Annotated in this window: 45 protein-coding genes and 2 tRNA genes (1 of these 47 only partly in view); 26 read left to right on the top strand and 21 right to left on the bottom strand. The window is 53.9% G+C overall.

Annotated elements, in window-relative coordinates; genetic code table 11:
- The first annotated feature begins 543 nt into the window (after positions 1–543).
- A complete protein-coding gene (locus tag H6F67_RS24055) occupies positions 544–2,142 on the top strand; it encodes a DUF2079 domain-containing protein (protein WP_190769172.1) in 1,599 nt (532 codons plus the stop codon).
- A 56-nt stretch (positions 2,143–2,198) separates the two neighbouring features.
- Here H6F67_RS24055 and H6F67_RS24050 read toward each other — a convergent pair whose 3' ends face one another.
- The 4 genes from H6F67_RS24050 to H6F67_RS24035 form a co-directional block, all read right to left on the bottom strand.
- Entirely contained in the window at positions 2,199–3,380 is a 1,182-nt protein-coding gene (locus H6F67_RS24050) for a zinc-dependent alcohol dehydrogenase (RefSeq protein ID WP_190769171.1), read from the bottom strand.
- A 68-nt stretch (positions 3,381–3,448) separates the two neighbouring features.
- Positions 3,449–3,841, bottom strand: a complete 393-nt coding sequence (locus H6F67_RS24045; RefSeq protein WP_190769170.1) for a hypothetical protein — start codon at positions 3,839–3,841, stop codon at positions 3,449–3,451.
- 64 nt (positions 3,842–3,905) lie between these two features.
- Positions 3,906–4,622 carry an SRPBCC family protein gene (locus H6F67_RS24040; RefSeq protein ID WP_190769169.1) on the bottom strand — a complete coding sequence of 239 codons (717 nt, stop codon included), beginning with the start codon at positions 4,620–4,622 and terminating at the stop codon, positions 3,906–3,908.
- A 152-nt stretch (positions 4,623–4,774) separates the two neighbouring features.
- On the bottom strand, positions 4,775–5,875 hold the full coding sequence (locus tag H6F67_RS24035; protein ID WP_190769168.1) for a DJ-1/PfpI/YhbO family deglycase/protease: 1,101 nt from the start codon (positions 5,873–5,875) through the stop codon (positions 4,775–4,777).
- Between the two features lie 317 nt (positions 5,876–6,192).
- On the opposite strand from H6F67_RS24035, the gene H6F67_RS24030 reads away from it, so the two are divergent.
- From H6F67_RS24030 to H6F67_RS24005, 6 genes are all read left to right on the top strand, one after another.
- Complete coding sequence (locus H6F67_RS24030) at positions 6,193–6,693, top strand: CGLD27 family protein (protein WP_190769167.1); 501 nt, start codon at positions 6,193–6,195, stop codon at positions 6,691–6,693.
- An 81-nt stretch (positions 6,694–6,774) separates the two neighbouring features.
- Complete coding sequence (locus H6F67_RS24025; RefSeq protein WP_190769166.1) at positions 6,775–7,728, top strand: asparaginase; 954 nt, start codon at positions 6,775–6,777, stop codon at positions 7,726–7,728.
- Between the two features lie 89 nt (positions 7,729–7,817).
- Positions 7,818–7,894 (top strand) — tRNA-Met (locus H6F67_RS24020).
- Positions 7,895–8,063: 169 nt separating this feature from the next.
- Positions 8,064–9,539 carry a DUF697 domain-containing protein gene (locus tag H6F67_RS24015; protein ID WP_190769165.1) on the top strand — a complete coding sequence of 492 codons (1,476 nt, stop codon included), beginning with the start codon at positions 8,064–8,066 and terminating at the stop codon, positions 9,537–9,539.
- 260 nt (positions 9,540–9,799) lie between these two features.
- Positions 9,800–10,057, top strand: coding sequence for a DUF1816 domain-containing protein (locus tag H6F67_RS24010; protein WP_190769164.1), 258 nt, complete (start codon positions 9,800–9,802; stop codon positions 10,055–10,057).
- 78 nt (positions 10,058–10,135) lie between these two features.
- Positions 10,136–10,843, top strand: coding sequence for a hypothetical protein (locus tag H6F67_RS24005; protein WP_190769163.1), 708 nt, complete (start codon positions 10,136–10,138; stop codon positions 10,841–10,843).
- 7 nt (positions 10,844–10,850) lie between these two features.
- On the opposite strand, the gene H6F67_RS24000 is transcribed toward H6F67_RS24005, so the two are convergent.
- Positions 10,851–12,095, bottom strand: a complete 1,245-nt coding sequence (locus tag H6F67_RS24000; protein WP_190769162.1) for a homocysteine biosynthesis protein — start codon at positions 12,093–12,095, stop codon at positions 10,851–10,853.
- A 307-nt stretch (positions 12,096–12,402) separates the two neighbouring features.
- On the opposite strand from H6F67_RS24000, the gene H6F67_RS23995 reads away from it, so the two are divergent.
- From H6F67_RS23995 to lptB, 4 genes are all read left to right on the top strand, one after another.
- Positions 12,403–13,590, top strand: a complete 1,188-nt coding sequence (locus H6F67_RS23995) for a DUF58 domain-containing protein (RefSeq protein ID WP_190769161.1) — start codon at positions 12,403–12,405, stop codon at positions 13,588–13,590.
- A 4-nt stretch (positions 13,591–13,594) separates the two neighbouring features.
- Positions 13,595–13,969, top strand: coding sequence for a DUF309 domain-containing protein (locus tag H6F67_RS23990; RefSeq protein WP_199304597.1), 375 nt, complete (start codon positions 13,595–13,597; stop codon positions 13,967–13,969).
- Positions 13,970–14,094: 125 nt separating this feature from the next.
- Positions 14,095–14,628, top strand: coding sequence for an LptA/OstA family protein (locus tag H6F67_RS23985; protein ID WP_190769160.1), 534 nt, complete (start codon positions 14,095–14,097; stop codon positions 14,626–14,628).
- Positions 14,629–14,700: 72 nt separating this feature from the next.
- On the top strand, positions 14,701–15,429 hold the full coding sequence (gene lptB / locus H6F67_RS23980) for an LPS export ABC transporter ATP-binding protein (protein WP_190769159.1): 729 nt from the start codon (positions 14,701–14,703) through the stop codon (positions 15,427–15,429).
- Between the two features lie 78 nt (positions 15,430–15,507).
- On the opposite strand, the gene H6F67_RS23975 is transcribed toward lptB, so the two are convergent.
- Positions 15,508–24,297, bottom strand: coding sequence for a calcium-binding protein (locus H6F67_RS23975; protein ID WP_190769158.1), 8,790 nt, complete (start codon positions 24,295–24,297; stop codon positions 15,508–15,510).
- Positions 24,298–25,075: 778 nt separating this feature from the next.
- On the opposite strand from H6F67_RS23975, the gene H6F67_RS23970 reads away from it, so the two are divergent.
- The 3 genes from H6F67_RS23970 to H6F67_RS23960 are packed head-to-tail and all read left to right on the top strand — an operon-like array spanning position 25,076 to position 26,047.
- Positions 25,076–25,288, top strand: a complete 213-nt coding sequence (locus H6F67_RS23970) for a type II toxin-antitoxin system Phd/YefM family antitoxin (protein ID WP_190769157.1) — start codon at positions 25,076–25,078, stop codon at positions 25,286–25,288.
- Between the two features lie 4 nt (positions 25,289–25,292).
- A complete protein-coding gene (locus H6F67_RS23965; RefSeq protein WP_190769156.1) occupies positions 25,293–25,574 on the top strand; it encodes a UPF0175 family protein in 282 nt (93 codons plus the stop codon).
- Complete coding sequence (locus H6F67_RS23960) at positions 25,574–26,047, top strand: DUF3368 domain-containing protein (protein ID WP_190769155.1); 474 nt, start codon at positions 25,574–25,576, stop codon at positions 26,045–26,047. The genes H6F67_RS23965 and H6F67_RS23960 overlap by 1 nt, the downstream gene beginning before the upstream one ends.
- A 237-nt stretch (positions 26,048–26,284) precedes the next feature.
- Here H6F67_RS23960 and H6F67_RS23955 read toward each other — a convergent pair whose 3' ends face one another.
- The gene (locus H6F67_RS23955; RefSeq protein WP_190769154.1) at positions 26,285–26,698 is read right to left on the bottom strand and encodes a pentapeptide repeat-containing protein; all 414 of its coding nucleotides are present in this window, start codon (positions 26,696–26,698) and stop codon (positions 26,285–26,287) included.
- Between the two features lie 341 nt (positions 26,699–27,039).
- Here H6F67_RS23955 and tig point away from each other — a divergent pair, with 341 nt between their 5' ends.
- The 4 genes from tig (at position 27,040) to H6F67_RS23935 (ending at position 31,789) form a co-directional block, all read left to right on the top strand.
- Positions 27,040–28,569: a trigger factor gene (tig, locus tag H6F67_RS23950; protein ID WP_190769153.1), complete on the top strand. Its 1,530-nt coding sequence runs from the start codon at positions 27,040–27,042 to the stop codon at positions 28,567–28,569.
- A gap of 164 nt (positions 28,570–28,733) precedes the next feature.
- A complete protein-coding gene (clpP, locus tag H6F67_RS23945; protein WP_190769152.1) occupies positions 28,734–29,423 on the top strand; it encodes an ATP-dependent Clp endopeptidase proteolytic subunit ClpP in 690 nt (229 codons plus the stop codon).
- Between the two features lie 9 nt (positions 29,424–29,432).
- The gene (gene clpX / locus H6F67_RS23940) at positions 29,433–30,773 is read left to right on the top strand and encodes an ATP-dependent protease ATP-binding subunit ClpX (protein ID WP_190769151.1); all 1,341 of its coding nucleotides are present in this window, start codon (positions 29,433–29,435) and stop codon (positions 30,771–30,773) included.
- 149 nt (positions 30,774–30,922) lie between these two features.
- On the top strand, positions 30,923–31,789 hold the full coding sequence (locus tag H6F67_RS23935) for an alpha/beta fold hydrolase (RefSeq protein ID WP_190769150.1): 867 nt from the start codon (positions 30,923–30,925) through the stop codon (positions 31,787–31,789).
- A 2-nt stretch (positions 31,790–31,791) separates the two neighbouring features.
- Here H6F67_RS23935 and H6F67_RS23930 read toward each other — a convergent pair whose 3' ends face one another.
- The 4 genes from H6F67_RS23930 to H6F67_RS23915 all read right to left on the bottom strand — a co-directional run bounded on the left by H6F67_RS23930 (position 31,792) and on the right by H6F67_RS23915 (position 36,081).
- A complete protein-coding gene (locus H6F67_RS23930) occupies positions 31,792–32,232 on the bottom strand; it encodes an SRPBCC family protein (protein WP_190769149.1) in 441 nt (146 codons plus the stop codon).
- Positions 32,233–32,259: 27 nt separating this feature from the next.
- A complete protein-coding gene (gene zds, locus H6F67_RS23925) occupies positions 32,260–33,729 on the bottom strand; it encodes a 9,9'-di-cis-zeta-carotene desaturase (RefSeq protein WP_190769148.1) in 1,470 nt (489 codons plus the stop codon).
- Between the two features lie 241 nt (positions 33,730–33,970).
- Complete coding sequence (locus tag H6F67_RS23920) at positions 33,971–35,374, bottom strand: hemolysin family protein (RefSeq protein WP_190769147.1); 1,404 nt, start codon at positions 35,372–35,374, stop codon at positions 33,971–33,973.
- A 23-nt stretch (positions 35,375–35,397) separates the two neighbouring features.
- Positions 35,398–36,081: a hypothetical protein gene (locus H6F67_RS23915; RefSeq protein WP_190769146.1), complete on the bottom strand. Its 684-nt coding sequence runs from the start codon at positions 36,079–36,081 to the stop codon at positions 35,398–35,400.
- Positions 36,082–36,320: 239 nt separating this feature from the next.
- On the opposite strand from H6F67_RS23915, the gene H6F67_RS23910 reads away from it, so the two are divergent.
- A tRNA-Ile gene (locus tag H6F67_RS23910) sits at positions 36,321–36,393 on the top strand.
- A 122-nt stretch (positions 36,394–36,515) separates the two neighbouring features.
- Here H6F67_RS23910 and H6F67_RS23905 read toward each other — a convergent pair.
- Positions 36,516–37,019: a molybdenum cofactor synthesis domain-containing protein gene (locus H6F67_RS23905; protein ID WP_190769145.1), complete on the bottom strand. Its 504-nt coding sequence runs from the start codon at positions 37,017–37,019 to the stop codon at positions 36,516–36,518.
- On the bottom strand, positions 37,019–37,354 hold the full coding sequence (gene psb28 / locus H6F67_RS23900; protein ID WP_190769144.1) for a photosystem II reaction center protein Psb28: 336 nt from the start codon (positions 37,352–37,354) through the stop codon (positions 37,019–37,021). The genes H6F67_RS23905 and psb28 overlap by 1 nt, the downstream gene beginning before the upstream one ends.
- Before the next feature lie 219 nt (positions 37,355–37,573).
- On the opposite strand from psb28, the gene H6F67_RS23895 reads away from it, so the two are divergent.
- The gene (locus H6F67_RS23895) at positions 37,574–38,275 is read left to right on the top strand and encodes a diacylglycerol/polyprenol kinase family protein (protein ID WP_396798958.1); all 702 of its coding nucleotides are present in this window, start codon (positions 37,574–37,576) and stop codon (positions 38,273–38,275) included.
- A gap of 37 nt (positions 38,276–38,312) precedes the next feature.
- Positions 38,313–38,684 carry a hypothetical protein gene (locus H6F67_RS23890; protein WP_190769142.1) on the top strand — a complete coding sequence of 124 codons (372 nt, stop codon included), beginning with the start codon at positions 38,313–38,315 and terminating at the stop codon, positions 38,682–38,684.
- A gap of 37 nt (positions 38,685–38,721) precedes the next feature.
- Here H6F67_RS23890 and H6F67_RS23885 read toward each other — a convergent pair whose 3' ends face one another.
- Together H6F67_RS23885 and H6F67_RS23880 are read right to left on the bottom strand one after the other, a co-directional pair.
- Positions 38,722–39,669 carry an MBL fold metallo-hydrolase gene (locus H6F67_RS23885; protein ID WP_190769141.1) on the bottom strand — a complete coding sequence of 316 codons (948 nt, stop codon included), beginning with the start codon at positions 39,667–39,669 and terminating at the stop codon, positions 38,722–38,724.
- A gap of 247 nt (positions 39,670–39,916) precedes the next feature.
- Positions 39,917–40,450 carry an inorganic diphosphatase gene (locus H6F67_RS23880; protein ID WP_190769193.1) on the bottom strand — a complete coding sequence of 178 codons (534 nt, stop codon included), beginning with the start codon at positions 40,448–40,450 and terminating at the stop codon, positions 39,917–39,919.
- Between the two features lie 712 nt (positions 40,451–41,162).
- Here H6F67_RS23880 and H6F67_RS23875 point away from each other — a divergent pair.
- Complete coding sequence (locus H6F67_RS23875; protein ID WP_190769140.1) at positions 41,163–42,506, top strand: TldD/PmbA family protein; 1,344 nt, start codon at positions 41,163–41,165, stop codon at positions 42,504–42,506.
- Here H6F67_RS23875 and H6F67_RS23870 read toward each other — a convergent pair.
- Complete coding sequence (locus tag H6F67_RS23870; protein WP_190769139.1) at positions 42,493–43,305, bottom strand: PIN domain-containing protein; 813 nt, start codon at positions 43,303–43,305, stop codon at positions 42,493–42,495. The two genes, H6F67_RS23875 and H6F67_RS23870, sit on opposite strands and share 14 nt — an antisense overlap.
- Positions 43,306–43,307: 2 nt before the next feature.
- Positions 43,308–44,825, bottom strand: a complete 1,518-nt coding sequence (locus H6F67_RS23865) for a site-2 protease family protein (protein ID WP_190769138.1) — start codon at positions 44,823–44,825, stop codon at positions 43,308–43,310.
- Positions 44,826–44,970: 145 nt separating this feature from the next.
- Between H6F67_RS23865 and H6F67_RS23860 the strand changes: the two genes are divergently transcribed.
- Positions 44,971–45,309 carry a hypothetical protein gene (locus tag H6F67_RS23860; protein WP_190769137.1) on the top strand — a complete coding sequence of 113 codons (339 nt, stop codon included), beginning with the start codon at positions 44,971–44,973 and terminating at the stop codon, positions 45,307–45,309.
- Here the strand turns inward: H6F67_RS23860 and murQ are convergent.
- A complete protein-coding gene (gene murQ, locus H6F67_RS23855; RefSeq protein WP_190769136.1) occupies positions 45,306–46,217 on the bottom strand; it encodes an N-acetylmuramic acid 6-phosphate etherase in 912 nt (303 codons plus the stop codon). The genes H6F67_RS23860 and murQ overlap by 4 nt on opposite strands.
- A 3-nt stretch (positions 46,218–46,220) precedes the next feature.
- Positions 46,221–46,613 (bottom strand): DUF3110 domain-containing protein, encoded by a 393-nt coding sequence (locus H6F67_RS23850; RefSeq protein WP_190769135.1) that lies wholly within the window; start codon positions 46,611–46,613, stop codon positions 46,221–46,223.
- Between the two features lie 234 nt (positions 46,614–46,847).
- On the opposite strand from H6F67_RS23850, the gene H6F67_RS23845 reads away from it, so the two are divergent.
- Positions 46,848–51,176, top strand: a complete 4,329-nt coding sequence (locus H6F67_RS23845; protein WP_190769134.1) for a GAF domain-containing protein — start codon at positions 46,848–46,850, stop codon at positions 51,174–51,176.
- A gap of 41 nt (positions 51,177–51,217) precedes the next feature.
- Here the strand turns inward: H6F67_RS23845 and H6F67_RS23840 are convergent, their stop codons facing one another.
- Positions 51,218–52,525, bottom strand: coding sequence for a TldD/PmbA family protein (locus tag H6F67_RS23840; protein ID WP_190769133.1), 1,308 nt, complete (start codon positions 52,523–52,525; stop codon positions 51,218–51,220).
- 146 nt (positions 52,526–52,671) lie between these two features.
- Entirely contained in the window at positions 52,672–53,562 is an 891-nt protein-coding gene (locus H6F67_RS23835; RefSeq protein ID WP_190769132.1) for a Tab2/Atab2 family RNA-binding protein, read from the bottom strand.
- Between the two features lie 229 nt (positions 53,563–53,791).
- On the opposite strand from H6F67_RS23835, the gene mtnA reads away from it, so the two are divergent.
- Together mtnA and H6F67_RS23825 are read left to right on the top strand one after the other, a co-directional pair.
- On the top strand, positions 53,792–54,847 hold the full coding sequence (mtnA, locus tag H6F67_RS23830) for an S-methyl-5-thioribose-1-phosphate isomerase (RefSeq protein ID WP_190769131.1): 1,056 nt from the start codon (positions 53,792–53,794) through the stop codon (positions 54,845–54,847).
- 153 nt (positions 54,848–55,000) lie between these two features.
- A protein-coding gene (locus tag H6F67_RS23825; RefSeq protein WP_190769130.1) for a carotenoid oxygenase family protein crosses the window boundary here: on the top strand, positions 55,001–55,618 show its 5' end (the start). Its footprint extends 813 nt past the window's final position; the window shows 618 of its 1,431 coding nt (coding positions 1–618); the start codon lies at positions 55,001–55,003; the stop codon falls past the right edge of the window.

Raw genomic sequence — 55,618 nt, 5'->3', positions numbered from 1 at the left:
GGATTTGAACTGGGCGCTATGCTGCTTGCGTTTGTTTTGGCTCATAAACCACTCCTAGCATGGGTTGGAAGCGTGTAGCTTATTCACCTGTCCAGTTTTAGGGTTCCACCTCACTGATTTGATAAAAATTTGATAGAGCAATTTCTGCGAAAATCAGGCTTTTGCGAAATTTGTGTCAAAGTCATAATACAGCGACGCTTGAAAAGCTTTCAGGACAAAAGTTTGAGCGATCGAAGACTTTGCGCCACCGATTTGCGAACGCCGAAACACCAAAATTTTTGCCAGGAACGATTTTTCTACTAAAAAATAGTATTTTTGCGCCATCAATTTGCGAATCGCCTAGATTTAGGAGTAAAAAAGCTAAAAACGCCGAAAGCTGTACCAGCAGGAAAGTTCAGGCTTCAGAGAACTGTGCCAGCGATTTGCGAATCGTGCCATATTTTTTGATTATTCACATGAAGATTACAGTTATCGTTTTCAAAAAAGGCGGGAACATGGGAAAGTAAGATTTGTTCTTCCTACCTGCTGCATTTCCTTTCTCCGATGACTTGGCGTAAACAAATTGGCGTTCCGGTTGCGGTTTGGCTGGCGATCGCGTTTGGTTCGATCGCGCTGATCTTGACGCTGCATCGCTACTACACCTTCTATGCGTCTTACGATCAAGGCATCTTCAATCAGGTGTTTTGGAATAATCTGCACGGCAACTGGTTCCAAAGTTCGCTTTCGTCCAATTTGTCTACCAACGTCGTGCATGATGGCGATATTCCTGAAGTGTTTTATCGCCGCTTAGGACAGCATTTCACACCTGCTTTGCTGCTGTGGTTGCCGCTGTATGCACTGTTTCCTGCACCCGTAACGCTGACAGTTTTACAAGTTGTTTTAGTGACGGCAGCAGGATTGGTTTTGTATGCTCTGGCGCGACATCATTTATCGGTAAGGCTGTCTACTTTGATCGTGGCAAGCTATTACGGCGCGAATACAATTTTGGGACCGACGCTGAATAATTTTCATGATATTTGTCAGATTCCGCTGTATGTGTTTGGGCTGCTGCTGGCGATCGAAAAACGCTGGTGGTGGCTGTTCACCCTTCTTGCTATTCTCATTCCTTTTGTCCGCGAAGATTCTGGCGTCATCCTATTTAGTATCGGCTTTTTTCTAGCAGTAACTCGCCGTTTTCCGCGCTTAGGATTACTCGTATGCATTTGGAGTTTCGGCTACATGATTGTGCTGACCAATCTGATCATGCCGATTTTCTCTGAAGATATTTCGCGGCGATTTATGATTGAACGCTTCGGTCAATATGCGGAAGGAGATGAAGCCTCAACAATCGAAATTATCTGGGGAATTATCAGCAATCCCGGTTTAGTTTTAATTGAAATCTTCACGCCGTTTTGGGATACGTTGAGATATCTTTTGGGGCAGTGGTTGCCGCTTATGTTTGTACCTGCGATCGCCCCAGAAGCATGGTTAGCCGCAGGTGCGCCGCTGCTCAAACAGTTTCTCGCACAAGGTGAATCGGTGTTCGGCATCAACATTCGCTATGCGATGACTGTTTTTCCTGGTTTGGCTTACGGCACGATTTTGTGGTGGAAACGACATCCAAATTTGTTGCGTCCTCGACTTGAAAAGATTTGGATTGGCTGCATTATTTTGTCGCTAATTTTTACGATTACTTCAAATCCAAATCGGACGCTATCTTTTTTGATTCCTGACTCGATCGATCCCTGGGTTCATGTTTCGCTACCGCAGCAGTGGAGCCACGCTGCCCATGCTCGATCGATGCTGAAACTGATTCCACCGGATGCGAGTGTTTCAGCTACAACCTATCTGGTTCCGCACTTATCTGGACGCCGCGCAATCATTCGATTTCCTGCTCTCAACTATCGAAACGATCAGCGGCAGGACGTTTCAGTAGAATATGCGATCGCAGATTTGTGGCAGTTGCAGCAATATGGCGTGGCGTTCGATCGCGATCAAGAATTATTAGAGGCAAGTTTGCGTTTGATTCCGCGCTTCATGCGACAGCAACAATATGGAATTGTCGGCTTTAGCGATGGCGTTGTTGTGCTGCAAAAAGACCGTCCTTCTAATCCAGAAGCTCGTGCAGCATGGCAAGCTTTTCGGAAGGCATTATCGGATTAAAAAAGGGGGCGATCGCATGTTTCGATCGCCCCCTTTTTGCTTACATTTCAAACGCACTAAGCAGCAGGTTTCAGCACCACTTTCACACAGTTATCTTTCTTGTGCTTAAAGATTTCGTAGCCGTGAGGTGCTTCTTCCAGCGGCATGTGGTGCGTGATGATGAACGAAGGATCAACATCACCTTTCTCGATGTGATCAAGCAGCGGCTTGAGATATTTGTGGACGTGGGTTTGTCCCATCTTAAAGGTCAAGCCTTTGTTAAACGCTGCACCCATCGGGATTTTGTCCAAAATGCCGCCATAAACGCCCGGAAGTGAAACAACGCCACCTTTACGGCAGGCGACAATCACCTGACGGAGAACGGTGGGGCGATCGGTTTCCAGTCGAACCGCTTGCTTGACGCGATCGTAAGCCGCCATTACGTCAGTTCCGTGCGCTTCCATGCCAACCGCATCAATGCAAGCGTCGGGACCACGTCCGCCCGTGAGTTCCTTTAAAACTTCACCCACTTCGACTTCTTCGTAGTTGAAAACCTCAGTTGCGCCTGCTTGCTTCGCCTTTTCCAATCGTTCGGGGAAGCGATCGATCGCATACACCCGTTCTGCTCCTAGCAAAACTGCACTTTTAATTGCAAACAATCCAACCGGACCACAGCCCCAAACCGCCACAATATCTCCAGGCTTGATGTTGCAGTTGTCGGCTGCCATGTAGCCTGTGGGAAAAATGTCAGTCAGGAATAAAACCTGATCGTCGGTGAGATGGTCGGGAATTTTGAATAGTCCAGTGTCGGCAAATGGAACGCGAGCATATTCAGCTTGTCCGCCTGCGTAACCGCCAAACAAATGTGAGTAGCCAAACAGTCCGGCGGGAGAGTAGCCTGCAACTTTTTCAGCGGCATAAATGTTTGGATTTGAGTTATCGCAAAGCGACCACAAATCACGATTGCAGAAGAAGCAATTGCCGCAAGAAATGGTGAACGGAACGACAACGCGATCGCCTACTTTCAAATGTTTATTTTGAATTCCGCTGCCCAGTTCAACGATTTCACCCATGAACTCGTGCCCCAAAATATCGCCAGAGAGCATCGAGGGAATGAAGCCGTCATAAATATGTAAATCCGAGCCACAAATCGCGGTTGAAGTAATCTTAACGATCGCATCACGTGGATTCAAAATCTTCGGGTCGGGCACGGTCTCAACCCGCACATCTTTCGCACCGTGCCAGCAAACTGCTTTCATATTTCTTGAAGTTGAATGAATAGAAATTTCGGTAGGGGCAATTTGCAAATCGCCCCTGTCACATGAAATTAGGGCTGGCCTGTCAGCACATCTTGCGTGCTTTCAACTGCATCGCTGACGCCTTCGCGCACATCTTCGATCACTTCTTTCGTACCGGGATAAAGTGGCTGATCGAGATTCAGCTTTTCGCGCACGTTGTCGATCGCATCTTGAATATTGCTTTGAATATCGCGGTTTAGATCCGGACTGCCGATCGGCGCGTCGCTGCGTTCACTGCGGATGTTCACCTGATAATCATCGCCCTGCACATCGTATTCAGCAGCTTCGGGCGTGGCGGGTTTGGCACTGGCATCCGGAGCAAAATAGCCGATCGCAAATCCGACCGCGAGAGCGATCGAAATGGCAATTGTGGCGATCGCACGGCAAGCTTTTTCTGCCCAGTCAATCATTTTGATCATCATGATTTTGAATTTCAAGTAATAGAAAAGAAGGGAGAAGGCCATCAAAAAAGATGACCTGTCGAAGTTATTTGCGTCCTGAAGGTTGACCTTCGGTGGTAGCAATTTCGCCTGCTTCCATCAGTTGTTTGAAGCGGTGCAGTTCATCGGTAAGCTGAACTTCCGGTTCTTCACCGGTCAGCTTTGCCAGCGTTGCCGCGACTTGTCCGCCTGGAATTTTATATTCCATCGTGACGTGAACCTCGGTGCCGCGATCGCCCGGAGCCGGAACAAACTTCACAAAGCCCGAATTTTCCACATCCGCATTTTCCGTCGATGCCCAGGCGATGAACTGATTGGGAATATCTCCGATGATGTCGGCATCCCACTGAACGGACTGACCCAGCGGCGCTTTGGCAACCCAGTGCGATCGCGTCTGGTCAAGCTCTGTGACGGACTCTAGATGCTTCATGAAGGTCGGCAGATTCTCCAGCTTGCGCCAAAAGCTGTACAGTTCTTCGGGCGACTTGTTGCTGATCGTGACAGCTTTGGAGACGCGCACGGGCTGATTAATTCCTGTTGCATCGGCAACCGCCTCCGGCAAACTTTTTTCGCTGGTGGCCGCACGGTAGGCGAGTCCGCCACCTGCAACCGCAGTGAGAAGGCCGCGCAGCGATCGCTGTCTGAGGCCAAGCAGCATCATTGCGCCGCCGCCCACGATCGATGCCCACTTTTCCTGCTCGCTCATCGAGCCTTCAGAAGCAGCGTCGTTTGGTTGATTTGAGGGAACGTTAGAACTTGTCATAGCAGTTAACGGTGATGGACAGGAGTATGAACGGCTTCCTTGCAGTTCAAAGCTTTTCGGGTAGGACAGCTCAAGACAACTTGCCAACCGACATAGTTGGGATAGCAGCTTGAGGGCGAGTAGTCTTGTCGGCTTTGCATCGGTAATTCTCCTTACGCAGTGACAGAAGGATTGCTGCTGGGCTTGGGCGATCGCACTTCACCGCTGGAGATCAAACGATGGTAGATATCTGCGATGTGCTGTTCGTCTTGGGCGATCGTCACTTCCATTTCTGAAAAGATTTCAGTGGTCGCCGGATCGGTGAATTTCACGACGAGATTGTCCGTATCAACAATGCCCGTTTGCAGATCGCCCAACGCCCGCCGCAGAATTTCCGTATCGCTGCTGTTGTTTTGCAGCCAGCTTTTCAGCGCTGCATAAGCTCCGCTGGCCGCTGCCGGAAGCGATTCAGATTCACCAAGAACGGAAAGACGCTGTTCGAGCATCTGCACGTGGCGCAGTTTGTTGGTGCGAATGCCGCGCAGCACGTTTCGCGCCTCGTCGTTTTGAATCTGATCGGCGTAGCGCTCAAAGGCTTCGCTGCCGTAGCGTTCGCCTGCAAGTGCCGTGTTGATCCCCGATACAATCTCGCTTTTGGATGAACCGCCCCACTGCTCTCCGAGTTTCCACCAGCCTGCATCCAAGTTTTGGATGTCCGGCAGCGTGGTATCTGGAACGCTCAAGCCCAAGTGCTGAAGAATGGCGGTTGTGAAAATCGGTAGATCGCCCGGACGACGCGAGGTGATCAGGTTGCCGTCGATCGCGATCGGTGCATCGACGTAATCGGCCCCGGCGTTTTGCATGTCCTTGCGAATTGCCCGAACGCCTGTTGCTTTTTTGCCACGCAGTAGATCGCCTTCAATTAAAACTTGGGGGCCGTGACAAATCGAGGCGACAAGGATGTTTTGCGCGATTGCGTCCTGCACAAACCGGACGGTCTTCAGATTTGTCCGCATTTTGTCAGGAGCCATGCCGCCCGGAATAATGACCGCAGCAAAATCGCTGGCTCGCGATTCGGTTGGCGTGGCGTCAGCTTTGATGCTGAGATCGCCCTGCTTGCCTTTGTATTCTTCGTTGACTCGTGAACCTAAGACGACAACTTCGGCTCCCGCCTGCTTCAAGGCGTTGTAGGGCATTTGAAATTCGACATCTTCGACCTTCTGTTCGATCAAGATGGCGACACGCGGTTTGGCGTACTGTCCGTTCGTTGCCATAGGAAACTCCGCTGCTTGTAAAAATTGGCACGGGTAAATGAACCCGCAGGTTTTGAAAAAAAGTTTGTAAAGCTATTGTCTAGCGTAGTCAGACAGCTTGATCGCTCCCTCAATCTGGGGACAGATCAGCATATCCGTTCATACATCAACCCGATCGCGAAACGAAGCTGCTGAGTTTGTTAGTGTTGCAATCCGATCGATCGCCTTCTTGCCAATCTCCGACACCCGTTCAATACGAAGAAAGTTACGATCGCTATCTTTTTGGCAGCGTCCTTCGCTAAATTAGGAAAACACGCTCGGTTCTCGCCAGTTCTACCATGAAATCTTCTGCGCCTGTCTGCCCGGTTCCTGCTGAACAGCAGCCGCTCAATGAATATCAGGGGTTGAAAGAATCCTGGTTTTTTCGCTGGGCAACGCTGGAACTGCCAAGCTACATCAAGCCGATCGCGATTCTGTGGCTGCTAAGCTGGGTTGTTGCCGCTCCCGTCGCCGCCTCCAGCTTTCCCTACGCCAAATATCCGCTGCAATTTTTGCTCAGTGCTGCCTTGGGTGCAAGCTTGCTGCCAACGCTGGCACTGCTGCGCTTGTATCTCGGCTGGGTCTACGTGCGCGATCGCCTGCTGAAGGAAAACATTTTTTACGAAGAGTCGGGCTGGTATGACGGTCAAATTTGGACGAAACCCGCCGAAGTGCTTCAGCGCGATCGCCTCATCGTCACCTATGAAATTCAGCCGCTGTTGGCTCGCCTCAAGCGCACCTTCGGCTTTCTCACTCTGCTGCTCTTCAGCGTCGCTGCCGCCTGGTACCTCCTTGCATAGGAACTGGCGACTCCTGAACCTACACCTTCTGACCTTCACCACACTTGCCTCCTGTGCCGAACCTATGGCACAGTCTTAGCCATGACTAGGGGAAAACGTACATCCGCCGCAGAACTCGAAGTCCGGTTGCTGCGCGAAGGCATTGTTGAATCGAAACATTCGGTGCAAGCTGCCGTTTGTGACAATCGCGGGCGGCTGCTGTCCGTTGCAGGCAGCGCAGAAACGGCGACATTTGTGCGATCGGCACTCAAGCCGTTTCAAGCCCTGGCCGTCACCACGACTGGAACGATCGAGCGCTATGGACTCAACGATCGCGACTTGGCGATCATGTGCAGCTCACATCACGGGGCGATCGAGCAGGTGCGGCAGGTGTTTAACATTCTGTGGCGGGCAGATGTTGATCCGTCTGCCTTGCAGTGTCCCATTCCGGCAGGCAAGCACAGCCCGCTTCAGCACAACTGCTCTGGCAAACATGCGGGAATGCTTGCGGTCTGTCAGCAGCGCAACTTACCCCTAAACAGCTATCTTCAACGCAACCATCCGGTTCAAAAGCTGATCCTCGACAAAACAGCAGAACTGCTGCGGATGCCCGCTGAAGAATTCATCTGTGCCCACGACGATTGCGGCGCACCCACTTATTTTTTGCAGATCGGTCAGATGGCAACGCTGTACGCCCAGCTTGCTTCTGGAGACAGTCTGGATATGGAGCGGATTGTGCGGGCGATGACACACCATCCGCAACTGGTCGCAGGTGAAGGCGAATTCGATACTGAACTGATGCGCCTATCCGATGGCGAACTGGTCAGCAAGTCGGGAGCCGAAGGCGTGCAGTGCATCGGGCGGGTCGGGGAAGGACTGGGACTCGCAATTAAAGTCGTAGATGGTGCGAAACGTGCCAAATACGCTGCTGCCGTTCAGCTTCTTAAGCAGATGGGCTGGATTACACCTGCCGTGTCTGAATCGCTTTCTGAAACCTTTATGGCGCAAGGCAAATTTAAGCGGCTAGATGTAATGGGAGAACTGGCAATGCTCTAGGGGGGCGATCGCTTCCTTAGAAAAGTTCCAGAAATTTCTTGCTCAAACTGCACACAGTTCAAAAAAGCTTGCTATACTAGAACAAGTGACGCGGGGTAGAGCAGCCTGGTAGCTCGTCGGGCTCATAACCCGAAGGTCAGTGGTTCAAATCCGCTCCCCGCCACCAAATCGCAAACCTCCAAGCTAAACGGCTTGGAGGTTTTGTTTTGTTGCGTTCGGCTTTCTCGAAAGCCTGGTAGAAGCACAAAAAATTACAATAAAGTTGAATGCAAGCTTTTTCGGCAGTCTAGGCGGCTTGCAGCTCACAAATGGGAACGATCTTAGTAGGAACGACTATGCCATTCACATTACGCAAACCCATCTTGGTGGGAGGACTAGGGCTGAGCCTCAGCATTGGACTACTCGAAATTCTGCATCCAGCCAGCGGCCACTGGAGCAGCCTGATTACCTGGGGCGCAGTGGCGATCGGGTCTGGCTTCTGGTGGCTCAAGCAGCAAACTCAGAAGCCGATCGATTTCTCTGCTCGCCTCCAGCCGATCGATCGCACAGCAGTGGAACAAGCAATTGCCCAAGTCGAAACCGTTTTAGATCATCTCAATACCGAAGCTGCCGACAGTCTCAAGCTTGCTCCGCTGCGATCGCAACTGGCTCAGCTTCAGCAAGAACTCGATCGCAATGAAATTCGCTTCGCCCTGGTTGGCGGCAAGAGTTCGGGCAAAACTGCGCTGAAGCAGCAGCTTGTCGCGTCCGCCTTGCCCAAGGGTGCAGATTTGCCGACGCAGTTTTCAATTTCCGATACGCCTGCGCTGTTTACTGAAACTAGCGATCGCGCTCAGGCCATCATTGCTCCAGTCGCCCAAAATTCCGATCTGCTGCTGTTTGTGACAGCAGGCGACCTCACCTTGTCGGAATTTGAACTGATTCAGCAGTGGGTCAATCAAAAGCAGCGCGTCCTGCTCGTTTTCAACAAGCAAGACCAGTATTTGCCAACCGATCGCCCCGCTGTTCTTCAGCAGCTCCGCCAGCGCGTCCAGGATTTTCTTGCGCCTGAAGATGTCGTGGCGATCGCCGCTAATCCTGCACCGTTTAAGGTGCGTCAGATACAAGAGGACGGAACGACGATCGAGCGGCAGGAACAGCCCGCTCCGGATCTTGCCCCGTTGACAACACGACTAGCGCAGGTTCTCACCGCTCAAGGTCAACCCTTGGTGTATACGACGGTGCAGAGACAGGCGACCGCCCTCAAGCAGTCTGTGATTGCCGAGCTTAACTTGCTGCGTCGCGATCGCACCCTGCCGCTGATCGAGCAGGCGCAGTGGATCGCCGCCGCCGCCGCCTTTGCCAATCCGATGCCCAGTCTGGATCTGCTGGCAACTGCTGCCGTCAACGCGCAACTGATTGCCGACATTGGTGGCATCTACAAGCAGTCGTTCACGATCGATCAAGCCAAAGCTGCCGCCAGCGCGATCGCCAGCCTCATGATCAAGCTGGGACTGGTGGAACTTTCCTCCCAGGCGATCGCGCCGCTGCTCAAGAGTCACGCTTTGACCTATGTGGCGGGCGGAACATTGCAAGGTGTCAGCGCTGCCTACCTAACGCGAATCGCAGGCTTGACGCTGGTGGAATACTTCGAGGAGCAAAGCTGGACGGCAACGCCTGCCAAAGAACTGCAACTCGATCGACTGGGCGAAAAGCTCAAGCTTGTCTTCCAGGCTAATCAGCGACTCGCTTTTTTGCAGGGCTTGGTGAAGCAGGGGATCGATCGACTTGCGCCCAGTGCAGCGCCAGCGTTGCCCGCAGCGGAAGCGTAAGGCCAACCATTCTGTTAAGAGGGACACATTGCGGTGTGTCCCTTTTTTGATCCCAATGTTTTCCTGAAGATTGATAGCAGTTGGAGCGATCGCAAGCTACAACCAAGAACAGTGCTTCTACAGGCTTTTCTGTAAATTATTCATCACAAATTGACATTCAGTAGCGACGATTGCGGTTTTCTACTGCCGATCGCTCTATGCTGATTTGTTAAGTTTGTTGAATACTAGGACAGGTTTCTCGCAATACTCTCGTACTGCTGATGCAACTGTTAACCGCTACCAAAGAATTCTTCACGGGCTTGCTGCAATCGATCGGCAAACAGTGGTGGGTTGAGATCACCACAGCCGAACCGCGCTGCACCTACTATTTTGGCCCGTTTGTGCGATCGAAAGAAGCGCAAGACGCGCACTCTGGCTATGTGGAAGATTTGCAGCGCGAAGGCGCTCGCGATATTCAAGTACACATTCGCCAGTGCCAGCCGACCGTCTTGACCGTGTGCGAAGAGCCGGAATTCTAGCTGCTGCGATCGCGCTTGTTTTGCTTCGGTCTCTCCGGGCGCACAAGGCGATCGAGTTAGTTTGCCAGAATGAACAGTATGGAGCGATTTCCAACTGTTTTAATTCCGTCTGATTGGTCTGCGGCAGTCGAGCCGATCGGCGTTCACGTCCAGCCGCGTCGGGGGCGATCGGAGGCTGCTTTTGAGCAAGAACTCTGCCGCTATTTCCCTGGCAAAATTCACGCGGGGCTGATGGTTCCCAACCCTGAGCGGCCACAGCCCTACGTCCCTGATTTTGCCTACATCGATCCGGCGACGAATCTCCACATCGATATCGAGATTGACGAACCGTACACGCACGATACGCGCTTGCCCCTGCACTACCGCGACTGTCCAAAAGATGAACTGCGGAACCAGTGGTTTCTGGCAAACGGCTGGATCGTAATTCGCCTAAGTGAAGCGCAGGTGATCAAGTCGCCCGCAAGCTGCTGTAAAGTCATTGCCAGCACGATCGCCACGCTCACCCAAGACAGCACCATCATGACGGCGTTTCGCCAAGTGCCAACCCTGAAGCCGCAGCCGCGCTGGACATTTGACCAAGCACAGCAGATGGCGGCACGTGGCGATCGCGAGCAACTCATGCCTGAACCAATTGCACCTGGTCAGCGCAAGCGAGGCAATGCCGTTCCGACGCGGCGCGATCGCGTCCCGTTGACGTTTTTCTGTCCTGAATGTGGCGAGGGGCCAATTCGCTGGCAGGGGCACTACATTTGCTGTCCAAACTGTTCCAATGCTGGGTTTGCGTAGCGCCTGCTCATTCGTCATAGTCCAGCGTAATTTGTGCGCCCCAGCGGTCTTGTGCGAGAAACTGGCGATCGATCGGCAAAGGCGCAACGGGTTCGCTCAGCAAAAATTCGCCCGCCTCGATCCACTGCTTCAGTTCGCTTGCTACCTGCCGCGATCGCGCGATGCTGGCAAGCGGTGCAACGCGAACGGGTTTACCTTCGATCGAAATGCGGCCAGACTTCAGTTGCGCGTAGCTCACCAATCCAAACGTAGGTCGGACACGGCGCGGAATTGAAAAATCCACGACCGGAGCAACCAGATCGCTATCTTGCACGGCACAGCGGGCGATCGTTTCTGCATTGAGAACTGGCAGCGGAATGCCCACACCCAGCATCAGTGAAGGGCCGTAGCTTTTGAAATAGCAGCCGCGCACCCACTGCGAATTCATCTGCTTGGCGTCGCCAATTAGGGCAACGGTGGCGGCAGGGCCGATCGGGGTGCGGTTTGACAAACGCTTTTGCAGCGGGAAATGCTGCGTTCCTTCCCAGGCGATGTAGCCAACGCCGCCTCCTAGAAAAATGCGCGTACCAATGCCCACAAGCTGCAAATCCGGATCGTTCCACAGCGGTGAAATCGCACCAGGGTTCGAGTAGACGGCATTGCCCAAGCGCGGCTGCAAGGGACCAAGGTAGGTGAACAAAGGGCGATCGCCTCCATTCACACCAACAATAAAGTTTTGGTAAAGATTGCGCGGATTAAACAGATAAAACTGATTGATCGTCTCGCGCGTAATTGTCGTTTCAAACGAGGTGCGCGGATAGCAGTCGGTCGGCTGTCCCAATGCGCGAAGCTGAACCGACTTGCCGCCAATCAAATCCGAAATGACATGACCGCCGCCCCGAATGATCGATGCCGTTCCGGGAGTGCTGCGCGATCGCGCTGCCGCTTCCCGCTCCTCCAGTTCTGGCAAATCGCTCGCATACTCGGCCACCTGCGTCGCACCAAGATACAAATCCACCGCTCCAAATCCGGCATAGGCCGGAACGCCATCAATCCAGCACTGCCGAATTTTGATCGGCGGGTCGGTCTGTCCCAAGTTCAAGATTGCACCGGACGACTCCATCGGCTCAAACGTTCCAGTGGTGATGACATCGACGGTTGCCGCCGCTCGATCGATCCCCAAGTCGGCAACTCGCGCCTTCAGTTCCTCCGCCGTCCACACGATCGCCTGCTGCCGCTGAATTTTCTCGTTAATTTCTGCGATCGTCTGCATCAGAAAAATGCTGTGAAGGGTGCGATCGCTATGATACGAGCTTGAACGGGACTGGAAGCGAGATAGGATTGCCTTGAATCGGAAAAATTAGCAAGCTGCTCAGTTGGGACGACGAATTTGAATGGACGCAGCAGCAAGCTGGCTCTCTGCAAAAAGGCTGTATTCAGTTGAACAAATTCTCGCTTCAAACTTTAACTTCTAGAAATTCTCAGTAGGTAGACACAATTTAATATGAAACCATGAGACCCAAAGCTGCCCGCTGCGTAGGCGGTTCTGGTTGGATCTAGTTTTTAGAGGGGAGCTACTTATGCCATTGCAGCGCTTCAATCGCTGGCTTGATCGTTCGATCGCGCAGCGTTCCCGGAACGGCATTGCTCCGGCCTACAGCGGTTGGCTGCTGGGTGGACTGTCGATTTTTTTCTTTGCCGCAGCAACCAATACGCTAGCCGGATGGCTGTATGTGATTAGCGGCGTGATGCTGGCGATCGTTGCAATTGGAGCGCTGTTGCCGATGCGATCGATTCGCAATTTACAAATTCATCGACAGTCGATCGATCCGATTAGCGTCGGTGAAGAATGCGCGATCGAACTATTGCTAAACAATCCAACTGCCCAGCCAAAATCGCTGCTTCAGGTGCGCGACAATTTTCCGGACGAACTGGTGAAATCGTCAAGTGGCGCAACACCGTTTCGGGAGCGCTGCGCGATCGAACTCATTCCCGCTCAAAGCGAATTTTCCTGGCAGTTTCGCCTGCGGCCAGAAAAGCGCGGCATTTACCGCTGGGAATCGGTTGAGCTACGCACGGCTGCACCGCTGGGATTATTTTGGGCACGGCAGATGTTTTCGCTTCCGGCAAAACTCGTGGTTTACCCGACCGTTTTGCCCTTGGCGCGATGTCCTCTGCTCGATCGCACCGGACGCGAATCGGCAATGCAAATGCAGGGCAACATCAGCGCACATGGAGCGAGTGAAGGCGTGACGCGCACCTTGCGCCCGTATCGCTGGGGCGATCCAACAAGGCTGGTACACTGGCGCACAAGTGCCCGCTATGGCGAGTTGCGGGTGCGCGAGCTTGAAACGTTTACCAGCACACAGACGATCGTGATCGCCCTGGATCTTGCTGCCGCTTGGCAACCGGAAGATTTTGAGCAGGCCGTCATCGCTGCTGCATCACTCTATTTCTATGCATTTAGGCAGCAGCGGCCTGTGAGCTTGTGGACGGGTGCAACGGGCAGCGTCCGAGGTCAGCAAGCGGTTTTAGAAACCTTGGCGGCGATTTCGCGAAGCCAAACGGTGGTTGAGCGATCGCCAGATCTGCCGCTGGTATGGCTGAGTGCAAATCCGGCGAGTCTAAATCAACTACCTGCCGGAAGCGGCTGGGTTTTGTGGAGCGATCCTGTATCGGGACGCCACAATCGACCGGAAGCAATTGAAACGGACGGGCAGGTGATCGATCGCCAAGAACCCCTTCTACTTCAGCTTCAGCGGAGCTAGCCACATGATGCCACCGGAATTTTGGCAGGGAATTGAAGAGTTTAACCAGGGTGAATATTACGCCTGTCACGACACGCTCGAAGCGCTGTGGATGGAAGCGTTTGAGCCGGAAAAAACCTTTTATCAGGGCATTTTGCAAGTTGCCGTTTCGCTCTATCACCTGAGCAATCACAATTTGCGCGGCGCAACAATCTTGATGGGCGAAGGCTCAAATCGCTTGCGGCGATACGATTCGAGCTTTGGCGAAATCGATGTAGACGATTTGCTGGCTCAAACTTCCACTCTGCTCGCCACCTTTCAGCAAACCCCGATCGATCGCGTGGCCGAACTTGCTGCTCAACTTCAACCTCCGATCGTCCGCCGCCTCGAAACCATCTAAGCTCCAACTTCGTCCAACTGGTCTAACCCCTCGATTGAATCTAGTCAAACTCCATCTCCTAGAGTTACAGTTAAGCATTAGTGCGTCGATTCCTCGTTCAAGCCTCGTCCTTCACTCGTACCACTATGGTTTCCCTCTCTTCACTGCTGCGGCGCGGAACTTTAACGCTGGTGACGGCCTGTTCGCTGGTGGGGGCGATCGCGACGCCCACGCTGAATCCGGCGAATGCTCAGGCAACCGGAGGAGCGCGATCAAATCAGCCCCTAACCTTGCGATCGGATATCCAAGAAGCCAACGCCGTTACGGGCGTCATCACTGCTCGCGGCAACGTTCAAATCTTCTATCCTGCCCGTCAGCTTCAGGCCACCGCCGCCCAAGCGCAATACTACAGCCGCGAACGCCGGATTATTCTCAGCGGCGATGTTTACGTGCTGCAACAGGGAAACAGTTTGCGCGGTGAACGCATTACCTATTTGGTAGACGAAGGCCGCTTCTTTGCTACGCCACAGGATGGCAATCAGGTCGAATCAATCTACCTCGTTCCCGACCCGAATGCGCCGACTGCAACACCTGCTAGCACCGCTTCGGCTCCGGCTGAAGAAACCTACAACCCCAAACCCGACTTCAAAACGCCGATCAGTCCGCCAACTGCGCCCTAATGCTGCCTGGATTTGAGCGTCACCTCTAAGCTAAAATCGAGTCCAGCTTTTCGTGCCCCTTGGAAAATTGTTTTGAAGATTGTTCTGGAGAATATTCATAAGTCCTACGGCAAACGATCGATCGTCACTCGCGTCAATCTTTCGGTGGCGTGGGGCGAAGTCGTCGGATTGCTAGGACCCAACGGAGCCGGAAAAACCACCACGTTTTACATCGCCACAGGTCTGGAGAAGCCAAATCAGGGGCGCGTTTGGCTCGATGACACCGAGATTACAAAGCTGCCGATGTACGCACGGGCGCGGCTCGGCATCGGCTATCTCGCTCAGGAACCGAGCATCTTTCGGCATCTGACCGTTGAGGACAACATTTTGCTCGTCCTTCAGCAAACGGGCGTTCCCCGCCGCGATCATTCGGCCAGACTGCATCAGCTTCTCAAAGAGTTTCGGTTGGAAAAAGTTGCGAACACGCTGGGCATTCAAGTTTCTGGCGGTGAACGACGGCGCACAGAACTAGCTCGCGCTCTAGCCTCAGGCGTGGATGGTCCCAAATTTCTGCTGCTGGACGAACCGTTTGCCGGAGTAGACCCGATCGCCGTTGCCGAAATTCAAGAAATCATCGCCCGCCTGCGCGATCGCCAAATCGGAATTCTGATTACCGATCACAATGTCCGCGAAACCCTGGCAATTACCGATCGCGCCTACATCATGCGCGACGGACAGATTCTTGCCTCTGGCAGTGCCGAAGAACTCTACACCAATCCGCTCGTGCGGCAGTATTATCTGGGCGACAATTTTCAGCCGTGATGACGGGTTGCAATTCCTTGATTAGCAGTGCTGAGGCCTGAACACAACTCTACTTCAGGCCTCAGCACTTCCTGAAGCTTAGGCCGTGATCACAATATCGGCGGCGGCGAGGCGCGATCGATTGGCGATCGTCGCAATCTGCACGGCTGCTCGTCCACCCAGACCATCGGCATCATAAAACAGCGCCCCGTTGCCTAGGTTGTAGATGAAGCGATCGCTCGCATCACTCGCCGCTCGACCGAACGCAAACTGCTGACGCGACAAGCTGCCCATTTTCATACCCCGGACGCGACCCACCGAAACAGCGATCGTATCGGCCGCCTGATTAAAGTCAAGGAGGCGATCGCGGCTGCGGCGGCTCAAGCCCAATGCAAAGGTGTCGCTGCCTGTTCCGCCCATCAGTCGATCGCGTCCGTCGCCGCCATTGAGCAAATCATCTCCGGCATCGCCAATCAGTCGATCGTTGCCGCTGTTGCCGATCAGCGTGTCGCGTCCGGCACCTCCGGCGATCGTGTTTCTGAGGGCATTGCCGACAATCTGATTGTTAGCTTCGTTGCCTGTTCCACTCGCAGCTTGCTCGATCAGCGTCAGGTTTTCCAGGTCGCTGTCGAGGCTGTAGCTGATTGACGCTTCGATCGAATCGATTCCGGCATTTGCCGCTTCGATCAGGCGATCGCCGCTGTTGTCCACGCGATACAAATCGTTGCCTGCACCACCAGTCAGAGTGTCGCTGCCGCTGCCACCATCGAGAACATCATCGCCAACATTGCCCAAGATCACATCGTTGCCTGCGCCCGCCGCGAAGCGGTTGCTGCCGATCGCGCCGATCAGCACGTCGTCTCTACTGCTGCCTGTTTGCGTTGTGCTGCCGCCAAACTGCCGCAGGTCAAACCGCTCGAAGTTGAAGATGCGTGTTCCCGACGCAATCGCGCCTCTTAACTGATTTGCAGCGCTGTTCAGATCCAAGACAAGATCGCCGCCACCGTCAGTGATGACTAGCGTATCGTTGCCTTCGCCGCCGTTGATGCTGTCGTTTTGCTGGAGGTGTGCCAGCGTGGACGTGACGGTATCGCTGCTGGCAAGCGCATCGATCGAATCCGTGTTAGGAGTGGTCACAAGGCTATCAATTTCCGGTGTGCCCTGCGGCAGCCGTTCGCCAAAGGAAACCAGACTGGTAGCAACGTTGCTGCTGAAGTCGCCATCATTCACCGTAAAGACAATTTGGCGCGGTGTGACATCGACAGCATCGCTGGAATGGCGGTAGGTGATGCTGCGTAAAACCTGCTCATAAGTCGATCGACTCGCCACGCCAATCAAGGTTAAGCGTCCGCCCGCCGAATTGTACTCGGCTGCAATTCCGGTTCCCGCTGTCACTGCATCAAGCCGTTCGCCCAGCCAGTCGAGCGGATTGGCGATCGCAACTACTGCAAAGGCGATCGTCGGACTGTCCACATCCTGTAAGCTGAGCTGCGGCGAAACGATTCGCACAGGCGGACTGCCCAGCCGATACAGAGCGGAAAATCCGGTTCCCGCTGGAGTACCGTTCAAATCCAAAACGGGCGATCGATTGTTGGTGACGGCTCGCAGCGGACGCGAAACGATTTCACTTGGCGTTGTGCCGTCCGTAACTTGAATTTGCAGCGTTCGGGTTGCCCCATTCGGAGCGCTATTGCTGTAGACGATCGACTGGAGTGCCGTTTGATATTGGGCGATCGTCGCTTGTCCGCTCAAAGTCAACACACCGTTATTGAAGCTGCCCGTGATGCCGTTTTGACTGGTGAAACGAAGCTGATCTTGAGTCGTGAATCCTTCGATCGTCACGGTTGCTCCGCGCAAAGTCGCGCTATCGACATCGCTGAGCAAAACGCCTGCGGCAATTGGGGCGGCTCCCGTGCTGGGCGCAAAGACGATCGGTTCGCTGGCTAGGGAAATCGTCGGAGCATCGTTGACGGCAACAACGCGCAGCGATCGCGTCACCGGAGTACTGGTGAAACGGTCGTCGCTGACCGTCAGTTCAATCGATCGATCGGCAGCATTCGGATTGTCGCTGCGATTGAGGTAGGTGATCGATCGCAAGGCGGCTTCGTACTGTGCGATCGACGCCGAACCGCGTAGGGTCAGTGTTCCGGTGGTGGAATCAAAGCTGCCTGTGATGCCGTTTCGATTTTGAAATTCGAGCAAATCTTCGCTCGCCACATTGCCGACAATCCGCACAGTGGCGCGAGCGATCGGCGAACCATCGGCATCGCGCAAGGTTAAGGCCGGATCGATCGCCACGCCCGTTTGATTTTCCGTGTAGGTCAAAGGTGCGCTTGCCAAGGTAATCTGTGGAGCTTGTGGAGTGGAGGTGCTGCGGTTAAATTGCACAGTGCGGACGGCAATCGCGCTGCTGGCCTGTCCATCGCTGACGCTAAATTCGATCGCGCGATCGCCTGCGATCGGCAAGGTCGTCAAGCTGCGGTAGGTGATCGATCGCAGCACGGTTTGATAGTCGCTGACCGCAGCCACACCGCTGAATCGCAAAATGCCCGTGTTGCTGTCAAAGCTGCCTGTGATGCCGTTTTGAGGCGTGAAGCTAAGCTGATCTTGACTAAGGCGAAAATAGTTGCGAATCCGCACGGTTGCGCCGCTCAAGTTTGCGCTATCCGGGTCGCGAATAGTCAACGTGGGATCGATCGCTACTGCCTCGCCAGAATAAGCCGTATTTCCCGCTGTCGCCGTCACGATCGGCGCGTCGTTGGTCGGTCGAATCGTCAGGCTGCGCGTCACAGGAGCGCTGTCGCGAGTGCCATCGTTGACGACAATTTCGATCGCCCGTGCGGTTTCGATCGGCGTGTCGCTCAGCGTCCGATAGGTAATCGATCGCAAAGCCGTTTGATACTGAGCGATCGACGCCGTGCCGCTTAAAGTCAGCACACCGTTACTAAAGCTGCCTGCGATCCCGTTTTGATTCGTGAAGCTGAGGACATCTTCGGCGTTGAAATCGTTCAGTCTCACGGTTGCTCGATCGATCGTGCGGCTGTCGGAGTCGGTCAGCGTTAAATTTGGCGCGATCGCGATCGCCGGAGCATTTTCGGCATAGGTAATCGCCCCGGTTGCAGGTGCAATTACAGGCGGACTATTGAGCGTGTCGAGCGTAAGGCGGCGCGTGGCGGTAAGGCTCGTCGCTTGCCCGGTGTCGGTGGCCGTAAAGGTGATGATGCGATCGCGCTGGTTCGGATTCTGGCTGGTGTTGCGGTAAGCCACCTGTTGCAGAGCAGCTTGGTAGTCTGCGATCGAGGCTCTGCCGCTGAAGGTGAGAACGCCGCTCTGAGCATTAAAGCTGCTGCTGATTGCGCCGCTATTGGTGAAGCTGAGGATATCCTGACCTTCGACAAAGTTGCTGATCGTGACAGTGGCGCGATCGATCGTCAGACTGTCCGCATCGGCAAGCGCTAAACCGCTATCAATCACAACCGCCGAACCGTCCTCAGTGAAGACTGCCGTTCCCGTCGAAGTTGTAACGATCGGCGCATCGTTGACGGGAACGATCGTCACGGTGCGCTCAATTGTATTACTGTCTTGCGAACCATCGTTGACCACAATCGCGATCGTGCGATTGGCCGAATTGGGATTTTCGCTGGCGTTGGAATAGGTAATCGATCGCAAAGCCGCTTGATACTGGGCGACAGTGGCGCGGCCTGTCAAGGTGAGGACGCCATTGCTGTAAGTTCCTGTGATTCCAGCTTGATTGGTGAAGGTTAAGACATCTTCGGCCAAGGAATTGGCGATCGTCACCGTCGCCCGATCGATCGTGCTGCTGTCGGGATCGGTCAGCGTCAAGCCCGAATCGATCGCGACGCCCGCTGCATTTTCGCGGTAGGAACTGGTTGCCGCTGAAGCCGTTAAGACGGGCGGGCTGTTCGTTGTGGTGAGCGTGATTGTGCGCGTCTGGGGCTGACTGCTCAGTGCGCCATCGCTGACGACAAACTCGATCGATCTTGGCGTTGCGCTTGGATTGGCGCTGGTGTTGCGGTAGGTGATCGATCGCAACAGCGTTTCATACTGCTCGATCGATCCGGCTCCGGTAATCGTTAAAGTGCCGTTGCTAAAACTGCTGCTAAAGCCGTCTGGAGCCGTGAAGTTGAGCGCATCGCCAGCCGCAACATTGACGATGCGAACCGTTGCGCTTTGCAGCGTCGGGCTGTCCACATCGTCCAGATCGATCGCATCGTCAACCGCGATCGCGTCCTGCCCTTCGCTGTAGCTCAGAGGTGTGCTGGAGACAGAAACGATCGGCGCGTCGGGCGTGCTAGAAACTCGAATTGTGCGGCGGCTGGTGGCACTGAATTCGCCGTCGCTGATTTCAAACTCGATTGTGCGATCGCTTGGGGTTGGATTTTCGCTGCTGTTGGAGTAGGTGATCGATCGCAGCGCGGTTTCATAGTCGGCAAGACTGGCTGTTCCGCTCAAGGTCAGCACGCCATCTGCGAATGTGCCTGTGATCCCGTTTTGATTGGTGAAGCGGAGAACATCTTGGCCTGCGGCGTAGTTGCTGCTGATGCGGACGATCGCGCCGCTCAGCGTCAAATTGTCCACATCGGCCAGCCGTAGATTGCCGTCAATCACCAGCCCCGGATTGTTCTCTTGATAAACGATCGCGCCGCTGCTGCCTGCGATCGTTGGTGCATCGTTGACCGCCTGCACCTGCACGAATTGACTGGCGGGAATTCCGCTGCTGCCTCCATCGGTGACGCGAAACTCAACGGTGCGACGGGTCGAATCCGGATTTTCGCTGGAGTTGGAGTAGGTAATCGATCGCAAGGCGGCTTGATAGTTGGCGATCGATGCGCTCCCCGTCAAGGTCAGCACGCCATTCGTAAAGCTGCCTGTAATGCCATTTTGATTTGTGAAGTTGAGTGCGTCCCCGACGGCAACATTCAGCAGCGTCACGGTTGCGCCCGTCAAAGTCGTGCTGTCTGAATCGCTGACGACTAGGTTGGGGGCGATCGCAACTGCCGAGTTGTTTTCCACAAAGGTACGAGCACTGTCGGAAATGGCGATCGTCGGCGCACCGTTGGCGGCAAACACATTGACGGTGCGCGTCCGAATTGCGCTGTCGGCCTCGCCATCATTCACTTTGAATTCCAAAATGCGCGAGGCCGTATTGGGATTGCTGCTGGTGTTGGAATAAGCCACCGATCGCAGGACAGCTTCATATTGGGCGATCGTGGCAACTCCGGTCAGGGTGAGAACGCCGTTGCTGTAGCTGCTGGTGATGCCGCTGGCCTCGATCGCGCTCAGCACATCTTGCCCCGCCTGAAAATTGCGTATTGTCACCGTTGCGCTGGCGATCGTCAAACTGTCGATGTCGCTGACGGCAAGATTGGCATCGACGATCGCAGGCGATCCGCCCTCGGTGAAGTTTGCCGCCCCGATCGAAGGCGTGACGATCGGGGCATCGTTGACGGGTGCGACATTCACGGTGCGATCGACGCTCGTACTGTCTCCGTCGCTGACGGTGAAGCGCAAAATGCGCGGTGTGGCGTCGGGATTGTCGCTGGAATTGCGGAAGGTAATCGATCGCAACATCGCTTGGTACTGCGCGATCGTCGCGTCTCCGATGATGGTCAGAACGCCATTGGCAAACGTTTTTTGCAGTCCGCCTGGAACCGTTGCATCGAGAAAATCGCCGCTGACGGCGTTGGTAATTTCGATCGTGGCGCTGCGAATTGTCGTGCTGTCCGGATCGCTCAGCGTCAAATTGGCATCGACTGCGATCGCCGCTGCGTTTTCGGTGTAGGTCGGCACGGGGGAATTGAACGTCAGGCGCGGTGCATCGTTGCGAGCGGCAACCGTGACCGTGCGGGTAATCACGGTGCTGATGTCTGAGCCGTCGTTGACCTGAAATGCGATCGATCGCGTTGTCGGATCGGGGTTGTCGCTGGAGTTGAAGTACGTCACCGATCGCAGCACTTCTTCATACTGCGCGATCGTTGCGGTGCCGCTCAAGCTGAGTGTGCCGCCGCTGCTGCTGCCTGTGATGCCGTAGTTGGCGGTAAACGCGAGTTCGTCTTCGCCCGGCACAACGTTTGTCAGGCGAATCGTGGCGCTGCTGATCGTCGTGCTGTCCACATCGCTGATCTGGAGGTCAGACGCGATCGCAACGGGCAGATCATTTTCCGTGTAGCTAACTGAACCGCTCGGACGAACGACGGGCGCATCGTTGACGGGCGTAACGGCGATCGTGCGATCGACTGCATCGCTGAATCGAGCCAACGAATCGCGAACCTGAATGCGAATCGTCCGATCGCCTCCGGTCGGATTTTGGTTGCTGTTGCGGAAGGTGAGCGATCGCAAAATTGTTTGGTACTCGGCAAGGCTGGCCGTACCGCTCAAGGTCAGCACGCCGTTATTCAAGGTTTGGCTAACCGACGAGCCGTTCGCAATCGCGACCTCCAGCAAATCACCTGCGGCCAGATTCGTAATCTCCACGATCGCGCCCGTTAGCGTTGAGCCGTCGTCTGTGATGCCGAGTCCGCTGGCGATCGAGATAGCTGCCTGATCCTCCGTGAACGCGATCGGCGAATTGCTCAGCGTCACGACCGGAGCCGCATTCACAGGCGCAACTTGAATCGTGCGATCGCGCAGTTCACTTTCTGCTTGCGCTTCATCCCGAACCACAATCCGAATGGTGCGATCGCCCAGCGTCGGATTGCTGCTGGTGTTGCGGTAGGCCACCGTTCGCAGGACAGTTTGATACTGCGCGATCGTCGCCTGTCCGCTCAAGGTCAGCACGCCACCTGCATTCGTCACCGTCAGGCCAATGCTGGCAGCAAGATCAGTATCAACGCTGAGTTCATCTTGATCGGCAGCAAAGTTAGTGGCGATCGTCACCGTCGCTCGATCGAGGCGTGGATTGTCAATGTCTGCAACCGTCAGCAGCGGATCGATCGCGACCGCAGCGTTGCCTTCGGTGTAGGTGAGTGGAGCAGTGGCGATCGAAACAGCGGGCGCATCGTTGACCGCTGAAACCGTCACTGTCCAGGTGGCAATGTTGCTGCTGAGTGCGCCATCGTTGACTTGCAGGCGAACAGTGCGATCGCCCTCGATCGGATTTTCGCTGCTGCTGCTGTAGGCCAGCGTTCGCAGCACCGATTGGTATTGCTCGACAGTGGCAAGTCCTGTAATCGTCAGGCCGTTACTGCTGGATGTGACCGTCAGCCCCAAACCTTGTGCCAAAGCAGAATCGACGCTGAACTGATCGCCCACTTGGGGATTGACGATCGTAACCGTCGCGCTGACGAGATCGTTGCTATCCGCATCAGTAATCTCCAGCGTTGGATCGAGTTGCGTGGGACTGGCATTTTCCACATAGGAAATCGCGTCAGTGATTGGCGTAACGATCGGCGGCGCTCCACTGGCCGTTCGCGTCACTTTGAACGTTGTTTCGACCGAGAAGCCATCAGCATCAGTGGCGCGGATTGTCACATTGCTCTCGCCCCAAATCTGCTGCACAAAATCGAGCGTCAAGATGCCATTTGAGCCGATGCTGGGTGCGCCCACTTCAAACAGCGTGCTATTGCTAACCTCCATAACGCTGTAGGTCAAGTTGGCAGCAGGCGTTTGGCGATCGGCAAACAGCGGCTTTAGGTCGATCGTCAAGTCCGGAGCGGTATCGACCTGCGTTGAATTTGGAATGCCCGTTGTCGTGGGCAGATCGCCAAGGTTAAAGCGACGAGTTTCCACATCTGTCGCTTCCACATCCATCCAAACGATCGCCGCATCGCCGTCCGCATCGATCGCGATCGCGGCGTTGCGCTGATTTCCCGCTGCGGTTGCGTTCACCTGAAAGGCTTGCTCTTGCGCTACTCCTGCGGCATTAAAGCGTTTGGCAAAGATGTCGTCGTTGCCCTGAGTGTTAGTTCGCGTCCAGGTAATCACAAATCCGCCTTGCGGATCGATCGCGACGCTGGGAACGGGTCGAGCATTGTCAACATCCGCCACCAAAAATTCATTCGCTTTTGGCGTGCCGTCGACATTGAACTGACGCGCCAACACCAAACCGCCCGTACTTGACCAGGCCACGACAAAGCTGCCGTCCGGTGCGATCGCCATGCTCACGTCTTGCTGCTGGCCGATCGTCTGCTGATTGACAACCACATCCGCGCCATCGATCGGTGTGCCGTTTGAGCGAAAGCGGCGCAAGAAAACATCTGCGCCATCGACTTGTCCCTGGCTAGTCCAAGCCACGACAAAGCTGCCGTCTGCGGCGATCGCGACGCTCGCCTCTTGCTGATCGTCTACCGTCGTGTTGTTGATCCGAATTTCGCCACTGATCGGAGTGCCAGCCGGATCAAAGCGACGGGCATAAACGCCCAAACTGCCTTCTTCTTCTGAATCGATCGCGTCTTGGTTGTTGCTTGTCCAGGTGACGACAAAGTTGCCATCCGCGCTCATGGCGATGTTGGGAAACTGCTGGTCATACAGCGCATCGTCCGGCACGTTGATCAGAAATTGATCGCCGTTGGGTGTGCCGTCTGCATTGAAGCGGCGAGCCACAATGTCCGATCCGGCAGCGAGCGTGAAGTTTTCCCACACGACCACGAAATTGCCCAGCGCATCGATCGCCAGCGCTGCATTTTGCTGTTTGCCCCCGGTGATTTGATTGACCAAAATATCACTGCCCTGCGGCTGTCCGGCTGCATCCAGGAGCCGTGCATAAATTCCTTCTGCATCTCCGTCTTGGCCGAAGCTTTGCCAAACAACCACCGCTTCCCCGGTGCTTCGCATGGCGATCGATCGGCGACTGCTTGCGAGTGTTTGCTCGTCGGGCAGTGTAGCGTTGACGCGAACATCAGAGGTGGCAGGATGACTAAATTGCGACATAGCAAAATCGCCGGAATCAACGGCAGTAAGAAGAGGACACAGGTGCGATCGAGACGAACAGGCAAAATGAGCAGGCAGCAACAAGGCTGCTCTCTAGCCGCACAAATCCAAATCGGGTTTCTTCAACAGAGTGCCCAAAATGACGAAGCTATCAGCATGAGCACCACAAAAAAACTTAGTTTCTTTAATGTTCTTGGCGCTTTTATGTAGATATGTGCCGTTCCACTTGGATTGTTGGGCTTCGTGCTGAATGATCTGCTCTAGCAGATGAGGGTCGTGGCTCGATCGCCCAAACAGCAAAAAGCCCCCAGACCCTTCAACTGGAGGCTTTTTGCTGCTTATCCGCTTTTTTCTTCCCTTTTTGCTATGCAGTCAAAATAGCAAGCGCGATCGCCACCTCGACCCTATCAAAAGTTAGAAGTCGCCTCTTTCCGATGGCATAGATTGAAGTTTCGCCTTCTTCAAGAGTCGTTATAGTCTCCTCTTAATGAACACTAACCCCTCAAGCTGGTCGTGCTGGGTGCGCTAATACATGGTTAAAGCGATCGAGTTTGATGCGTCCGCTCGAACAGATTGCATGAATTTTAGAAGGGAAACTAGTAACTGCGAAAAACAGTGACACACGCGATCGCATACATAGCAATCCTCTAACAATCGTTAGAGAAGCGATCGCCCTCCTCTAACAAACCCCCTTCCGCGCCTCCACCTCATTCAAGGTTTGCGCTGTGTTTGATAAATTGTACTAAGCTGAGCTTAATCCTCATGCTGATGTAGAAGTATGGAGACAGTTAGCATTCACCAAGCAAAAGTTAATCTTTTGCAACTTCTAGAACGAGTCGAACTGGGAGAAGAAGTGATTATTTCTAATCAAGGTGTTCCGATCGCCAAACTCGTTCTATTTCACCCTTCTTCTAATCGCCGTAATAGCTTAGGTCAAGATCAAGGCCGCTTCACTATGCCAGATGACTTTAATGCGCCACTACCAGGATAAACACATGAAGATTACAGTTGAAATTCCCAATGCGTTAGCTGACGAATTAGAAGCAAAGTGGGGGAACCTAGAGCGCAAACTGCTGGAACTTTGGGTCATTGAAGCTTACCGCAGTGAATTGATCGGCGGAGGAAAGGCAAGAGAACTATTAGGATTTTCAACTCGACTTGAACTCGATGCGTTCTTCAAAGCGCGAGAGGTGTATTTGCACTATGATATTGCTGATCTTGAACAAGACCGACAAACAGTAGAGCAACTCAGCCAGGAAGGAAAGCTAAAGATTTAATGCTGGTTGTTTCTGATACTTCGCCGCTTTGCTATTTGCTGCTAATTAATCAAATTAATTTACTGCCTCGGCTGTACGATCGAGTCATCATTCCACAAACTGTACGCGATGAGTTGACAAATGATCGATCGCCCCACCTCATCAAGCAATGGATAGAAACTCCTCCTGACTGGCTAGAAATTCAAACCGTTACGGTTGAACCTGATGCAGTGCTGGAAGAATTAGATCCGGGTGAACGTCAGGCAATTTTGCTAGTGGAACAGTTAAATGCAGATTTGCTTTTAGTCGATGAGCGGCAGGCTAGAGAAGTTGCTCGATCGAGAAACATCAAAGTGGTTGGCGTACTCGGTATTTTAGAGGCAGCAGCTAATCTAGAAATTGCAGATTTTCCGCAAGCGATCGCTCTTCTTCAGGAAACCACTTTCCGAGCCTCCCCGATGCTGATTCAATCGCTGTTGGAAAAGTTTAAATGAGCGTAGAACTCGATCGCCTCCCAACAACCCCCAACAATCGAAAAGCGCGATCGCTTCCCACCAACGAACCCCCTTCCAAACCTCCCCAAACCAAACAACTTCTGAAGCAATCTGGAGAATGCTCAATGTTTATAGCGTCCTGGTTAACCCGCCGCTAGTAATCTTTTGAAGTTTATCAAATGAAGTTCATCAAATTTTTTACGATCGGCAGACAATGGAATCGTTATACAGCGTTTACTAAACCCAATAACGAGTTTCTACTGTGCCATCTGGCATAATAGTATCCTCAAAAACAGTTCCTTGATCATGGCTCTTTAGACCAACCTGAAAGAACTTAGCATCTCTAAGATTGGCTTGAGTTAAGTCAGCAAAACTGATAGTCGTATCGTACATACTAGCCCTCATCAAGTTAGCGCCCATGAGGTTAGCACGGTGGAAGCTTGTACTAGACAAGTTCGCTCCCTCTAGATTCGCTTTACTCAAATCTGCATCGAGGAAACAAGCATTAGAGAGATTTGCATCACTTAGATTGGCTTCTTTCAAATTAATGCCCGTAAGATTTGCTTGTTCCAAATTAGCTTTTGAAAGACTAGCCCCAGAAAAATCTCTTTCCCCATTAGCGTACCGCTTGAGCAGTTCTTCTATTTCCATAAAGTACCATTCTCACACTTCATATACTATTTAGATCACGACTTCACTCTAGGAGGCGGCATAAATTGTAATCTTTTTACGGCCTGATTTTCTCCTTGTCCAAAACGTCGTTTACGCAAGTACATCAAAACAAGCAATATTTGCAATTGGGTTTGCCTCAAAACTCGAACCCGATCGCCCCTCTCCCCCAATTGTGAAAAAACATTGACACACTCGATCGCTTCTCCTCCCTAGCGCCATGATCGAGGCAGTGACACAGCCCGCAGCACAAATCCGCTAACATATCTATTTGCGGTGATGCTGAACGCGGCAGCCGCCAGAAGGAAAATACGAGAGAAGCGATGAAAGTTACCCAGGAAAAGCTGCCCGCCAGTCAGATTGGCTTAGAAATCGAAGTTCCGCCTGAGATGTCGAAGCAGGCGTATGAGAAGACAGTGCAAGACTTTACGCGCAATGCCAACATTCCTGGGTTTCGCAAGGGCAAAGTGCCAAGACAAGTCGTGATTCAGCGCATTGGCTCGACGCGCATCAAGGCGACCGTGCTGGAAACGCTGATCAATGACAGTCTCAAGCAGGCCGTTGAGCAGGAAAAAATCGACGCGATCGGTGAGTTTGAGCTAAAGACCAGCTTTGAAGATTTGGTGAGCCAGTTTGAACCCGGATCGCCGCTGACTTTTTCGGCTGCGGTCGATGTGCCGCCGGATGTCGAGATTGATTCGTACACGGGCTTGACCGTTCAGGCGGAAGAAATTAAGCCTGACCCCGATCGCGTCAACACGGTGATCGAAAATTATCGCAATCAAAATGCCACCTTAGTTCCGGTTGAAGGTCGGGCGGCTCAGCAAGGCGACGTGGCGATCGTCGATTTCACCGGACGCCATGCCGACAAAGACGGCGAAGCGGGCGAAGAATTTCCGGGCGGCAGTGCCTCGGATTTTCAGCTTGACCTCGAAGAAGGCAAGTTCATTCCCGGTTTCATCGAAGGCATCTTTGGCATGAATGTCGGTGAAACCAAAGAAGTCGAAGTGACGTTCCCCGAAGATTATCCGCAACCGGATTTGGCGGGTGCGCCTGCCGTCTTCTCGATCACGCTGAAGGAATTGAAGGCGAAAGAACTGCCGGAATTGGATGACGATTTTGCTCAGGAAGTCAGCGAATTTGAAACTCTAGCAGAACTGCGCGAATCGCTGGAAAATCGCTTCCAAACTGAAGCCGAGCAGAAAACCAAGGCGAACAAAGAGCAAGCTTTGCTCGAAGAACTCGTCAAGCACGTGACGGTCGATCTGCCGGAAACGCTGGTGCGCCGCGAAGCGGACTATATGCTGACTCAGACGGCAATGCAGCTTCAGCAGCAGGGCATGGACATCAAGCAGCTATTTACTCGCGATGTGGTCGAGTCGTTGCGAGAGCGATCGCGCCCCGAAGCGATCAACCGCCTCAAGCGCACGATGGCTCTAGGCGAAGTTGCCAAGCGCGAATCGATCAAGGTCGAGCCGGACGAGGTGAGCGCCAAAGTGGAAGAAATGATGGCCGAATATGCGAACGAAGATATCGATCGCGATCGCCTCCGTCAAGTGGTCGAAGAAGATTTGCTCAAAGAAAAAATCCTCGCTTGGCTGGAAGAACATGGAACAGTGGAACTCGTTCCCGAAGGTTCACTGACGCCGCCTGAAGAAGAGGAGTCGGAAGAGGAAGCGATCAATCCCACAGACGCCACGATCGACGTATCCGCTGAAGCTAGCTCTGAAGAAGCGATCGATGTTGCTGCGGAAGCCACAACTGAAGATTCCACTAAGGTAAGCGAACCTGCGGAGGCGGAGGAGGGAACGACGCCCGCAACGGCTTCTTCTGAGGAAATTCAAGCGACCTAGTGGCGATCGCTAGAATGAAAGTAGTGAACAATACCGACAGGTGTTTGTAACAAGGTGGAAGCACTTGCCAGCACTCCCAAACGAGTTGAGGCATAATGTTTCCATAAGGCCGCTTGATGTGGGCAAACACCTGTCGATCGACCTCCAAAAGGACGCGATTTCTAATGATTCATTCCCAGTCCTCTCTCTGGCTTCCGAATTCAAATTCATTTGATTTGGCTTCGACGCAGCCCCACAGCATGATTCCGATGGTGGTCGAGCAGTCCGGTCGGGGCGATCGCGCCTTCGATATCTACTCTCGCCTTCTGCGCGAACGGATTGTGTTCCTCGGAACAGGTGTGAATGACCAGGTTGCCGATTCGATCGTCGCGCAACTGCTGTATCTGGACGCTGAAGATCCCGAAAAAGACATTCAGCTTTACATCAATTCTCCGGGCGGCTCGATTTACGCTGGAATGGCAATCTATGACACCATGCAGCAGGTGCGCCCGGATGTCGCCACGATCTGCTTCGGATTGGCGGCCAGCATGGGAGCCTTCTTGCTGGCAGGCGGCGCGAAAGGCAAGCGGATGTCGCTGCCCTCTTCGCGAATCATGATTCACCAGCCGCTCGGCGGCGCACAGGGGCAAGCCGTTGACATTGAGATTCAAGCGCGTGAAATTCTCTATCTCAAGCGCAATCTCAATGAACTGTTGGCTTATCATACGGGACAGCCGCTCGATCGAATTTCTGAAGATACCGAGCGCGACTTCTTTATGTCGGCTGAGGAAGCCAAAAACTACGGACTGATTGACCAAGTGATCTCACGGCAGAATCTTCCGATGCCGGGAGAGCCTGTCACCGCCGCTCAATAAGGGGCAACTATGTCAAAGTACGACTCCCATCTCAAGTGTTCTTTTTGTGGTAAGTCTCAGGAGCAAGTTCGTAAGCTAATTGCTGGCCCAGGCGTTTACATTTGCGACGAATGCGTTGACTTGTGCAACGAAATCTTGGATGAGGAGTTGTTTGACTCAAGCGCTGCCGTTCCTCAGCCGTCCCCTCGCCGCGAACAGCAGCCGGAAAAACAGCGTCCAGCGCGATCGCCCGCCCTCTCGCTCAACCAAATCCCCAAACCCCGCGAAATCAAAAAGCACCTCGATGAACACGTCATCGGCCAGGATGAAGCCAAAAAGGTGCTGTCCGTCGCGGTCTACAACCACTACAAGCGGCTGAGCTTCCTTCAGGGCAAAGGCAACGGCAAGCTCGACGACAGTGTGGAACTGCAAAAGTCCAACATTCTGCTAATCGGTCCCACCGGATGCGGCAAAACCCTGCTGGCGCAAACCCTGGCTGAAATGCTCGATGTCCCGTTTGCCGTTGCGGATGCCACGACGCTGACTGAAGCAGGCTACGTCGGGGAAGATGTCGAAAATATTCTCTTGCGCCTCCTGCAAGTCGCGGATCTCGACGTGGAAGAAGCCCAGCGCGGCATCATCTACATTGATGAAATCGACAAGATCGCCCGCAAGAGCGAAAACCCCTCGATTACTCGCGATGTTTCGGGTGAAGGCGTACAGCAGGCGTTACTGAAGATGTTAGAGGGGACGATCGCCAATGTCCCCCCGCAAGGCGGACGCAAGCATCCCTACCAAGACTGCATCCAAATCGACACCAGCAACATCCTATTCATCTGCGGCGGCGCATTCGTCGGACTCGATAAATCCGTCGAGCAGCGCATCGGCAAAAAATCAATGGGCTTCATCCAGCCCGGAGAAAATCAGCCGAAGGAAAAACGCGCCGCCGACGTACTGAAGCACCTTGAACCCGACGATCTCGTCAAGTTCGGCATGATCCCCGAATTCATCGGTCGCGTCCCCGTCGTGGCCGTCGTTGATCCGCTCGATGAAGACGCTCTGGCGGAAATTCTCACCGAACCGCGCAACGCCCTCGTCAAGCAGTATCAAAAACTGCTGAAGATGGACAATGTGCATCTGGAGTTTAAGCCGGATGCAGTGCGGGCGATCGCCAAAGAAGCCTACCGTCGCAAAACTGGCGCTCGCGCTCTCCGAGGCATCGTCGAAGAACTGATGCTCGATGTGATGTACGAACTGCCGTCGCGCAAGGACGTGACGCGCTGCACGATCACGCGAGAAATGGTCGAGAAGCGATCGACTGCCGAACTGCTCCTCCACCCATCTTCGATTCCCAAACCGGAATCTGCTTAGTTGCGAGTTTTGTCTGCCCTCACCCTAAATCCCTCTCCCCAAGGGAGAGGGACTTTGAGATCCGGCTCCCCTTCTCCCATCTTGGGAGAAGGGGCTAGGGGATGAGGGGCAAAATTCATCGGGTAGCAAACCAAAGTTCGATCGCATTCATGGCTTACGTTTCAATTCGCGGCGTTGACCACTATTACGAGTGGGTCACAGCAGACGGCGGGCAACCTTCGGGAAAGCCCGTCATGGTCTTCATGCACGGCTGGGGTGGGTCTGACCGCTACTGGGAAAGCACCGCTCAAGCCCTCAAGCAGCAATTCGACTGTCTGCTGTACGATTTGCGCGGCTTTGGGCGATCGCCCCTCCCGAAACCAATCCCCGAAGAAGTCAAGGCGATCGGCTATGAACTCGAAACCTACGCTGAAGATCTCGCCTTGCTGTTGGATGCGCTTGGAATTCAGAAAATTGTGCTGAACGCGCATTCAACTGGAAGTTCGATCGCGGTATTTTTTCTCAACCTTTATCCCGAACGAGTCGATCGCGCCATCCTTACCTGTAGCGGCATTTTTGAGTACGACGAGAAAGCGTTCAAAGCATTCTACAAATTTGGCGGCTATGTCGTGGCGTTTCGTCCAAAGTGGCTGAGTCGGATTCCGTTTGTCGATCGAATTTTTATGGCGCGGTTTTTGCATCGATCGATTCCCCAGCGCGATCGTCAGGCATTCCTGGAAGATTTTCTAGTAGCCGACTACGACGCTGCGATGGGCACGATCTACACAGCGGTTAGCGAACGCGCGGTTGAAGTGATGCCCAAAGAATTCGCTCAGCTTCAAGTGCCGACGCTGTTAATTTCAGGGCAGTACGATCAAATTATTCCGGCTGAGATGGGGCGGCAGGCAGCGGCGTTGAATTCGATCGTCGAACATATCGTGATGCCCAAAACTTCGCATTTCCCAATGTTGGAAGATCCGGATACCTATCTTCAGCACGTGCGGCGGTTTTTGGCGATCGAACCTGCAACAATCTAAACTCAATTCGCTTGCGTTGCATAGTCGCGAAATCGCTCCATATCGGCTTGCAGCGAAGACTCCACGCCGCGTCGGATGAACGAATTATCGAGCAGGCGACGCAGGAAACCAGGCGGAAGATAGCCAACCGTGAGTTTGACGATGCTGCCGTTTGTGCCGCGATCGTAAAAGCGAATTGCGCCCCGATTCGGCAGTCCGTCCACCGATTCCCACTGAATAATTTGATGCTGAACTTGCTTCAGAATGCGAGACTGCCAGCTAAAATCTAAACCGCCTGTTGACAGCTTCCACCGCGACAAAGATGGATCTTCTTCTAACACTTTGACTGAATCAATCCACTTCATCCAGCGGGGCATCTGTTCCAGGTCTGCCCAAAGATTCCAAACGCGATCGATCGGAACCGGAACTTCAATTTGAACGCTGTGTTCGAGCCAGTCGGACATGAGGAATTCGGAGTTAGGAATTGGGAATTAGTAGCGGAACAGTCCTTGCCCTTGGACTTGATAGCCTGTGGGTTCAAGAATGGCGGCGGCGGCTTGCTTGCCGGAGATGGTTGCGCCTTCCATGCTGTCGATGTAGTCCTGAGCGGTGTAGCTTCCGGCGAGGAAGAAGTTGGGGACAGGGGTTTTTTGCGAAGGACGGTAGAGATCCATGCCGGGATTTTCGCGGTAGAGCGACTGGGCAAGCTTGACGACGTTCGACCAGGTGACGGTGAGATCGCGAGACGAGGGGAATAGATCGTGAAGCTGCTTGAGGGCGTGTTCAACGATTTCCTCGTTGCTCATGCGGATGAACGGATCGCCCGGAGTCAAAACCACCTGCATCAGCGAGCCTTGCCCTTCGCGGTAGTAGTCTTTCGGGCTAGTCAAGGCGAGATCGGCAAAGCAGGAGAAGTCTGCATCGGCGCTATAAAGCAGATTATCGAGTCCGGCTGCATGGTCTAGCTGTTTGCGCTCTGCCTCGTTCTGCATTTCCGTCACCCAGCCGTCAAAGCGCAACTGCACAGTCACGACTGGAACGGCTTCGAGCTTATAGATATTGTCAAATTCCTTGATGCTGCGCCACTCGGACGGCAGAAGTCGCTGAATTCCGGGCACGTCACAGGCGGCGAGGTAGGCATCAGCCGTGATCGTTTCTTCGCGATCGCCATCTGCCACCACTAAGCCCGTCACCGTGATCTGACCGTCCTTTTCCACAAACTCAATCCGGCGCGTTTGACGGCGAGTATGAACCTTTGCGCCTCGTTCTTCAATGAACCGGACGATCGGCTTGCTCAAAAACTCATCGGGCGATCCGGCCAGCATGTTCAGGCGGGATGCCTCAGTTTTCGAGGCGAACATCATGAAGATCGTCAGCATACAGCGAGCCGAAATTTGCTCGGTGTCGATGAATCCCAGCGCCAGCGCGATCGGATTCCACATGCGATCGAGGCTGTTTTGCGAGCCGCCGTGACTGCGAAACCAATCGGCAAAGCTGACGCGATCGAGCGATCGAATCCACTTCATCGCCACGTCGTAGCTGACCAGTCCGGGTACGATCGGACTTGTGCCCAGAGCGATCGCGTTTTTCACCTTGTCGATCACGGTAAGCTGTTCGGTTGTGAAAAATGCCTTCAGCCCGTGAAACGGCGCACCCAGCAAAAAGCGAAAGTCGAGCTTGCCAATTTCGCCGTCTTTGTTGACGAAGGTGTGGACGTGTTCTTTGGGCAGCAGACCATCAAACGCGCCAACGCGCCGCAACAGGGCAAACAGGTTGTAGTAGTTGTTGAAGAAGACATGCAGACCCATTTCGATGTGATTGCCGTCGGCATCGACCCAACTGCCGACCTTGCCGCCGACAAACGATCGCGCTTCAAACATCTCAACTTGATGACCCGCATCGGCCAATTCCACCGCAGCGGCTAATCCGGCCAATCCTGCCCCAACGATCGCAACTTTCATTCAAGCGTTCCTGCTTTGTGTTCCTTCACATATTTTAATGGCAAGGGAGGCCGAATCGACGCGAATCGACGCACGAACGGGCATTTCACTCTCTCTCTGCCAAATCGTCGTCAACCATCTCAAAGCGAGCATCTGGCAGCCATCACAAAATTTGGGCGGCAATGATGCCGTAATGTCTCAGCTTTTCGTCGTTGGAATAAAATTTGATCGCGCTCGGCGACAAGTTCAAATTGACGGGCGACTATTGCGATTCTTCGATCGCAGAACGGGCAGATTCTTCGATCGATTGGCGGCGATGAATTTGAATTTGGTGCAGGCGTGGCCCTTCCATTGAAACAACGGTAAAGTCTAAATTGCCGTACTGAAACTGTTCGCCCACAGCCGGAATTTTTTGGAGTTTATAGATGAGAAATCCGCCGATCGTCTGGTAGTCTTCTGAAGTTGGCAGATTGATTTTTAGCTGCTCGTTGACTTCATCGAGATCAAGCTGTGCCTGCACCAGGTAAGTTTGCAAATCAAGTCGCTGCACATCGGCATCTTCTAGATCTTCGGGTTCGTGCGTCTCACCAATAATCTCAACGATCAAGTCTTCGATCGTAATCAAGCCTGCCGTGCCGCCAAACTCATCAACAACCAGCATCATCGCCTGACCCGACTGCTGCATCAGTTGCAGCAATTCCTTCAGCGGCACATATTCCGGCACAAACTGAGCCGGACGCATGTAAGGCGCGATCGCCGTTTCTGGCCGAAGTTCGCCTTTGGCAAGCGGTTCGGCCAGTTCCTTAAAATAGATAATTCCCACCACGTCATCAAGCGATTCCCCGATCACCGGAAACCGTGAATGACCCGAATCGGCCACTTCAGTCAGCAAGGTTTGAAACGTGGCATCGCGATCGATTCCGACAATATTGGTGCGCGGCGTCATCACTTCACTGACGCTGACTTCCGAAAATTCCAGCACGTTGCTGAGCAGTTCGCGCTCCTCGGCTTCCAGTCCTGGTGACTCAGTCGAGTTGCTGATGATGAGTTGCAGTTCTTCTGGCGTGACGCGGTTATACCAGCCCTGACCCGTGTACTGCACGCCCACCAAGCGCAACAGCCAGCGCGTCGATTGATTCAACACCCAGATAAACGGATTAAACAGACGAGCGATCGCCAAGCTTGGCTCCGCTAAAATTCGCGCAAGCTGTTCGGGATACAAGAGCGCAACCGATTTGGGACACAGTTCACCCAGCACAATTTGCAGGTAGGCCAGCGTAATGAACGCGATCGGCACAGACAAAGAGTGCGACAGCATTTGCGTCACGTTAGGCGGCAGCGGCAGTTGAGCCAGCCAGGATGAAAGCACAACCGCCATCGTACTTTCACCGATCCAGCCTAGTGCTAAGCTCGACAGCGTGATGCCAAGCTGCGTCGTAGAAAGCAAGCGATCGATTCCCTGCTGAAGCGACTGCACAGTACTCGCCTGCAAATCGCCTTCGGCGGCAAGCTGATTGATCCGCGATTGGCGGACAGACACGATCGAAAATTCCGCAGTGACAAAAAAAGCGTTGATCGCAATCAGCAGCAGAACGGCTAATATGCGCGTCAAAACGGCTTGAGTCGGAAGTGTTGCAGCCGGAGCAGCGGCCAAAAAAGGAAACATGCGCGAAAAGCCAAAAAGGAAGATCACCTCGCGATCGGAATGTTGGTGACTTGAAGCTGAAGCTGCTGATTGGGATAGTCGGTCAGCGTCAACGACAACGACTTGGCATCGCCCAGCAGTGCCGTTGGGATGCTCACCGTTCCCGTAAACGATTCGCTATTGGACGGCAACTGTCCGGGCAGTCCCTCAGTGTTTGCACTAAAAGCGCGGCCTTGGTCGTCCGTGACGTTCATGAAGCTGTAGAGAAACTGCACGGCTTTGGAACTGCTATTTTGCAGGCTGACGTTAAGCAGCAGGTAGCCGTTTTCTTCGCGAGTCGATTGCACGGCCAGCGTCACGCCTTCTGTTTGGCTCATGAGCGGAAAGCCAGCCGTCGGAGCAGCAGACGGCTCGGCAGCAGGATTCGTCGCCACTTCGATCGCCGCTTTGTTCTGCTCGCTGCTGCTTCGATCCGGCTCTGGCTCGGCATCTCCTGACATCTGCGCCCGCACACTCCGCAAGATATCTGTTTCCTTGAGCAGGGCGATCGGCTGGCGCTGCGGCGTGTCGCGTCCGGCTAAATTGTGTCCCACTCGGCCATTCGGCTGCGTGACGCCTTTGAGCGCTTCACCGCCGACCGCATATCCCCACGCTGCGCTGACGACTCCGGCTCCGACCATCGCCGTCAGCAATACCAAAGTGAGCGCGAGCGTTGAGTTGACTTTCATAGCAAGCTAAAGAATGAAGAATTTAAAGTTAGCAGTCCTCGCCAAAGCCTGACAAGGTTGGCAATTGACCAATCACCATAGCGCGAAATGTCGATCGCTCAGCAGCAATTCAAACAAAGTTCAAGCGATCGACCTACCTGCCAAACTATTCAACACAATTATTTTCGCTCATCATATTCTCAAAATCGTGATTCAGCCGCTACGCTATTGATGTGGAGCAATCTACATCGGCAACATTTGCGCCGTTGACCGATTGGGGAGGTAGCGAACTCATAATTCGCCTTCAGGCTGGTTCGATTCCAGCACGGCGCACTTTCATTCCTTTGAACCGAAGCGATCGCGACGAGTTTAAGCTGCCGTTGCGATCGCTCAAAGGAACTTCATGGCTGACGACCCGAACTTAATTTTCGCGATCGGCCAAATTGGGCACAAGCCTACTGGCCTTGAATCTGGCTGACCAGATGCACCAGTTCCGGCAAAATCAATCGCTCCATCGCCAGCTTAACGGCATTAGAAGATCCCGGCAGCGAAAAGATCAGCTTGCCTGCATACACGCCTGCCACCGCCCGCGACGCCATCGCTCGCGACCCAATTTCTTCAAAGCTCAGGGCGCGAAACAGTTCGCCAAAACCAGGAAGGATTTTTTCTAAAAGCTGCTCGATCGCGTCGTAAGTTGTATCTCGCGGTGCAATTCCTGTGCCGCCGTTGAAAACGATCGCATCTAGATCGAGTCGCTGACCCAGCGTTTGCAGCAGATCGCCAATCTGGTCATATTCATCCGGCAGAATGTGATAGAAACCGATCGCGTGTCCTTCTGCTTCAAGCAGTTGACGAATCAGTTGGCCGCTGCGATCGGTTTCCGCTGTGCGCGTATCGCTGACGGTCACGATCGCACATCGCACGATCGTCGCTTCCCGATCTGGATGCGGAAGCGCCATCAGGACTTTTTGAAGCCAAGGTCGTTTTCTTCAGCGTAGCGATCCATAAAGCGCATGAAGCGATCCCACTCTTGCGGACTACGCATGATGTAGGTCGCTTCGAGGGCGGCAGGCTGACCGTTGATGAATTTGGCCTTGACTTCTCTAGTGGTGATTTCGCCTTCCTCGTCGATCATGTACATGCCCGTGATGTCGTCGGTGCTATCGTTGGCAAGCGCTTTTGGATACTCGAACAAAAACGTTGCTGTCCCATTGCTGCCATCTTTTGCTCGCGTCAAGCGCACATCCGGAATCGTATCTTCGGTGACGCCTCTCGCGAATTGAATTTCAGCCATATCGATTTCACCTACGTGCGCTAAACAACATTCCTTTACAATTATTCCACCACATCCGCTGGTGCAACTCAAGTCAATGGGCAATCCGTCCTGGATCAGCTTTGCTGGCCGCAAAGCGCTGTCCGGAGGAATCGATCCGAATGAAAGTCAGGCATACCGCACTCCGAGCACTCGAAAAATCCAGTAGAGTGAAAGAAAATTAACGTTGGAAATGGTGCGATCGTGACGGCAGCTTGGCCTGAATTGACCTTTGCGCTTTGGCAGCAAATTGGCATTGTTGCCTTGTGGCTTGGTGCGATCGTGCTGGCGGCTGAAGGTCTCGATCGCTTTGTCAAAGCAGAACCGGAAATTGTCCGCAAAGTTGTTCACATCGGCGTTGGCAATGTGATTTTGCTGGCTTGGTGGCTGCACATTCCGCTGTGGCTGGGCGTGATTGCCTCGCTTTTAGCAAGTGCGATCGCCTTGCTCTCCTACCGATTCACCATTTTGCGGAGCGTCAACAGCGTGGGACGCAAAAGCTACGGTACTTTCTTTTATGCGATTAGCTTTGGCGTGTTGATTGCTTGGTTCTGGTCGATCGATCGCCCGCAATATGCCGCGTTGGGTCTGCTGGTGATGACCTGGGGGGATGGACTAGCGGCGATCGTCGGGCAGCGCTTCGGCAAGCACCGCTACAAGCTGTGGGACGAGCAAAAAAGCTGGGAAGGCTCGATCGCGATGGCCTTGGTGAGCTACACGATGAGCGGTCTAATTTTTTTCGGGCTTCAGGGGAATAGTCCAGCGACCTGGCTGATTCCAATTCCGATCGCAATCATTGCTACCTTACTCGAAGCTTGCTCAAAGTATGGCGTAGACAATCTCACTGTGCCGATCGGCAGTGCGGCGATCGCGTTTGTGCTCGATCGGCTGTGGCTAGGATAGGATAAAAGTTTTCTACCCTCTCTATCTACCGGAAACTATGCGTAGGTCTGCGGCTGATGAACTGACAAAGCGCGATTTTCTGACAAGCTTGGGCATTTGGCTGGTGATCGAATTTGCCTGCTTTGTTTTGTTTCCACGCATGGGTTTGATCGAACCCAACGCCCGCCTGAACACTTGGTTTTGGATTAGTGTGCCGCTCGGTGTGATTGGCGCGTTTCTGGTGGCCGTCAGCTCTCGGCTGCTGGGACTCGCCGATTTAGACGACGGCAGCGATCGCGCTAAACGTAATTCGCGAATGCGGCTGGGGCAGATTGGCGGCTGGCTGGGTATTGGTGGAATTTTGTTTCCGTTTGTGATGATGGCCTACGAATTTTTCGTGACGGCTTCGGATCGGGTGAACCAGTCTTAGCTCCAACTTAGCCCGCACAGAATTTCCTAGCAAGAATTTAGCGATCGCCCACTGGCAAATTCAGCACCATACCTTCGCGAGCCAACTGTGCATTCGCATAAATGGCTTGCACTTCCGTCTCAATCTGATCGAGAAAATCGTCTTCGTGCGTCGGGTCGTGATGAAACATCACCATCTGCTTAACTTTCGCTTCGATCGCCAAATCGACGCAGGCTCGCCAAGTGTCGGGATTGCGCGTTTCGGCAGCCGCGCACGGATCGAAATAGGCGTGATTGGCAAATGCCGTATCAAAAATCAGCAGATCGGCATCTTGGGCGAAGTGCAAGAACGTCGGGTCGTGGGGATCGTGCAAATCCGCATCGGTAGCGTAAACGACGGTGCAGCGATTCCAGGTGACGCGATAGCCCAAGGCACGACTGTGGCGGTTGAGCAAAACCGTTTCAATTTCGACATCTTCGATCGCGATCGTGCTGCCCGGAGCGATATCGTGAAATTTCAGGTTCGATCGCATTGCCTGAAGCGGCACTGGAAAATTTGGCCTCAGCATTTGCTCATAGAGCCGCTGCTTGATGGAAGCGTTGTTGAGGCTGGCTGCACCGTAGATGTGAAAGCAGTTGCCTTCCATAAAGGCTGGAACGAAAAACGGAAATCCTTGAATCCGATCCCAGTGCGTGTGCGTAAAGAATAGGTGAGCTTCGATCGGCTTTTGCTCTTGCACCAAATGCTCGCCTAGGACACGCAGACCCGTCCCGGCATCGAAGATTAAGCGTTTGCCGCCGACCCGCAGTTCAACGCAAGCTGTGTTGCCGCCATAGCGCATCGTCGCTTGACTTGGAGAAGGAACGCTGCCGCGCACGCCCCAAAAGCGAACGGCGAATTCGGGCGGAGCGGCGGGAGCAGGCGCTAACCGCAAGACAGGCTGACTCGCGCTGCTCACCCGTCGCGAATCGTCAGTGGGGTAAATTGGAGCGTCAAAGCTTGACATCACGCACTGGATCAACCTTTGGTCTAGCAATTATTGTATCGACAGAGATTAGCAACAGCCAGCTTTTACTCAAAATGGTACAGGCGATCGCTGCACTCATCGACTCAAAGCAACTCTCTGAGAGTGCCCGCGATCGAGTGCCAATCAAACCTGTACGGCCTGCATCGTTTCTTTATACGTTGGCAATGAACTCTTTCGGGAACGATTGCAAATCAGGGGTTAGAAGAGCGATCCAACCCCCGTTGAACTAAACGGCAAGACTGTCGCGTCCGGGTTGACCCGCTCGAATGCAGGCTTCCACCAAGGGCATGACGTGATCGACATCTTTCCAGCCGAGAATTTCGGTTACTTTTTTCTCCAGGTTTTTGTAAGTTCTGAAGAATTCGGCAATTTCATCTAGCCGATGCGGAGCGATGTTTTGCAGCGAAGTGACGTGAGCAAAGCGCGGATCTTTATCGGGAACGCACAAGATTTTTTCATCGCGATCGCCCCCGTCGATCATTTCCAGCATTCCGATCGGGCGGGCGGCAATGACGCAGCCGGGAAACGTCGGTTGATCCATGATCACCATGCCGTCGAGCGGGTCGCCATCGTCCGCCAAGGTGTTCGGCACAAAGCCATAGTCATAGGGATATTGCACCGAAGAAGACAAGACGCGATCGAGCGCCATCGCCTGCAAATCCTTGTCAAATTCGTATTTGTTCTTGCTGCCTGCCGGAATTTCGACCAAAACATTGATCAGTCCGGGTTTTGGTTGGGCGGGAATGCGCGATAAATCCACAAGCGTCTCTCCAAGAAAAGAATAGCCAAAAAGAACAGCCAGCCAAATCGATTGAGCAACGCTGAACGTTGCGATCGATCGACCTGCTGCAATGCATTTTATGCGAATCCGTTCGGTACTGGGAAATCCAGGCTGAAACTTCACTGGCTCCAGTCAGACTATTTATTATCCTGTCCGACTGATGCAGGCAGACTGGAAACCGAAGGGAAATATGTAGTGGCAAAAATTGGAAGGGTTAGCGTGAGCAGCGCAATGAGCGTACCAATCACAGTTGAAACAGTTAGGCGGCTCGATTGCGATGAGTGAGCGGCTCTACTACTACCAGGTTCCATAAAAAAGGGGGGTAAACAACAAGCACCCAAAAGCGAGCGTGGGTACTTCAGCAGCAATCAGATATAACAGTGGAAGTTATCAATCAGATTATTACTGCTTATACTTCAATCCTAGCGCGATCGGCTAAAAAATGACTAACAATCGCTCTTGTGGTGTAGTTACTTTACTGGTAACACGATCGCCGCCCAGTGATCTCGGTCACTCCTGCTGCGTCCGGCAGCTTCACATTCCAATCAATTTCAAGGCGGATCATTGCAGTGAATGGCGAACAACCTGTGTCTGAAAGCAGCTTAGACGATCGCGATTTCTTCTCACCAGCGCAATTCCACCAGAAAATTTAGAAAGCTTCATTATTGAAAGAGACGGCAACTGAAAAATTATGACTAGCGTTTCTGAAATTTCCAATTCTGCCGAGTCGATCGCGCGTCAGCTTGGCATCACCAAATACGACATCTACGGCTCGACCGTTGACGAAACCAGCGTCCAAGTCGATACAGGCGAACCCAAGCAGGTGAAAGCTTCCAACCGCGCCAGCGTCATCGTTCGCGTCTGGAATGAAAACAACACTCTGGGCGTCACTTCCACAACCGACGTTGATCCTAAAGGCATCGAACTCGCGCTCAAAACCGCTCTGGAAGCGAGCTACTTTGGCGCAAAAGAAAATGTTCCGGACTTCAGCCCAGAGGCGACCGCTCCGATCGCTGAGACGCGCCATCCAACCCGCGATCCCCTCGCTCCCGTTGACCAACTGATTCAAACCTTGGCCGGAGCCGAACGCGAACTGCTTGATTCCCACGAGGCGATCGTGGGCGTTCCCTACAACGGCTTATCGCAGCGCAGCATCGACCAGTTCTACGTCAATAGTGATGGTGCAAAACGCACAGATGGCCGCGCCTACACGTCGCTGTATCTCTACAGCAAAACCGAGCAAGAAGGCAAAAAGCCGCGCAGTGCCGGAGCGTTCCGCATCGATCGCAGTCTCGATCGCATCGATCTGCAAGGCTGCGTTCAAGAAGCCGCTGACAAGACAATTAGCCACTTGAACTATCAGAAAATCAAGTCGGGTAAATATTTGGTTGTCTTTTCAGCAGAAGCATTTTTGAGCTTGCTGGGTGCGTTCTCAAATCTGTTCAACGCACAAAGCATTCTCGATCGGCAGAGCCTTTCGACGCCAGAATCGATCGGTGAAGCGATCGCCTCGCCGCTCCTTTCGCTGGCAGACGACGCGATGCACGAAGCCAACGTTGCCGAAGTCCGCTTCGACGGCGAAGGTACACCGACCCGCCGAGTGGATCTGATTCGCCAAGGCAAACTCGCCGGATTTCTGCACAGTGCGGGAACGGCCAAGCGGCTCAACGCTCAGCCGACCGGACACGCCAGCATCGGCGCAAAAGTCTCGGTCAGTCCGCATTTCTATCATGTCTTTAGCGAAGTAGAACCAGATCAAACCTTCAGCCTCGATACGGCTGAGAATGTCGTTTTGATTGACGATCTTTCTGCCCTTCACGCCGGAGTGAACGCGCTGCAAGGATCGTTCTCGCTTCCGTTCGACGGCTGGCTCGTCAACAAAGGCGAAAAAGTGAGCGTTGACGCCGCCACGATCGCCGGAGACATTCGCGATTTGCTCAAGTCGATCGTGTATGTTGAACCCGAAGCGGAACTGACGCCTTCGGGCGTTTGCCCTCGCGTCTGGGTGGAGAACCTGTCGATTACTGGCGAATAGCGGCGATCGAAGAGCGCTGACTCGACTGCTGGCCTGCGGGCTGGTTGTTGGGTCGCGCCAAGATTGCCCAAACGATCAGCAAGGCGGCAGCGGCGATCGCGGCGACCCCCCACAGCGGAATCGATCGTTTGCTCAGGGACGGCACAGACGGTTGAATTTTCGTCGATTGCCCTTTGGTCAATTGCCCTTTCGTGGATTGGCCTTTGGTCGTTTGCTGAATGGCAGTTTTCGTTTGGATGGCAGTTGCTTTGCCGCCGATCGCGCTGCGGGCAGGTGCGGCTTCGGCTTTTGCCGTCGATCGCATCTGCTGAAGCTTTTGGCTGACCGCGATCGGACGTTGACCCGATCGACACCATTGCAGCAAGGCCGCCCCCGTGATGCCGCACAAATTGGGCAACTGAATATCGTAGAGCCGCTGAAGCAGGGCGCGATCGGAACTGACTAGCACGACAAGATTGGCCGGATGATTTTGAGCTAGTCCATACGCACAGCGAGCAACGGCAAGCGATACTCGACTGCGCTTGGTCATCGCCTGACCGCTTGCCGCTCGTAAAGCGGGATGGTGTCCAGTTTCGTCGGTGATCTGCCAGCCGCTGTTTGCATAGAAGCGCTTAAAGGCGCGGGCAACTCGTTCTAGATCGGGATCGGGCGATCGATCGAACAAAAAATTCATTTCTTCGTACACCACCTGCGGCACATGACTTGTGCCGACCCGCGAAAACTCCAGCCACTCTCTTGGAGACGCGGCAGATAGCGCACTGATATCTAATACAAGTGAGACGGGGGGAAGCGCCGTCATGTTTATCCTCCAATTCCTAGGCGACCAGCCAAACTTGGAGTCAAGGGAAGCAGCGTCGCCGCCATTAGAAACAAAGCTAATAGCGCTAGTGCTGCTCGCGTGTCGTCCGGCTCAGTGAGTTCATTGAGGGCAGGACGCTCCAAGTCACGCTGCAAAAACAAAATGACGATCGCCCAATAGATCGCGAGCGGATTGACGAGGGCAGCCAGTCCCAAAACGATGAGGGTGGCGATCGTCGTAACTCTCGCGACGTTGCGGCCATAAATGGCTTGAACGATGCGTCCTCCGTCCAACTGTCCCGCAGGCAACAGGTTGATGGCTGTGACGACCAGCCCCAGCCAGCCCACCATCACCAGCGGATGAATTCCAACAAACGGCTGTTGAAGCTGATCGCCCAGAACAATCCGAGCAAGCGCCGCCACAAGAATCGATCCTTGAAAATATTCAGATCGCAGTTGAAAGAGACTTCCCTGATGAGATAATAATAAACCCCACAGCAGCATAACGACCGAAACGATTCCGCTGGCAGCAGGCCCAGCAAACGCAATGTCGAACAGCACCGATCGATCTTTTAGCCAAGACTGAATCCGCGTAATCGCTCCAAACGAGCCAATTTGCCAGGTTGGAATGAAAAACGGCGGACTGAGGCGAACCTGATGCCGCTGTGCCAAAACGCGATGGGCGCTTTCATGCGCGGCCAAGATCGTTAAGATTCCGAGCGCGATCGACGTGGTTTCTCGCCAGCGCGACGGTTCGCCAAAAAAGTCAAATCCCTGCAACAGTCCTGCCGTTTCCAGACAAGTCGCGATCGTTGCCACTGCCAGCCCTGCCGCCAAAATCCACTGCGCGATCGAAGTCGGTGCAGGATCGTCCACGCTCGGCAAAATAATCACAACCGGACGCTTTTCAGTCGGGTCTTGCACCAGAAATAAACGGTAGCGATCGCCCAAACTCGTTGCCAAACTTGCCGCCAAGCGATCGCGCACGATCGCCGCATCGCCGCGCAAATTGCCCTTAAAAATCATGCCGTTTCCGTATGGAATCGACTCGGTACTAAAAAACGTATCAACGCCGAAAATGGAGCGCATCGCCTGCAAATCTTCAGCGGGAATGGTCGCAGCATCGGTCAGCGAGGAGGACACGATCGCGCTACTGCCGTCGGGCGCGTCTGGAGTTTCGATCGATTCGGTCGGAGATTGAGTCGCCACTGGCTGGCTGGCCGCGCTTTTTTGAGCCGCCATCGCCGCGAATTTTTCTGCCAAAGCGGGATCTTGGGCAGCAATTCGCAACTGCCGACCGAGGAAGATGTAAATGCTGGCCGAAACGACAATCAGCAGCAGTGCGCCCGCCAAGTTGAGGTAGATTCCGGCTGCAAACAAGCTGAAAAATAACAGCCAGGGCAGCATCAGCACAGCCGACTGAAGCCAAGCGAGGATGCCAAGCTTGCCAAACGATCGAGCGCGGACAAAGCCCCAGCCCAAAATTGCGATCGCCACCAGCAAAATTAAAATAGTAATCATTAATTTTTGGTAAAAATTTGCACGAACCGCCTGTTCACTTTAAATTTTTGCACTAGCCGCTTCAATTTCCGCGCAGTGTCCGGGAAGATTGACCAATCAGCCTGTAGAACAAAAGAGTAACTGATGCTCGATCGGGAGTAACTTGATGCGGCTACTGGGTAAATTGGTTGGTCTGCTGCTAGTGCTAGCGGGAATTTATTTTCTAGGTGAAAACATTATTTTTACCACTCGAATTGTCGGCTACTGGTGGCGCGATGTTTCCGCCGCAGGTGCAGTCATCGCCACGATCGCCGGAATCCTCATGCTGCTGCACGGACGCGGAACCAGAGAACTCGGCTGGATTCTCGTGATTTTGGGAATTGCCCTCGTCTTTATCAACGGCAGCGTTATTTTGCGACCGACCAGCCTATGGACGTTTTTCCTGGCGTTTATTTCTCTTGTTGGCGGCTACAAGCTGATTACAACTGGCCGCCTCAACTTCTAAGGATTGACGGCTTGCAGTGCCGATCGCAACTGTCCGTAATGCTGCTTGAGCAGTTGCCGTCCCGTTTTTGCATCGACATTTGCCCAGTGCATCAGCAGCGCGAGTTTGACTTGGCGATCGCTGTTCTCCAGCAGTTCAGCAGCAGCAGAGCGATCGAGGTCGGTGAGGTCTTGCAGGATGCGGAGGGCGCGATCGTGCAGCTTTTGATTGGTGACGGCAACATCCACCATGCGATTGCCGTAAACCTTGCCCAGCTTCACCATCACGCCTGTTGAAAGAATATTCAGTGCCAGTTTGGTGACGGTTCCCGCCTTGAGGCGCGTTGAACCTGCCAGCACTTCTGCTCCAACAATCAAGCGAATATCCACATCCGCTTCAGCGGCCACCTGATCGGCAGGGACGCAGGCCATGAAAATCGTGGTTGCCTGACGCTGACGGGCAGCTTTCAGTGCGCCATGCACATAGGGCGTTGTGCCGCCCGCTGTGATTCCCACCACAACATCGGTTTGGCCGATCGATCGATCTGCGATCGCCTGTGCTCCGTCATCGGCTCGATCTTCTAACCCTTCTGAACTGCGAACTAAAGCCGCCGCTCCTCCCGCGAGAATGCCCTGCACCAGGTCGGGATCGGTGCAAAACGTGGGCGGACATTCTGCCGCATCCAAAACGCCCAAGCGTCCGCTGGTTCCTGCCCCGATGTAGAACAAGCGTCCGCCCTGGCTGAGCGCGGCAGCAGTGCGATCGATCGCTTCGGCCAGTTGGGATTTTACAGCCGCGATCGCTTCGATCGTGCGGGCATCTTCGCGGTTAAAGAGTTCGACGAGTTCCAGCGTCGAAAGCTGATCAAGGTTGATGCTGTTGGGATTGATTTGCTCGGTGAGCAGATGGCCGCGATCGATTGAAGTCATCGCCTAAAGTAGTCCCTCAAGCTGTTTGCGGATGCGATCGAGTTCGCTGCTGGTCAATTCCGTGATTTCTGTTTCTGAATCGGCAGTTTCCGGATTGACGGGACGATCAACTTGCCAGTCGGTTTCTTCGACAGTGGCTTCGGGCGGCATAAACAGCGAACCGATCGGAACCAGCTTGCAGTCAAAGCCTGCCGATTCGCAAAATTCTTCAATTTCTTCTGAGTCGATCGCTTCGACGCTGGGAGTCGGAAAATCTTGAGCTTCCAGCATCAGGCCAAAGCGCGTGGCGTCGTCTTCAGACTCAAACATCAAAACCACGTCGCGATCGTTCATGTGCAGCGAGTGAATTCCTTCATTGTCGGTGCGAGCATTAAACAGCAAAACATACACGCGCATAGCAAGTCTGGAACGTTAATCTACTTCAGTTTAGGCGATGTGGTGCTGAAGGTTGAGTCAAACGGCAACAAGTTATGAAGTCAGCGCCTGTTATTCGATGCGCTCTACCTTTTGGCTTTGCATCTGGGGCAATCTCAGTTCGATCGAATCATCGCAAATTTCCATCAGCAAGCGCGATCAATCCCAGCCTATATTAAGGGAAATATATAGTGATGCTTTCCCTCCACCGATCGCGTGAGTGAATATCAACTGCTGCGCCAAGAGCTAGCCCGCCTTGCTCAGCGAGTCGCCCAGCTAGAGCAAACGCCCGCTTCAATTTCATCAGAACCGTCGTTTTCTTCTTTGAACTTGCTGCGCTGCCTGCGCGAAGCACAAAGCTTGCCAGAATTTTTGAGCAATGTTGCCAGTCAGATACAGCAGCTTTTGCAGGTCGATCGCGTCCTGATTTGGCGAACAGAAAAAGCGATCGATATCGTTTTGGAAGCGCAAAGCGATGCGATCGCTGATTCGCAAGCGCAGCCAGATGCAGTCGTGCCGCTGTCGCAGCTTGTCGCCGGAGCGAGCTATCAAGCCGTTTCCAACTGTTCGCGGTCTCAGACCGTCCGCGCTTGGCTGGCCGTGCCCATTGCAAATCAGGCAGCTTGGGGCTTGATCGAGGCGCATCACAGCACCGAGCGAAGCTGGCTGCCGACCGAAATTGACATGGTGATGCAGGCGGCAGAACTCATTGGCATTGCCCTACGGCTGTTTGCCGCTCCCCAGGCAGCAGGGCGCGAGTCCGTTCCGGCAGCCTTGCGGGATGGCAGCCACATCATTGCCAGCGTGATCGAGCGCATTCGGCAAACGCTCGACATTCCCACAATTTTTCGTGCGACAACGCAAGAGTTGCGCTATGTGCTGGGATGCGATCGCGTCCTGCTGTACCGCTTCAATTCCGACTGGAGCGGCGATTTGGTGTATGAATCGGTTGGCGATGGCTGGAAACGATTGGTGAGCGAGGGCAACACAAGCTGGAACGACACCTATTTGCAAGAAAATTTCGGCGGCAAATATCGCTACAAAGATTTCTATGCAATTCATGACATCTATCGGAACTACCTGTCGCCCTGCCACATCGAAAGCCTAGAGCGATTTCAGGCGCGAGCTTACTGCGTCGTGCCTATCTTGGTGGGCGAAACGCTGTGGGGACTGTTGGGTGCTTATCAAAACGATCGCCCCCGCCAGTGGGAAGCTAGCGAAATCAGCTTGCTGCGGCAAATTGGCGCTCAGTTGGGCGTTGCCCTCGCTCATGTCAACGCGGTGATGCAGTTGCGCGTCCAGTCCGAGCAGCTACGGGGCGCACTGGAGCGCGAGCAGACAATTACCGAAATTATCGACAAAATTCGGCGATCGCAAGACATCCAAACGATCTTTCAAACGACAGTCGATGAAGCGCTGCATTTGCTGCAAGTCGATCGCGTCTTGGTATTTCGCTTTCATTCTGACTGGAGCGGAGAATATGTTGTGGAAGCGAAAACGGCTGGCTGGCGATCGATGCTCGATTCCCACATGGACTATCGCGATCTGTACGAAAACATTACTGATTGCAGCGTCAAGCTGTTAGTTGCGCCCAAGCTCACCGATACGCACCTGCGCGACACCAAGGGCGGCGCGTTCACCAGAGGCGAACTGTTTCGCGTCGTCAACGATGTCGATCGCGCGAATTTATCCCCGTGCTATCTTCGTTTAATCAGTTTGCTTCAGGCCAAAGCCTATGCGATCGTCGCGATCTATCGCAACCAACAGCTTTGGGGATTGCTCGGAGCCTATCAAAACGATCGGCCTCGGCAGTGGTGCAACGAAGATATCAAGTTTCTTGTGCAGATCAGCAGCCACTTGGGAATCGCCGTGCAGCAGGCAGAACTGCTCACTCAGGCTGAAGCCAAATCGACCGTTTTGCAATCAACGCTGGAAACGCAACTGCGGCAGCGAGCCAGCGAACTCGCACAAGAAGCCGATCGCGAACGAGCGATCGCCAAAGTGATCGACAAAATTCGCCGCACGCTCGATATTCAAACGATTTTTGAAACCACCACAACCGAAGTGCGGCAGTTGCTCGAAGCCGATCGCGTGGCAGTCTTTCGCTTTGATCCCGATTCGGACTGGAAGGATGGCGAATTTGTCTCGGAAGCCGTTTTGGACGGATATGACTCGGCGATCGCCACCCGAATTCACGACTACTGCTTTGGCGATCAGTTTGCGGAACTGTACCAAAAAGGCCGCGTACAAGTCGTTGAAGACATCTACGCTGCCGATTTGCTCGACTGCCACATCTCGATCTTGAGTCGGTTTCAAGTCCGCGCCAATCTGGTTGTGCCGCTGCTTCAGGGCGAACTGCTGTGGGGCTTGCTATGCATTCACCAGTGCGCCGCCCCGCGCCAGTGGCGCGTGCAGGAAATTGAATTTGTCATGCAGATCGCCGCACAGCTTGGCGTCGCTTTGCAGCAAGCCGAATTTTTGTCGCAGGTGCAGCGGCAATCGGCAGAACTGCAAATCGCCAAGGAAGCCGCCGATCGCGCCAACCAAGCCAAAAGCTTGTTTCTTGCCAACATGAGCCACGAACTAAGAACGCCGCTCAACGCCATCTTGGGCTTTGCCCAACTGATGAGCCGCGATCGCAGCCTCACAGTCGCCCAGCACGAATATCTCGACATCATTGGCCGTAGCGGTGAGCATTTGCTGACGCTGATTAACGACGTGCTGGAAATGTCCAAAATCGAAGCCGGACAAAGCAGCCTCAATGAAAGCGACGTTGATCTTTATCGCCTGCTCAACTCGATCGAAGCGATGCTCAACCTCAAAGCCGCCTCGAAACAGCTTGACCTGATTTTCGATCGCGCCCCGGATCTGCCGCAGTTCATTCGCACTGACGAAAGCAAACTCCGCCAAGTCCTGATCAATCTCGTGGGCAACGGCATCAAGTTCACGATGTCCGGCAGCGTGACGCTGCGTGTAGAAGTGAAGCATCAGCAGCTAGAGGTTCAAAAAACAGCCGACGCCCAATCTCTCACCCTCCACTTTGAAGTTGAAGATACTGGCCTTGGCATTCACCCGACCGAACTTGCGGATTTGTTCGAGGCGTTTACGCAAACGGAGATTGGCCGCAATTCGCAGGAAGGATCAGGCCTGGGACTGCCGATCAGCCGCAATTTTGTGCAGTTGATGGGCGGCGACATTACCGTTTCCAGCACAGTCGGCGTGGGGACAGTGTTTGCGTTTGAAATTGAGGTAGCGCGATCGACTCTGCCGCCGCAACTGCCCTGTCCGCGATCGGCGCATCGAGTCGTCGGCTTGGCTGCCGACCAGCCGAGCTATCGAATTTTGGTCGTGGAAGATCAATGGGCAAATCGTCAACTTTTGGTGAAACTGCTCGAATCGGTTGGCTTTCAGGTCGAGTCGGCACAAAACGGCCAAGAAGCGATCGCAATCTATCAGCGCTGGCAGCCGCATTTGATTTGGATGGATATGCGAATGCCCGTGATGGACGGCTATGAAGCGACGCGCCAAATCAAAGCCAATTCTGCTGCCGATCCGCCTGTTATTCTGGCGCTAACCGCGAATGCGTTTGAAGAAGAGCGGCTGGTGGCTTTGTCGATCGGCTGTGATGATTTTATTCGTAAACCGTTTGAAGAAACGCTGGTTCTCGACAAAATAGCCGAACATCTCAGCATCCGCTACACCTATGCCGACGATGTGCCGTCCGCGCCATCGCCCGATGCGCTCAGGGAAGCGATCGCCCCTGTCGAGGCGATCAATTTCGCGCCCGAAGCAGCGATCGAACCGGAATCTGCGCCCAATTCACTGCGGATTTTGCTGGCCGATGACAATGCGATGAATCAGATGGTGGCGCTGCAAATGCTTGAAGTGTTGGGCTATCGAGCCGATGTTGCAACCAACGGAATTGAAGTGCTCGAAGCGTTGCAGCGGCAGCCTTATGATCTGGTGCTGATGGACATCAAAATGCCGATTATGGATGGCTTTCGCGCCACCGAACAGATTCACCAGCTTTGCTCGCATCGCCCAATCATCGTTGCCCTGACTGCCAGCACCACCAAGAGCGATATCGACAAATGCTTGGCAGTGGGAATGAATGACTATCTGGCAAAGCCATTTCGCCTGCAAGACCTTGCCCAACTGCTCGATCGCTACCCGCGCCGCCCGTCGATCGAGCCGCTGCTTAATCCGCAAGTGCTGCAAAACCTCCGCAGCGTCGAAGCAAAAGGCGTCACCGGATTTGTCCGCCAGATGGTCGAAACCTTCAGCGAAGTTGCGCCCCGCCTGCTGAGCGACATCAACGAGGCGATCGCCCAATCCGACAGTCGCACTTTGGAACTCGCCGCTCATTCGCTCAAGTCGATGAGCGCTTCGCTGGGTGCAACCGCACTTGCCGATTTGTGCCAGCAGCTTGAAACGCTCGGCGAAACTGAAGATCTCACCACAGCCGCAGCGATCGCCACTGCCATTTTGCAAGAAGTTGATCGCGTCCAGCCTGCTTTGATTCAAGAGCGCGATCGAGCCGTATAGCCAGCCGTTTTCGCCGCTCAAATTTAACCAAGGGGACTGACTCAACTGCGACCTGTCACCGACAAGCCCTCAACAATCAGTGAAGGTGTATAGCAAGAGCCGTTCCAGTCTGCATCGCCGCCCAACTCGACCAGATTTTTCAGTGCGGTATAGACATTGCCTGCAACCATCGTATCTTTGACGCGCCCAACAACTTGACCGCGATCGATCCGATAGCCCAAATCCACATTGACCGAAAAATCGCCCGATATGCCCGCGCCGCCACCCAACATTTGATCGACAATCAGGCCAGAGTCGATCGAGCCGATCAGGTCGTCTAGTGATTTGTACCCCGGCTGAACCAAGAGATTAAACAGTCCGGGTGTCGGATAGCTGCCCAAGCCGGGGCGAAAGCCGTTTCCGGTCGTGCCGCTCGTCAGCAAGCGTCCGATCGTGCGATCGGTGTAGAACAATTGCAGTACGCCGTCTTTGATGAAGGTAATTCGCTGGGTTGGTGTGCCTTCGTCATCAAACGGACAGCTAAACGGGCCTGCGTCCGGCTGTTGCGAGAGCGTCAGATGCGTTGAGGTGACGAGATCGCCCAGTCGATCGCTCCAGGGCGAAGCCCGTTCGATCACCTGCTTGCCGTTCATCGCCGCCTGAATCGTGTCCCACAGCATATCGGCAGCTTTGGCCGTAAACAAAATGGGCACGCGCCCCACCGGGGCAGTGGTGTTCGACTGTGCCCAGTCCAACCGTTGCAAAATGTGCTGAGCCAGGGTGTGGGGGTCGAGTCGATCGCGATCGATCTGTCCATCTCCAACGCTCAAAAAATCTTCGCCGCGCACCCATTCCGCCGACTGAAAGCAGCTTAGCGTCGTGTCCGTGTGGTGACAGTCCAGCCCGCAGGAATTGATCAGCCGTGTGGTTTCAACATCGCATTCCCACTCGGCGCTGCAAAGAATGTCAGGATAAGCATCGCGCACAAGGGCGATCGCTGCTTGCCCCCATTCCAGCAGTTGCTCGACTGAAACGGAAGCACCCAGGTCAGGGTAAACGAACTGGCCGCGATCGCTTAGTTCGATTGTTTCGGGCGCATTCAGTTCGCTCAGGGCAAGGGCACGATCGACCAAGGCTTGCGCGTCAACCGGACCATAGGCAACGGCCAAACCAGGACGCCCCCTGCGCCACAGTCGCAAGGCGGTTCCTTCCGACTGTGAGCTTTCAAGCTGCTTGAGGCGATTGGCTTCAAAAAAAACTGGCCGCGCCAGCGATTGGGACTGAAAAATTTCGGCGGCTTCGGCTCCTGACTTGAGCGCGAGATCCAGCAGTTGCTCTGGCAGCGCTGCCAGGGTATCGTCCAAACCCATAAGTGCAAAATGTGAGGAGGCGCAGGGCATTAACGCAGTTTGTGCAAAAACCAATCGATCGCCTGTCACGATCGATCGAACTCAATTGCTTGAGCGCAAAACACAAACTTGATTCGACCTCCCTATCTTCGGGGATCGCGGGGACATTAAGCCAGGTTTAGCTCTTGCAGCAGCCAAAATCCTGCAAACGATTCGGAGTTGGGATCAGATTGCACAGCCAGGAAATGAACGTTTTGCGCGTCGCGCTTCGCCTGCTCGAAGTTTTTTGCCTCGGTTTGCTGTGCGGCACTCGTCAGATTTGCCAGCACCCACGACTCGCTTGCTCCAGTTTCCAGCAGCAGACGCGGAATCGGAGCGCGATAGGAATTGCCGCCGCTTTCGGTTTCAAACCGCAGATAAGCAACATCCAGACCAGACATCCAGCCTGCTAGGGGCAACGCACGCGGCGAGAAAATAATCACGCCCGGAATTCGCATCTCTGGCGTTACACCTGCCATGTCCAGCGGAAACGATTCGCCAAAGCCAATGTCCCACTCGGAAAAATCCGTAAACGCGCTGGCTTCCAGCGTTACGAATGCCCAGCGCTGACCAATGAGTGCGTCCGGCAGTTGGGCAGGATTGGGAAACGGCATGACGACCGAGGGATTCGTAGCGGTTGACTGGTAGTTGGGCAGCGTTGGGTAGTAATTTTGCTGGCGCTCTTGCATCCATTGGTGTAAGGCAAAGGTGCGCCGACTGCCGTAAACCGGAATTCCGGCATCTTCACAAGCCTTAGTAATCATGTTGGTCATCTGACGGCGAAAGAAGCGGATTTTGTCGGGCGGCTGCGGAGCCTGCTCGATCGCATCCTCGATCGCTTTGCGTAAGCTGGCCGAATTTACCTGATTGCTGGGGCAAAACTGGGCATAGCGAAACAGCGAATCCGTTTCGGCTTTGATATCCAGCGGCGATTCACAAATCAAAACTTCCCACAGCTTTTTTTGCTGTTCGTCTAAAACCGGACATGAATAAAAATCTAATTCCCAAGTGGTTGCCATGATGGATTCGATCGATCGCTATTTTTCGATCATAGGGGTTCGGGGTGAGCAAGGCGGAGTTGCATTTGCTGAACTCCTCCTCCGTTTGCAGATGAATGATTTGGTGTGGGGCACGTCATGCCATGCTTCCACAAGGGGTTTCAGAGCAGTTCGATCGATATTGCCTGTAGCTCGCAATTCCTAACCCCTAGCTGATACCTTTAAAACGAGTTCCTTTCACGCCAAAGCGATGAATCCTAGCAATCCGGTTTTTCCTGTCGGTTGGTTTCGCGATCATGCCGTGCTGATTGACCAAACGCGCCTGCCTGAAGAATACGATGTGGTGCAGATTAGCCGCTGTGACGATATGGCCGAGGCGATTCGGACGATGATTGTCCGGGGTGCTCCAGCGATCGGGGTGGCAGCGGCTTACGGGATGTACTTGGGGGCGAGAGAAATTCAAACGGACGATCGAGACGAATTTCTCAGTCAGCTTGACATCGTGGCGCAGAAATTACGGCAGACGCGCCCGACAGCGGTGAATTTGTTTTGGGCGATCGATCGAATGCTCAAAACGGCTCGACGAACGCTCGGTTCCGTCGAATATTTGCAGCAAACGTTGCTGGCAACGGCGCAGGAAATTCAGGAAGATGATTTGCAAACTTGTCGGGCGATCGGAGATCACGGTTTGGCTGCGCTGCCGTCCTCGCCCGATCGCCTCCGGATTTTGACTCACTGCAACGCGGGGGCATTGGCAACGGCGGGCTATGGAACGGCGTTGGGTGTGGTGCGATCGGCTTGGCGCGATCATCGGCTCGATCGCGTCTATGCGGATGAAACGCGACCGCGCTTGCAGGGGGCAAAGCTGACGGCATGGGAATGTGTGCAGGAAGGCATTCCCGTGACGCTGATTACAGACAGCATGGCGGCGCACTGTATGCGGCAGGGATTGATCGATGTGGTGGTTGTGGGAGCCGATCGCATTGCGGCAAATGGCGATACGGCAAATAAGATTGGCACTTACAGTTTGGCGATCGTGGCTCAGGCACACAACATTCCGTTTTTTGTGGCAGCTCCGCTTTCGACTGTAGATTTTAATCTCAAGGATGGCAGTGAAATTCCGATCGAGGAGCGCGATGCGATCGAGGTTTACCAAATTGGTGAAACGCGGATTTGCCCGCCGGAAGTGGATTTTTATAATCCGGCGTTTGATGTGACGCCTGCGGATTTGATTACGGCAATTATTACGGAGCGAGGGGCGGTGAAGCCGGAGAAACTTCAGCAGCAGATGAAGCTGGCGGTTTAACGATCGATTTTTGGAATCATTGAGGGTGAGGGAGTAATTCTGGTGCGACTCGTCGCTCGTGCCTGCTCCCAATCGCGAACTCCTCTCCTGGGCGAATACTCGATCGCTCAAAACCTCGCTTAAATAAAGGAGTTGCATTAATTTCTGCTTGTGATGACTGCTGCTCCTGCTTGGGCTGGATCGATCGCTCAGCCTGCTGCTGAATTTCCCTTAACACCGCTACCGATTCTCTCTGGTCAACTGCCTGCGGGATTGCGCGGCTCGCTTTACCGCAATGGACCGGGGCGGTTGGGGCGCGGCGGCATGTCGGTCGGGCATTGGTTTGATGGGGATGGAGCAATTTTGGCGGTGCATTTTGGCGAGACGGGGGCGCAGGCGACCTATCGCTACGTGCAAACTTCGGGGTATTTGGCGGAGTCGGAAGCGGGTGAGTTGCTGTATGGCAATTATGGGATGAAGGCTCCGGGGGCGTTTTGGAATCAGTGGTTGCGATCGATCAAAAATGTCGCAAATACCTCGGTGATTGCCCTGGACGATCGCCTCCTAGCCCTGTGGGAAGGTGGCAATCCACACGCGATCGATCTGCACAGTCTCAAGACGATCGGTGTGGATAATTTGGACGGATTGGAGCCGACTTGGGGCTATTCCGCCCATCCAAAGCAGGATTCGCAGACGGGCGAGTGGTTCAATTTTGGCGTTAGTCCGGGCGTGAATGCGGTTCTGCATCTCTACCGCAGTGCGCCGAATGGAAAAATTTTGCAAAAGGGTGAA

It is taken from the genome of Microcoleus sp. FACHB-1515, assembly GCF_014696105.1.
Taxonomy (GTDB): domain Bacteria; phylum Cyanobacteriota; class Cyanobacteriia; order Elainellales; family Elainellaceae; genus JAAUTJ01.
The sequence above is the reverse complement of the archived record's forward strand: the minus strand, read 5'-3'. Positions and strand labels throughout refer to the sequence as shown.

Excerpts from the sequence above, each read along its gene's own strand:
- clpX (WP_190769151.1), top strand. The coding sequence starts at position 29,433 with ATGTCAAAGTACGACTCCCATCTCAAGTGTTCTTTTTGTGGTAAGTCT.
- murQ (WP_190769136.1), bottom strand. The coding sequence starts at position 46,217 with ATGACTTCAATCGATCGCGGCCATCTGCTCACCGAGCAAATCAATCCC.
- tig (WP_190769153.1), top strand. The coding sequence starts at position 27,040 with ATGAAAGTTACCCAGGAAAAGCTGCCCGCCAGTCAGATTGGCTTAGAA.
- H6F67_RS23990 (WP_199304597.1), top strand. The coding sequence starts at position 13,595 with ATGATGCCACCGGAATTTTGGCAGGGAATTGAAGAGTTTAACCAGGGT.
- H6F67_RS24040 (WP_190769169.1), bottom strand. The coding sequence starts at position 4,622 with ATGACAAGTTCTAACGTTCCCTCAAATCAACCAAACGACGCTGCTTCT.
- H6F67_RS23965 (WP_190769156.1), top strand. The coding sequence starts at position 25,293 with ATGAAGATTACAGTTGAAATTCCCAATGCGTTAGCTGACGAATTAGAA.
- H6F67_RS23935 (WP_190769150.1), top strand. The coding sequence starts at position 30,923 with ATGGCTTACGTTTCAATTCGCGGCGTTGACCACTATTACGAGTGGGTC.
- H6F67_RS24015 (WP_190769165.1), top strand. The coding sequence starts at position 8,064 with ATGCCATTCACATTACGCAAACCCATCTTGGTGGGAGGACTAGGGCTG.
- H6F67_RS23835 (WP_190769132.1), bottom strand. The coding sequence starts at position 53,562 with ATGGCAACCACTTGGGAATTAGATTTTTATTCATGTCCGGTTTTAGAC.
- H6F67_RS23890 (WP_190769142.1), top strand. The coding sequence starts at position 38,313 with ATGCGTAGGTCTGCGGCTGATGAACTGACAAAGCGCGATTTTCTGACA.
- H6F67_RS23985 (WP_190769160.1), top strand. The coding sequence starts at position 14,095 with ATGGTTTCCCTCTCTTCACTGCTGCGGCGCGGAACTTTAACGCTGGTG.
- H6F67_RS23905 (WP_190769145.1), bottom strand. The coding sequence starts at position 37,019 with ATGGCGCTTCCGCATCCAGATCGGGAAGCGACGATCGTGCGATGTGCG.
- H6F67_RS24035 (WP_190769168.1), bottom strand. The coding sequence starts at position 5,875 with ATGGCAACGAACGGACAGTACGCCAAACCGCGTGTCGCCATCTTGATC.
- H6F67_RS23860 (WP_190769137.1), top strand. The coding sequence starts at position 44,971 with ATGCGGCTACTGGGTAAATTGGTTGGTCTGCTGCTAGTGCTAGCGGGA.
- H6F67_RS23970 (WP_190769157.1), top strand. The coding sequence starts at position 25,076 with ATGGAGACAGTTAGCATTCACCAAGCAAAAGTTAATCTTTTGCAACTT.
- zds (WP_190769148.1), bottom strand. The coding sequence starts at position 33,729 with ATGAAAGTTGCGATCGTTGGGGCAGGATTGGCCGGATTAGCCGCTGCG.
- clpP (WP_190769152.1), top strand. The coding sequence starts at position 28,734 with ATGATTCATTCCCAGTCCTCTCTCTGGCTTCCGAATTCAAATTCATTT.
- H6F67_RS24050 (WP_190769171.1), bottom strand. The coding sequence starts at position 3,380 with ATGAAAGCAGTTTGCTGGCACGGTGCGAAAGATGTGCGGGTTGAGACC.
- H6F67_RS23960 (WP_190769155.1), top strand. The coding sequence starts at position 25,574 with ATGCTGGTTGTTTCTGATACTTCGCCGCTTTGCTATTTGCTGCTAATT.
- H6F67_RS23995 (WP_190769161.1), top strand. The coding sequence starts at position 12,403 with ATGCCATTGCAGCGCTTCAATCGCTGGCTTGATCGTTCGATCGCGCAG.
- H6F67_RS23840 (WP_190769133.1), bottom strand. The coding sequence starts at position 52,525 with ATGGGTTTGGACGATACCCTGGCAGCGCTGCCAGAGCAACTGCTGGAT.
- H6F67_RS23885 (WP_190769141.1), bottom strand. The coding sequence starts at position 39,669 with ATGTCAAGCTTTGACGCTCCAATTTACCCCACTGACGATTCGCGACGG.
- H6F67_RS23955 (WP_190769154.1), bottom strand. The coding sequence starts at position 26,698 with ATGGAAATAGAAGAACTGCTCAAGCGGTACGCTAATGGGGAAAGAGAT.
- H6F67_RS23875 (WP_190769140.1), top strand. The coding sequence starts at position 41,163 with ATGACTAGCGTTTCTGAAATTTCCAATTCTGCCGAGTCGATCGCGCGT.
- H6F67_RS24045 (WP_190769170.1), bottom strand. The coding sequence starts at position 3,841 with ATGATGATCAAAATGATTGACTGGGCAGAAAAAGCTTGCCGTGCGATC.
- H6F67_RS24000 (WP_190769162.1), bottom strand. The coding sequence starts at position 12,095 with ATGCAGACGATCGCAGAAATTAACGAGAAAATTCAGCGGCAGCAGGCG.
- H6F67_RS23920 (WP_190769147.1), bottom strand. The coding sequence starts at position 35,374 with ATGTTTCCTTTTTTGGCCGCTGCTCCGGCTGCAACACTTCCGACTCAA.
- H6F67_RS24010 (WP_190769164.1), top strand. The coding sequence starts at position 9,800 with ATGCAACTGTTAACCGCTACCAAAGAATTCTTCACGGGCTTGCTGCAA.
- H6F67_RS23850 (WP_190769135.1), bottom strand. The coding sequence starts at position 46,613 with ATGCGCGTGTATGTTTTGCTGTTTAATGCTCGCACCGACAATGAAGGA.
- mtnA (WP_190769131.1), top strand. The coding sequence starts at position 53,792 with ATGAATCCTAGCAATCCGGTTTTTCCTGTCGGTTGGTTTCGCGATCAT.
- H6F67_RS24030 (WP_190769167.1), top strand. The coding sequence starts at position 6,193 with ATGAAATCTTCTGCGCCTGTCTGCCCGGTTCCTGCTGAACAGCAGCCG.
- psb28 (WP_190769144.1), bottom strand. The coding sequence starts at position 37,354 with ATGGCTGAAATTCAATTCGCGAGAGGCGTCACCGAAGATACGATTCCG.
- H6F67_RS24025 (WP_190769166.1), top strand. The coding sequence starts at position 6,775 with ATGACTAGGGGAAAACGTACATCCGCCGCAGAACTCGAAGTCCGGTTG.
- H6F67_RS23870 (WP_190769139.1), bottom strand. The coding sequence starts at position 43,305 with ATGACGGCGCTTCCCCCCGTCTCACTTGTATTAGATATCAGTGCGCTA.
- H6F67_RS23975 (WP_190769158.1), bottom strand. The coding sequence starts at position 24,297 with ATGTCGCAATTTAGTCATCCTGCCACCTCTGATGTTCGCGTCAACGCT.
- H6F67_RS23930 (WP_190769149.1), bottom strand. The coding sequence starts at position 32,232 with ATGTCCGACTGGCTCGAACACAGCGTTCAAATTGAAGTTCCGGTTCCG.
- H6F67_RS23865 (WP_190769138.1), bottom strand. The coding sequence starts at position 44,825 with ATGATTACTATTTTAATTTTGCTGGTGGCGATCGCAATTTTGGGCTGG.
- H6F67_RS24005 (WP_190769163.1), top strand. The coding sequence starts at position 10,136 with ATGGAGCGATTTCCAACTGTTTTAATTCCGTCTGATTGGTCTGCGGCA.
- H6F67_RS23915 (WP_190769146.1), bottom strand. The coding sequence starts at position 36,081 with ATGAAAGTCAACTCAACGCTCGCGCTCACTTTGGTATTGCTGACGGCG.
- H6F67_RS24055 (WP_190769172.1), top strand. The coding sequence starts at position 544 with ATGACTTGGCGTAAACAAATTGGCGTTCCGGTTGCGGTTTGGCTGGCG.